This is a genomic window from Microbacterium sp. Marseille-Q6965 (assembly GCF_946151065.1).
GTDB lineage: Bacteria > Actinomycetota > Actinomycetes > Actinomycetales > Microbacteriaceae > Microbacterium.
Genome location: NZ_CAMGZA010000003.1, coordinates 114186 through 169854 on the forward strand (window position 1 = coordinate 114186; position 55669 = coordinate 169854).

Sequence of the window (55669 nt, forward strand, 5' to 3'; positions counted from 1 at the left end):
AGATCATCGCGAACGGGATGATGTACAGCATGATGCGCTGCATCTGGTACGCCTGACCGGTCTTGGCCTCCGGCGACAGGTTCTTCGAGACGATCTGCAGCTGCGTGAAGAACTGCGTGGCGATCATCAGGGCGACGAGCACGACCAGCAGGACGATGGCCGGCACCGACACCGGCGACGCGTTGAAGTGGTCGATCAGCGTCATGTGCAGCGGCGCCACATCGAACAGCGAAGCGTCGTTGAACTCGTGCACCCGCTCCGGCGTGAACAACCACGCGTTCCGACCCGAGCTGTCGTTGGCCGCCCACGTCTTGATGTCGAAGAGCGTCCAGTACAGCGAGAAGAAGATCGGCATCTGGATGAGGATCGGCAGGCAGCCGCCCACCGGGGAGGTGCCGTGCCTCTTGTACAGGTCCATCGTCTCGCGGCTCATCGCCTCGCGAGAGAGCTGGTCCCGCTTGCCGCGGTACTTCTCCTGGATCTTGCGCAACTCCGGCGCGATCTCCATCATCTTCCGCTGGCTCTTGATCTGCCGGATCGTGAGCGGGAAGATGCACAGTCGCACGATGACGACCACTCCGAGGATCGACAGCACCCACGTCAGGCCGCCCGCGGAGTTCATGCCGAGCGTCGTGAACAGCCAGTGCCACCCGACGAGGATCGCCTCGATCACCCAGCGGATGGGGAACAGGAGGGTTCCGAAGAAGTCCACGGATCAGTCCTTTCGGCGCGGCACCACGAAGCCGCGGGGGGTCAGGTCGTAGCGGAAGTTCGAGCGGGGCGGCACGTCATCGACGCCGCCGGCGGCCCAGGGATGGCAGCGAGCGATGCGCGCGAGGGCCATCCCCGATCCTCTCACGAGGCCGTACTGCTGCACGGCGCCGACCGCGTAGGCGGAGCACGAGGGGAAGTACCGGCACACGTCGCCGTAGAGCTTGGAGATCGTGGCCCGGTACGCGATGAGCAGAGCCACACCGGCATTGCGGGGCACGAGCGGAAGGGCGCGCACGGCGTCGCCCGGCGCGAGGCGCGCGGTGCCGAAGGAGCTGGCCGGCAGCACGCTCACCGCGTCGGTCCTTGCCCGGCCGGCATCAGTGCCGCCCGCCGCTCCAGGCAACGCCCCACCTCGGCGCGCAGTTCCGCGAAGGTCGCGTGCGCAGACGAGGGGAGGGCGCGGATGACCACATCCGCGCCCTCCCGCACGTCGGGTAACGCCTCTGCACACGCGGCCTTCAGGCGTCGCCGCACGGTGTTGCGCACAACGGCGCCGCCCACGGCCTTGGTGATGATGAACCCGAAGCGCGCCGGACGCGCCTCTTCCGTCAGCACCACGTGCGTCACGATGTGCGCGCCCGCGCACCGCGCCCCCCGCCGGGAGACCGAGCGATAGTCGATCCCGCGGGTCAGGCGATTGGGCCGCGCGAGCACGTCGGACTGCCGTGACGCCGAGCCGTCGGTCTTACGCCGAGAGCTCGGTGCGGCCCTTGGCGCGGCGGGCGGCGAGGATGGCGCGGCCGGCGCGCGTACGCATGCGGGCGCGGAAACCGTGCTTCTTGGCGCGACGACGGTTGTTGGGCTGGAACGTGCGCTTGCTCATGGAAAATCACTCCGGAGGATGCGTCACCGGATTTCCGGGGACAGTCGGATCAGGGCCCTCGAAAGGGCATAAGTCAACCGACATAGGCTACGCCGCACGCCACGCCCGGCGCAAATGGCCCGGCAACCTGACAGTATCTCCACAGTCGCGGAGTTCCCCGGGCAGGACACGCACGAGGGTTTGCCGACACCCCCTCGTCCTGATTAGCCTGTGGAGAGTTATCCACAGGACGAGGCTACGTCCGGCGCACCCGAAGCGCCCGCGGCAAGATCGTCCTCACGCGAAGATCCACAAGGGGAGACATGTCGACGCAGGAGGTGCCGGACGTTCCGGTGTGGGCCGCCGTGCTGACCCAGCTCGAGACGGACGACCGGATCACCGCGCCGATGTGGGGCTTCCTGCACTTGGCCGTCCCCCAGGGGGTCATGGGCGGCACCGTGTACGTCGAGGTGCCGAACGACCTCACCGCCGCACAGATCAACAAGCGCATGCGCGCACCGATCATGGACGCCCTTGCCGCGGTCGGCGGCGACGTGCACACCTTCCGCGTGGTGGTGAACCCCGATATCGGCGACCAGCCGTATGTGCCCGAGCCGGTTCCCATCGCGGTCGAGGCGGCGCAGCGGCCGATCGCCGAGAATCCCACCGAGAGCAGCGTCGTCTCGAGCGCGGCCCGTGGCGAGACACGCCTGAACCCGCGCTACACCTTCGACAACTTCGTCATCGGCCAGTCCAACCGCTTCGCACATGCCGCCGCCGTCGCCGTGGCCGAGGCGCCGGCGAAGGCGTACAACCCGCTCTTCATCTACGGCGACTCCGGCCTCGGCAAGACGCACCTCCTGCACGCCATCGGCGACTACGCGCTGAACCTCTATAACGGGGTGCGCGTGCGGTACGTCTCGAGCGAGGAGTTCACGAACGACTTCATCAACTCGATCGCCAACAACCGCGGCGCGGCCTTCAATGCGCGCTACCGCGAGGTCGACATCCTGCTCATCGACGACATCCAGTTCCTGCAGGGACGGGCGGAGACGCAGGAGGCGTTCTTCCACACCTTCAACACGCTGCACGACCACGACAAGCAGGTGGTGATCACGAGCGATGTCGCTCCGCGCCTGCTGACCGGGTTTGAGGACCGCATGCGCAGCCGCTTCGAGTGGGGCCTCATCACCGACGTCCAGGCGCCCGACCTTGAGACGCGTATCGCGATCCTCCGCAAGAAGGCACAGTCGGAGCGGCTGCTGATCCCCGACGACGTGGTGGAGTACATCGCCAAGAACGTCTCCACCAACATTCGCGAGCTCGAGGGGGCCCTCATCAGAGTGTCGGCCTTCGCAAGCCTCAACCGCTCCGACGTCGATGTGCCCCTGGCGCAGACCGTGCTGCGCGACATCGTGGATCAGGCCGAGGACAACGTCGTCTCGCCGACCGACATCATCACGATGACCGCGGAGTACTTCAAGCTCTCGGTCGACGACTTGTACGGCTCCAGCCGGTCACAGGCCGTGGCGCAGGCACGCCAGATCGCGATGTACCTGTGCCGCGAGCGCACCAACCTCTCCCTGCCGAAGATCGGGCAGCTGTTCGGCGGCCGCGACCACACCACGGTCATCTACGCCTGCCGCAAGATCGCCGACCTCATGAAGGAGCGCCGCTCCATCTACAACCAGGTCAGCGAGATCACCACGCAGCTCAGCCGCCGCTGATCGCGACGCGCGCAACCTCCCGTTCACCGGGTGCACGTCCCGGAATGCGACGTATTCCTGAACTCGTCCTTGACAGTGCGCGTCGGCGACCCCTATAAATCGCTTTCCCCAGTGTGGACAGCCTGTGGATAACTGTTGAGACACGCCCTGCAGCTTGTGAGCGACACGCGGCGGCCATGTGGATCGGGCTGTGGCCGGAGGCTCGTCGCGATCGGATCCACTCACGTCTCATCCGCAGCCGCTCCACATCTCACAGCGATGTAGTTCCCTACGGCCGACAGGCATCCACAGAGTTATCCACATTATCCACAGCAGTGAATACCAAGAAGAGAAATCTCTTCTCCGTGCGCGATCCGATGACCTTCACGGTGGAGAACCGCGCCACACGGCGCTCCCCGGTGGGCACTAGCATGGGATTCCCCACGGATAGGGACCGTGGCGATACGAGGGGATCCACCTGTGAAGTTCCACGTGAACCGTGATGTCTTCAGCGAGGCTGTGTCGTTCGTCGTCAAGCTCCTGCCTCAGCGGAACCCTCAGCCGATCCTCGCCGGCGTGCTCATCGAGGCATCCGAGGACGGGTCGCTCGCCCTCTCGGCCTTCGACTACGAAGCGTCGGCACGCACGACGATCGAGGCGACGATCGACGAGCCCGGCACGATCCTCGTCCACGGTCGCCTGCTCTCCGACATCGCGAGCCGCCTGCCCAACGCGCCCATCGAGATGGTCACGGAGGACGACGGCAACATCGCCCTCACCTGCGGCTCGGCCCGCTTCGCCCTCGCGGCGATGCCCGTGGAGGAATACCCCGCGATCCCCGAGGTCTCCGGCGAGTCGGGCCTCGTGCGTGCCGAGGACTTCGGCACCGCGATCTCGCAGGTCGCCTTCGCCGCTTCCCGCGACGATGTCACCCCCGTCCTCACCGGTGTGCAGCTCGAGGTGTCGGGCACCCAGCTGAGCCTCGTCGCGACCGACCGGTACCGCGTCGCGCTCAGCGACATCGAATGGGACGGCAGCCAGGACGACGCCCACGCGCTCGTCCCGGCGCGAACCCTGCAGGAGGTCGGCAAGACGTTCTCGCACGGCGGCGAGATCTCGATCGCGTTCAGCGGGTCGGGCGATCGCGAGATCATCGCGTTCACGTCGGGGAACAAGACCGTGACGTCACTGCTCATCAAGGGCAACTTCCCGCCGGTGCGGCGGCTGTTCCCCGAGCAGACCGACCACTACGCCGTGGTGAACACCGCCGAGCTCGCCGAGGCCGTGCGCCGTGTGTCGCTCGTGCTCGATCGCTCGGCGCCGCTGCGGTTCACGTTCACGACATCGGCCGTGACGATGGACGCCTCGGGCGGCGACCAGGCCCGCGCGTCCGAGTCGGTCGATGCGCACCTGCACGGAGAGGACGTGACGCTGGGGCTCAACCCGCAGTACCTCCTCGAGGCGCTCGGCGCGGTGAAGAGCGAATTCGCCCGCATCACGTTCACCTCCAGCGAGAACGCGAACAAGCTCAGCCCCGTGCTCATCACCAGCCAGACCTCGGTGGATCAGGCGGGCAGCGACTCGTTCAAGTATCTGCTGCAGCCCAACCTGCTGCTGCGCTGATGTTCCGCGGGCGCTGATTCGATCGGCGCGGGTGGGGGCCGACCGCAGAGCTCGCCCCCAGAGGAACGGCCGGCTCGATCCGTCTGTCAGCCCCGAAAGCTAGGGTTTCCGAGTGATCGTCGAGCACCTGAGCCTGAAGGACTTCCGCAACTATGCGGAGGCCGAGCTCGAGCTCCAGGCCGGCCCCAATGTGCTCGTCGGACGCAACGGGCAGGGCAAGACGAACCTCGCCGAGGCAGTCGCCTATCTGGCCACGCTCGGATCGCATCGCGTCTCGGCCGATGCCCCGCTGGTGCGGGAGGGCCACGACGCGGCCTTCGTCCGCGCCCGCCTGCGCCATGGCGAGCGGCGCATCGTGCTCGAGCTGCAGATCAACAAGCAGGGATCGAACCGGGCGCGCATCGGCGGCTCTCCCTCCCGCCCGGCGGAGCTGCCGCGGTACGCGCAGGTCGTGCTGTTCGCCCCCGAGGATCTGCAGATCGTGCGGGGGAACCCGGCCGAGCGTCGCCGCTTCGCCGACCAGCTGCTCGTGCAGCGCACCCCTCGCATGGCGGGAGTGCTCGCCGACTACGACCGCACCCTGCGCCAGCGCACCACGCTGCTGAAGTCGGCCCGGGCCCGCGGCATGATGGCATCGCAGTTGACGACGCTCGACGTGTGGGACGACAAGCTCGTCGCGCTCGGATCCGAGATCATCGACGCGCGCATGCGCCTGGCGCAGGACCTTTCCGGTCCCGTCGCGGCGGCGTACGAGGGTGTGGCCGGGGCGGATCATCGGCCGGAGTTGTCGTGGACGCTCACCATCCATGGGGCGGATCCCGAGGACGGCGACGACGCCGACGGTGGCGGAGAGGGCGAGACCGCCGCCCAGTTCCGCGCAGCGCTGGAGGCGAAGCGCGCCGTGGAGCTGGAACGCGGGCTGACGCTGGTCGGCCCGCACCGCGATGACCTCCTGCTGCGGTTGCGCGGCCTTCCTGTGAAGGGCTACGCCTCGCACGGCGAGAGCTGGTCGGCGGCCCTCGCGCTGCGATTGGCCTCCGCAGAGCTCCTGCGTGCCGAGTCGCCCGGCGGCGACCCGATCCTCATCCTCGACGATGTCTTCGCCGAGCTCGATGCCGACCGTCGTCGGCGACTCGCCGACGTCGTCGCGGGATACGAGCAGGTCATCGTCACGGCCGCGGTGGCCGCCGACGTTCCCGAGCCGCTCAGGGCGAACGCCGTGCGGATCGAACACGGCCGCATCCTCGGCCCGCTCGCGGACCACCCCCTCACCCCCGCGGAGGATCACGATGAGTGAGCCCACGCCGGAGGTTCCCGAGACGCTGGCCACCTACCTGCGCCTGCGCGGACTCGAACCGTCGAAGTACGCACGGCGCCGGCGCCGGCGCCGGCCCGCGGCGGACGACGAGAACCAGCCGTTCACGCCGGGACGAGACCCGAAGCCGATCGGCGACGCGCTCGACCTCCTCTCCAAGCAGCACGGCTGGTCGGGGCAGCTGGCGCGCGAGGACCTCGTGCGGCGGTGGGAGGAGGTGGCCGGCGCCGAGACGGCGCAGCATTCCAGCCCGACGTCGCTCATCGACGGCACCCTGACGATCCAGTGCGATTCCACGGCGTGGGCGAAGAACCTGCAGTTCATGCGCTCGCACATCCTCACCCAGATCGCCACGCGGTTCCCCGACGCCGCCGTCGAGCACGTGCGCTTCGTCGGCCCGGATGCCCCCACGTGGAAGTGGGGCCCGCGCACGGTGCCCGGCCGGGGCCCGCGCGACACATACGGGTGAGGCCCGGGCGACGAGTCGTCAGCGACCTCGCCGTGATCGGCGCGATATGCCCTGAGGCCGCAGGAGCGCGCGTCAGACCCCCGCCCACGATCGGCGCCCTGGTCCCGGTCCCGTTATGCCGTCTGCGGGCCGGTCTGCGGCTTTTGAGGGCCGATCCACGGCTAGGATGGAAGTGCCTACGACCACGGAATGCGGAGCGCGCCCACATATGACGACGGACACCCCTCAGAGCGAGCCCGAGAACAACGCCGCCGCCGGGGGTGACGCGACCCAGGGCAACTACGGCGCCGACAACATCCAGGTGCTCGAGGGGCTCGAGGCCGTCCGCAAGCGCCCCGGCATGTACATCGGCTCGACGGGACCGCGCGGTCTGCACCACCTGGTGTACGAGATCGTGGACAACTCCGTGGATGAGGCCCTCGCCGGCTACTGCGACGCCATCCAGGTGACGATCCTCGAGGACGGCGGCATCCGCGTGGTCGACAACGGCCGCGGCATCCCGGTGGCCGAGCACAAGACGGAGAAGAAGTCGACTCTCGAGGTCGTCCTGACCGTCCTGCACGCGGGCGGCAAGTTCGGCGGTGGCGGTTACGCCGTCTCGGGCGGTCTGCACGGCGTCGGCTCGTCGGTCGTGAACGCGCTGTCGACCCGACTGGACGCGCTCGTCAAGCGCGACGGCTACGAGTGGCGTCAGTCGTTCGCCAACGGCGGCACGCCGCTCGGCCCCGTGGAGCAGGGAGAGCCGACCGACGAGACGGGCACGACGATCACGTTCTGGCCGGACCCGGAGATCTTCACGGAGACGATCGACTTCGACTACGAAACGCTCCGCACGCGGTTCCAGCAGACCGCCTTCCTCAACAAGGGCCTGCGCATCGAGTTCCGCGACGAGCGCGCCGCGGCCGTCGAGGAGGACGAGCTCGAGGACGGCTCGCCCGAGCTCGTGCAGCGACATGACACGTTCTACTACGAGCGCGGCCTCGTGGACTACGTCGAGTACCTCTGCAAGGTGCGCAAGGCCGAGCGCGTGCACGAGGCGATCATCGACTTCGCCAGCGAGACCGCCAACACCGAGCGCAACATCTCCCTCGAGATTGCGATGCAGTGGACGACCTCGTACAGCGAGAACGTGTTCACGTACGCGAACATGATCAACACCCACGAGGGCGGCACGCACGAGGAGGGATTCCGCGCGGCGCTCACCAGCCTCGTGAACCGGTACGCCCGTGCGAACAACCTGCTCAAGGAGAAGGACGACAACCTCACGGGTGAGGATGTGCGCGAGGGCCTCATGGCCGTCATCTCGGTGAAGCTCAGCGAGCCGCAGTTCGAGGGGCAGACGAAGACCAAGCTCGGCAACACCGAGGTGAAGGCGTTCGTGCAGCGCGTGGTGAACGAGGAGCTCGGCGCCTGGTTCGAGCGCAACCCGCAGCAGGCCAAGAACATCATCCGAAAGGCGATCGACGCCGCCACGGCGCGACTGGCCGCACGCAAGGCGCGCGAGACCGCCCGCCGCAAGAGCGTGTTCGAGTCGGCGGCGATGCCCGACAAGCTCAAGGACTGCACGAGCAAGGATCCCTCGATCTCCGAGATCTTCCTCGTCGAGGGCGACTCCGCCGGCGGCTCCGCCGTGGGCGGCCGCGACCCGAAGACGCAGGCGATCCTCGCCCTGAGGGGAAAGATCCTGAACGTCGAGCGCGCTCGCATCGACAAGGCCCTCGGCAACCGCGAGGTCCAGGCGATGATCCAGGCGTTCGGCACGGGCATCGGCCCCGAGTTCGACATCGAGAAGGCGCGCTATCACAAGATCGTGCTGATGACCGATGCCGACGTCGACGGCCAGCACATCACCACGCTGCTGCTGACGCTGCTGTTCCGCTACATGCGCGGCCTCATCGACGCCGGCTACGTGTACCTCGCGATGCCGCCGCTGTACCGCCTGAAGTGGTCGAACGCGCCGCACGAGTACGTGTACTCGGACCGCGAGCGCGATGCGCTGCTGAAGGAGGGGCTCGCCAACGGCAAGCGCCTGCCCAAGGACGCCGGCCTGCAGCGGTACAAGGGTCTCGGAGAGATGAACGACTCGGAGCTGTGGGAGACGACCATGGACCCCGAGACGCGCACGCTGCGCCAGGTCACCATCGACGACGCGGCCGCGGCGGACGAGATCTTCTCCGTGCTGATGGGCGAGGACGTCGAGTCCCGCCGCAGCTTCATCCAGCGCAATGCGAAGGACGTCCGGTTCCTCGACATCTGAGTCGACACGGACAGCGGAACCGGACGTAGAGAAAGACGGATATGGCAGACGAAGAGCGCCCCGACATCAACGCGGATCACAACCACGGCCGCATCGACCAGGTCGACCTGCAGTCGGAGATGCAGCGCAGCTATCTCGACTACGCGATGAGCGTGATCATCGGGCGTGCGCTGCCCGACGTGCGCGACGGTCTGAAGCCGGTGCACCGCCGCGTGATCTACGCGATGTACGACGGCGGCTTCCGGCCCGACAAGTCGTTCTCGAAGTGCACCCGCGTCGTCGGCGAGGTGATGGGTCAGTACCACCCGCACGGCGACAGCGCGATCTACGACACCCTCGTGCGCCTCGTGCAGCCCTGGTCGCTGCGCTACCCGCTCGCGCTGGGTCAGGGCAACTTCGGCTCGCCCGGCAACCAGGGCGCCGCGGCACCGCGATACACCGAGACGAAGATGGCTCCGCTCGCGCTTGAAATGGTGCGCGACATCGAAGAGGAGACCGTCGACTTCGAGGACAACTACGACGGGCAGACGCAGGAGCCGTCGGTACTGCCGGCGAGGTTCCCGAACCTCCTCGTCAACGGCTCGGTCGGCATCGCCGTCGGCATGGCCACGAACATCCCGCCGCACAACCTGCGCGAGGTCGCCGCCGGTGCGCTGTGGGCGCTCGACCACCCCGAGCTGCCGCGCGAGGAGCTGCTCGCCGGGCTCATCCAGCGCATCCCGGGACCGGACTTCCCGACCGGGGCCCAGATTCTCGGGAACAAGGGCATCCACGAGGCGTACCGGACGGGGCGCGGCTCCATCACGATGCGTGCGGTGGTGGAGATCGAGGAGATCCAGGGTCGCACCTGCCTGGTCATCACGGAGCTGCCCTACCAGGTGAACCCCGACAACCTCGCCGTGAAGATCGGCGAGCTCGCGCGCGAGGGGCGCGTCACGGGCATCGCCGACATCCGCGACGAGACGTCGAGCCGCACCGGCCAGCGCCTCGTCGTGGTGCTCAAGCGCGACGCCGTCGCGAAGGTCGTGCTGAACAACCTCTACAAGCACACCGACCTGCAGACGAACTTCGGCGCCAACATGCTGGCGATCGTCGACGGCGTGCCGCGCACGCTGCCGCTGGACGCGTTCATCTCGCTGTGGATCACCCACCAGCTCGACGTCATCGTGCGCCGCACGCACTTCCGCCTGCGCAAGGCCGAGGAGCGGATGCACATCCTGCGCGGCTACCTCAAGGCGCTCGACGCCCTCGACGAGGTCATCGCGCTCATCCGCCGTTCCCCGACGGTCGACGACGCCCGCGAGGGTCTGAAGTCGCTGCTCGACATCGACGACGTGCAGGCCGACGCGATCCTCGCCATGCAGCTGCGCCGCCTGGCGGCCCTCGAGCGGCAGAAGATCGTCGACGAGGCCCAGGAGCTGGAGGCGCAGATCGCCGACTTCAAGGCGATCATCGCCGACGAGCTGCGCCAGCGCGCCATCATCAAGACCGAGCTCACGGCGATCGTCGACAAGTTCGGCGACGAGCGGCGCACGCAGATCCTCCCCGGATTCGACGGCGACGTGTCGATCGAGGACCTCATCGCCGAAGAGGAGATGGTCGTCACGATCACGCGCGAGGGCTACATCAAGCGCACGCGCAGCGACAACTATCGCTCCCAGCGCCGCGGCGGCAAGGGCGTGCGCGGCGCGCAGCTGCGCGCGGACGACGTGGTGGAGCACTTCTTCGTCACGACCACGCACCACTGGCTGCTGTTCTTCACGACCAAGGGACGCGTCTACCGCATCAAGGCGTACGAGGTGCCCGAGGCCGGGCGCGACGCCAAGGGTCTGCACGTGGCGAACCTGCTCGCGCTGCAGCCCGACGAGCAGATCGCTCAGGTCATCGAGCTGCGCGACTACGACGCCGCGGAGTATCTGGTGCTCGCCACCCGCTCGGGACTCGTGAAGAAGTCGCGCCTGGCCGACTACGACTCGAACCGCCAGGGCGGCATCATCGCGATCAACCTGCGCGAGGGCGACGAGCTCGTCTCGGCGATGCTCGTGAACCAGGACGACGACATCCTGCTGCTCAGCCGCAAGGGCATGTCGCTGCGCTTCTCGGCCACGGACGAGGCGCTGCGGCCGATGGGTCGCTCGACGAGCGGCGTGAAGGGCATGTCGTTCCGGGCCGACGACGACCTGCTCACGGCGGCCGTCGCGCGGCCGGGCACGTTCGTGTTCGTCGTCACCGACGGCGGCTACGCCAAGCGCACCTCGATCGACGAGTACCGGGTGCAGGGCCGCGGCGGCCTCGGGATCAAGGCCCTCAAGCTGAACGACGACCGCGGAACCCTTGCGGGCGGCCTGATCGTCGACGCGGAGGACGAGGTGCTCGTGGTTCTCGCCAAGGGCAAGGTGGTACGCTCGGCCGTTGCCGAGGTCCCCGCCAAGGGCCGAGACACCATGGGCGTGCTGTTCGCGCGACCCGACAAGGATGACCGGATCCTGGCCATCGCACGCAACAGCGAGCGCGGACTGGGTGACGACGGCGAGAACGAAGAGCCCGCCGACGCAGAGAGCACCGCTCCCGAGACCCCCGAAGAGAGCACCGACGCATGACGACCGTAGCCGACAAGCTCGCCAAGAAGTCCTCGCGCAAGCCAAAGGCCAAGCAGGTCCGCCTGCGCCTCGTCTACATCGACTTCTGGTCGGCCATCAAGCTGTCGTTCCTGGCGGCCGTCGCCGTCGCGATCGTCACGCTGGTGTCGTTCCTGCTCAGCTACCTCGTGGTCGAGGCGACGGGCCTCATCGCCAAGCTCGACGAGTTCTTCGTCAGCTTCACGGACGGCGACCTTTCGATCTCGTCCATCATCGGCCTGCCGCAGGTGATGGCGTTCGCGGTGGTCATCGCCATCCTGAATCTCATCATCGTCACGGTGATGGGTGCCGTGCTGGCGGGCATCTACAACCTCGCGGTGAAGATCACGGGCGGACTGCTCGTGGGATTCACCTCGAACTGACCGGACCCTCGCGCCGATTCGCGGGATCGCGAGCCATCGAGTAAACTCTTGAAGGTTGGCGGCGCAAGCCGGTCACAACGGGGCTATAGCTCAGGCGGTTAGAGCGCTTCACTGATAATGAAGAGGTCCCAGGTTCAAGTCCTGGTAGCCCCACCACGTACCTCCTCGCGGGGCCTTAGCTCAGTTGGTAGAGCGCCTGCTTTGCAAGCAGGATGTCAGGAGTTCGAATCTCCTAGGCTCCACACCCTTCAAACCCGGTTCTGCACCCCCGTGCGAGCCGGGTTTCCTGTTCGCGGCCGTAGAGGGGTGAGACCCCCCCTTTCAAGTCGACCTGCGACACCGGGATGACGAGGGCCGTCCCCGCCGCCGACGGAACCGCAGCAGGCCGGCCCGTCGCCTCCACAGAAGGCACATAGGCGAGAGAGAGGGCGGCGCAAGGACCGCCTCATAGCGTCGATGTCATGACCAATCAGACGCGCACATCGAGCGCCCCCGCCCTTTCAAGACCAACACGCTTTACGCGGCGCGCTGCCACATGGATCGCCGCCTCGGCGGTCGTGCTGGGGGTCACGTTGACGGGATGCGCGAGCACCGCTTCGACGTCGACGCCCAGCGATTCCGGTGCCTCGACGTCGACCTCCACGATCGAGAGGGACAGTACGGGTTCCACGGATGCGACCACGACGGCCCAAACCGTCAGCGAGACCTCGGCCGCCGCGGAAGCGTTCCTCGAGACCCTCACGGAGGAGCAGCGGGAGGCGGTGCTGTACGCCTACGACGATGAAACGAAGACGACCTCTTGGTCCAACTTCCCGGTGACGTTCGTCGAGCGGGCGGGACTCAATCTCGCCGATTTCACCGAGGAGCAGCGGGCCGCAGCGATGCACGTGCTCGACGCGCTGCTGAGCGACGACGCGTATGAGACCGTGACCGCAATCATGGGCGGCGATCAGTACTTGGCCGACTACAGCAGCAGCAGCGAGGACTCCCTCGGCCAGTACTACATCGCGTTCTTCGGCGATCCGTCCGACACCAGTGCCTGGGAAGTGCAGTTCGGAGGGCACCACCTCGGCATCAACGCGACTCTCGACGGCGGCGCCGACGCCATCACGTTCGCGCCTACACACCTCGGCGTGCAGCCGGCCGTCTATACCGACGAGAACGGCGAGACCGTGCAGCCCTTCGACGGAATCTACGCCGACGCGTTCGCGTTCCTCGACAGCCTCACCGCGGATCAGCAGGCGACACTCACGTCCGGCGACGTCAGCATGTGCGCTCCCGGTGACACCTGCGACTTCGAAACGGGGTCCGGGCTGACCGGCGCCGACCTCACCGACGAGCAGAAGCAGCTCTTGCTCGACCTCATTGCGAACTGGGCCGGCATGGCCGATGAGCAGACCACGGCCGACGCACGTGGCGCGATCGAGGCGACCCTGGACGAGACGGCGATCGCCTGGTCGGGCGAGACGACGTACGACATGAGCACCGGAGACGGCATCAACTTCTCCATCTCGGGGCCGAACGTGTACGTCGCGTTCCAGGCACAGCAGGGATCCGCGGGGGCCGACGTCGAGGGCGTCACCACCTCAGGATGGGGACACGTTCACACCATCTATCGAGACCCCAGCAACGACTACGCCGGCAGCGTCACCCAGGAAACCGCGACCGGCGGGTTGGGCGGGGCGGGTGCGCCAGGAGACGGCGGCGCCCCTCCCACGAACGGATAACGGGGCCCGCGAACTCCTCGCCCGGCTGACACGCATGCGTCATCGCCGGGCGAAGAGTATGCGGGCGCTGCCCCGAGCACGGGCGCGCGGCGCGCCGGTCGGGCAGCGACGACGCACAGGCGGGCGTAGCTCTGCGTCGGATCCCGACGCGGGCGGATCGTGGTGCGCCGGAAGCCAGCTCGGCCATCCGGCATCACCGTGCCGAGCACATCGAGCACGGCGGGCGGTCCGGGCGATGCGAGGCCACGGGTCACACCTCGGCAGCCGAAGGCGGCGCGAACGGGGAGGGGGCCGCGCGGACGTAGGATCGTCTGGTGCCCGATCTGGATCTGCTGACGCTGGTCCTGCTGATCCTCGCCGGGTTCGCGGCCGGGTGGGTCGACGCGGTCGTCGGGGGCGGCGGACTGATCCAGCTGCCGGCCCTCCTGCTCGTGCCGGGCATCTCGCCGTTGCAGGCGCTCGCGACGAACAAGGTCGCGAGCATCATGGGCACCTCGGTGGCCGCCGTCACGTATGCGCGGCGCCTGCGGCCCGACCCGCGCACGGCGGGCCCGCTGGCGATCTCCGCCCTCGCGGGCGCGGTGATCGGGGCGATGCTCGCCACGCTCATCCCCGAGGACGCCTTCACGCCGATCATCCTCATCGTGCTCATCGGTGTCGGTGCGTTCACGATCCTCAAGCCGAAGATGGGCGTGCACACCGTGCAGCGCTGGCACGGATGGCGCCACGTCGTCGCGGCGATGGCGATCGGCCTCGGCATCGGTCTCTACGACGGCGCCCTCGGCCCCGGGACCGGATCGTTCTTCGTGATCCTCCTCGTGAGCGTGCTCGGCTACGCGTTCATGCCCGCCTCGGCACTCGGCAAGATCGCGAACTTCTGCACGAACCTCGGCGCGCTCATCTTCTTCATCCCCGCCGGGCACGTGCTGTGGCCGCTCGGCCTCGCCGTCGGGGCCGCGAACCTCGTGGGCGGGTACGTGGGCGCCCGCATGGCGATGTCGAAGGGGTCGCGGTTCGTGCGCGTCGTCTTCATCGTCGTCGTCGGTGCACTCGTCGTGAAGCTGTCGTGGGAGCTCATCGCAGGGATGGGGTGATCCCGCGGCAGCCGTGGTGATGAGAGGATCGGACCCATGCGCGACGCATGGGTGGACGAGGCGATCCGGCTGCTGGAGGCCGACGCCAATCGCAGCGCCGACACGCATCTGCACGTCTTCCCCCTGCCGCCCGAGTGGGGCATCGACCTCTACCTGAAGGACGAGTCGGTGCACCCCACCGGCTCGCTCAAGCATCGGCTGGCCCGCTCGCTCATCCTCTACGGTCTCGTGAACGGCCGGATCGGGCCGCGCACGACGCTGGTCGAGGCGTCCAGCGGATCCACCGCCGTCTCGGAGGCGTACTTCGCTCGGATGCTCGGGCTCGATTTCGTCGCGGTGATGCCGCGCAGGACGAGCCCCGAGAAGATCGAGCTCATCGAGCACTACGGCGGCCGGTGCCAGTTCGTCGACATCCCCAGCGACATGTACCCCGAGGCCGAGCGGCTCGCCGTGGAATGCGGCGGCCACTACCTCGATCAGTTCACGTACGCCGAGCGCGCCACCGACTGGCGGGGGAACAACAACATCGCCGAGAGCGTGTTCCAGCAGCTCTCCGCCGAGCGCTACCCGGTGCCGACATGGATCGTCGTCGGCGCGGGGACGGGCGGGACGAGCGCGACGTTCGGGCGTTATGTGCGCTACCGGCGTCACGAGACCACGATCGCCGTCGTCGACCCGGAGAACTCCGCCTTCTACGGCGGCTGGCAGACGGGCGCGGCCGACTATGCCACGGGGATGCCGAGCCGCATCGAGGGGATCGGGCGCCCCCGTGTCGAGCCGTCGTTCATCCCGTCGGTGATCGACGAGATGATCCAGGTTCCCGATGCCGCGTCGATCGCGGCGATCCGTCTGCTGCGCGAGCGCACGCGGCGGTGGGCGGGCGGATCGACCGGCACGAACCTCTGGGGCGCGTTCGAGCTCATCGACCGGATGCGCCGGGCGGGACAGCAGGGGAGCGTCGTCACCCTCATCTGCGACGCCGGCGACCGCTACGCCCACACCTACTACGACGACGCGTGGGTGGCCGCGCAGGGCCTGGATCTCGCGCCGCATCGCGAGCGTATGGAGAGGTTCCTCGCGGGGGGCGACTGGTCCTGAGCGCGCATCGGTAATGTGGGCGGATGGACCTGCGTGTCGCCGCCTATGCCGTTGTCACCGATGACGATGGTCGCGTGCTGCTCTCCCGTTGGATCGAGGGATCCAAGCCCGCCTGGACGCTGCCCGGAGGCGGGATGGAGCCCGGCGAACATCCGGAGGAGACGGTGCGGCGCGAGGTGCGCGAGGAGACCGGGTACGACGTCGAGGTGGGCGAGCTGCTCGGCATCGACTCGCACGTCGTGCCCGCACGACGGCGCATCCACGGCGACGCGCCCCTGCAGGCGCTTCGCATCCTCTATCGCGCACGCATCGTCGGCGGTCACCTCGCGTATGAGATCGACGGTTCCACCGACATGGCGGAGTGGTTCCCGCTGGACGCGGTGCGACGCCTCGAGCGGACCTCGCTCGTCGGCTACGGGCTTCGGACCGCCGGGCTCGGCGCCTGAGCGTCGGCGAAGAGCCGATACGCTGAAGCCGTGAACAGCCGTCTTCTCCTCGTCAACGGCCCCAACCTCAACCTGCTCGGCACGCGCGAGCCGGAGGTGTACGGGTCCGCCACCCTCGACGACGTCGTCGCGCTCGCCACCACCACGGCGGCGGAGCTGGGCTTCGAGGTTCGCGCGGTGCAGAGCAATCACGAGGGTGTGTTGATCGACGCGATCCACGCGGCGCGCACCGATTGCGACGCGGTCGTCATCAACCCGGGCGCCTTCACCCACACGTCGGTCGCGCTGCGCGACGCCCTCACCGGCGTGGCCCTGCCGTTCGCCGAGGTGCACCTCACGAACGTGCACGCGCGCGAGCCGTTCCGCCATCACTCCTACCTGTCGGATGTGGCCTCGTGCGTGATCGTGGGCGCGGGCATCCAGGGCTACGAGTTCGCGATGCGTCGCCTCGCGACGCTGCTGCGCGGCTGACGCGGACGGATCCGCCTCAGCCGCGGATGCCCTCGATCGGGTCGGTGATGTCGGCGACGGTCGCGCCGTACGCCTCGAGGAGGGCGTCCGCATCGACGTACAGGGTCCAGCCGTGGGCTCCCGCCCCCATCGACACGCGCTTGCCGCGCATCCGCTCGTCGGCATAGACGGGCCAGGCCGTCGTGGAGCCGAGCGCGACGATGGTGCCGCGCTCGTAACCGGTCGCCGCCAGGGCGAGCTCCGGTTCGGGCAGCCGCAGCCGGTTCACGCCGAGGAGGGCGCGCAGCTTCGGCCACGAGATCGCCCGATCACCCGGCACGAGCGCGAAGTAGTAGTCGTCGCCCTTGCCCTTGACGACGAGCGTCTTGACGATGTCGGACGGCGTGATGCCGCGCAGAGCGGCCGCCTCTTCGAGCGAAGCGGCGCGCGGGCTCTCGACCACCTCGATCGAAAGCCCGCGCTCCTGCGCCGCGGCGCGCACGCGCGCCGTCGGGTCGCCCTGCGTCACGCGTCGGGGGCGGCCAGCGGGTCGTCCGCGACCCAGAGCTCGTCGTCGGCGCGCAGGGTCTGCCATGCGGCGACGAGGATGCCCACCGCGGCGGCCGCACCCAGCACGAGCGCGACGATGGGGCCGGCGCTCTTCTTCTTCGGCGGCACGACGACCGGCTTGCCGGTCAGCTTGAGGCGCGCCTCGCTCGCGGCATCCCACGCGCCCATCGCCTTGCCGACGACGGTGCCCACGACCGGGACGACCTTCGAGTCGACCACGCGCTTGGTGGTCAGCACGCCCTGCGCGACATACGGACGTGCCTTGTCCACGTACGGGTCGACGACCTCGTGGTACTTCGCCTGTGCAGCGGGCATGACCTTCTGGCGCCCGAACACGCTCGCCTGCCGGCCCGCCTCACGTGCGACGTCGGCGGCACGCTGGGCGAGCACCTGCTGGTCCTGCCACAGCTCGGCGGCCGTCTTCTGGAGCTTGCGGAGCTCCTTCTTCTGCTTCCTGCTCGGGCTCATGCTCACGTTCGCCCTCCATCTGCGTGGCGGTCTGGTGTTTCCCTCATCTTGCCATGCGGGCGGCGCGGCGGCAGAGGCTTCACGGAACTCTGAGAGAATGGCATCATGCCCCAGCACACCGCGGTCGCAACCATCCACACGAACCACGGCGACATCGTCGTCAACCTCTTCGGCGATCACGCGCCCAAGACGGTGCAGAACTTCATCGGCCTGTCCGACGGCTCCGGTGAGTGGACCGACCCGCGCACGGGCGCGAAGGGCGAGGGACCGCTCTACAAGGACGTCATCTTCCACCGCATCATCCCGGGCTTCATGATCCAGGGCGGCGACCCGCTCGGCCAGGGCATCGGCGGGCCCGGTTACACCTTCGACGACGAGATCCACCCGGAGCTGAACTTCAACGAGCCGTACCTGCTCGCCATGGCCAATGCCGGCAAGCGGCCCAACTCGTTCGGCAAGCTCTCGGGCACCAACGGATCGCAGTTCTTCATCACGACCGACCCGACGCCGTGGCTCATGGGTAAGCACACCATCTTCGGCGCGGTGGCGGACGAGGACTCCAAGCGCGTCGTCGACGCCATCGCCGCGGTGCCGACCGGCGCCCAGGACCGGCCCGTCGAGGACGTCGTCATCACCTCGATCGACATCACCGCCGCCTGATACGAGACGGCGGGCGGGGGACCATCGGATGACGACGGCCGACTTCGCGCGCAACCGCGACAATTTCTGCTACCGGCACCCCAGCCGGCAGAGCTTCGTGCTGTGCCAGCGCTGCGCCCGCACGATCTGCGGTGAGTGCCAGACGCCCGCCGCGGTCGGCGTCATCTGCCCCGAGTGCCTTGCGGAGCAGCGGCGTGCCCGCACGCCCGCGCAGAAGCGCGCCCGCCGCCGCTGGGGCAGGGGCGGATCGGTCGTCGCCGCATCGAGCGGCGGAACGCGCGGCATGATGTGGATCTTCATCCTGACCGCCGTGGCGTTCCTCGTGAACTGGGCCGGGACGACCGTGGGGTTCTCGCTCAACGACGCGCTCGCGTTCATCGCGCCCCTGATCTACCCCCAGTCCGGCTACTTCCAGCCGTGGCGCGTCGTCACCGTCGCGCTGACTCACGCCGGCTTCATGCATGTCTTCCTCAACATGCTGTCGTTGTGGATGGTCGGGCGGGCCCTGGAGCCGATGCTCGGGACCGCCCGCTTCGTCACGACCTACCTCCTCTGTGCCGCGGGCGGGTCTGCTGCCGTCGCCCTGCTGTCCTTCGAGACCCCGGTGGTCGGCGCGTCCGGCGCGGTGTTCGGGCTGTTCGGTGCGCTCATCGTCATCGCGCGACACATCGGTGCCGACATGACGGGCATGCTCATCGTGCTCGGCATCAACCTTGTCCTCGGGTTCATCCCGAACGCGGGCATCTCGTGGCAGTCGCACGTGGGGGGCCTGGTCGTCGGGGCGCTCATCGGGCTCGTCTTCACGCGCACGCGTCGATCCGATCAGCAGGTCCGCCAGCGCGTACTCCTCGGCGTCATCGGCGCGGGCATCGTCGGCGCCTTCTTCCTCCCGCCGCTGCTCGGGTTCCCCGTCCTCACCTGATCCCCGCAACTCCCCGGTTATCCACGGGTTGATTGCGACTTTCCACGACTCGCCCGGAGTTCTCCCCGGATTTATCCACAGGTTCTTCCACACTGGGGAGAACCACAGGGGTGTGATTCGCGACGCCGCGCCACCGGGGCCGGGGTTTTCCACAGCTCTGCCCACAGGTGTGGGAAGAACTACACGGGTGTAATTCCGCGCTGCGGTCCCGGGAAACGACGAACCCCGCCACACGGGCGGGGTTCGCGGCCGGCGGGCGTCAGCGCCAGCGAGTGGTCATGAGGAAGCCGATGAAGGCGATGCCGAAGCCGATAAGCAGATTGAGAGCGCCGATTCCCGGAATGGGCCACGCCTGGTTGGAGAGGTAGAACACCAGGATCCACACCAGCCCGATGAGCATGAAGCCGATCATCACCGGCTTGAACCAGACCGGGTTGGGGCCCGGATCGCCGACGGGGCGCTCGGGGGTCTCGTCGTCGCTCTTGCGTGCCATGCGGCAAGTCTACTGGCCGCCGTCGCGGGCGCCGAGCACCGTGCAACGCGTCCCTAGACTTGGGGCGTGAGCACGGTCGCAGAGCCGCTGCGCGCGCGGCGCCCGCCGCGGCGCGCCTCGGTCGCGGGCGTGCTCGGCGAGATCCTCATCACCGCGGGCGTCGTGCTGCTGCTGTACGTCGTGTGGCAGCTGTGGATCGGCGACGTCATCTACGGCGCCGAGCGCAACGCCCAGGGGGCCGAGCTGTCGCAGCAGTGGGAGGCGCGCGCGGACCCGCCACCTCCGCCCGTCGTGGCGGACCCCGAGACGGGCGAGAAGGCGTGGGAGCCGCCGGTCATGCCCGAGCCGGGCGACGGGGAGCGCTTCGGCGTGATGCACGTGCCGAGGTGGGGTGAGGACTACCGCATGCCGGTCGCCGGCGGCGTCACGCGCGCCGGCACGCTCGATCCGATCGGCATCGGGCACTACCCGAACACGGAGATGCCCGGCCAGGTGGGCAACTTCGCGCTGGCCGGGCACCGCACCACCTTCGGCAAGCCGTTCGCCGAGATCGCCTCGCTGCGCGTGGGCGACGCGATCGTCGTGGAGACGGAGGACGGCTGGTTCACGTACCGTTTCCGCACCCTCGAGTACGTGCGTCCGGACGAGGTCGACGTGCTCCTGGACGTGCCGCAGGCGCCCGACGTGCCGGCGGACGAGGCGTACATCACGCTGACCGCGTGCTCGCCGCGCTTCTCGCTGGCGGAGCGGATCATCGCGTACGGGATCTTCGAGTCGTTCCAGCCGCGGGCCGAGGGAGCGCCGGCCTCACTGACCGAGGGGGCCACCTGATGTACGCCGCGCTCTGGCGCGTGCTACCCGGACCCTGGTGGGTGCGGGTGCTGATTCTGCTGGTGCTCGCCACCGCCGCGCTCTACGGCCTGTTCTTCCACGTGTTCCCGTGGGTCGCCGCCACGTTCGTGCCCGACGACGGCGCCATCGACGCCATGGCTCTCGCGCCCTGAGGAGTGGGGGCGCGCTCAGTCGCCCGTGCAGTAGAACAGCTGCACCGCGGAATGGATCTCCACCTCGCCGGGCGCGGGCTGCTGACGGCTGACCTGCGGATCATCGGCGGATCCCGGGCAACCCGGGTCCTCCACCGGCTGCGGCGTGAGCCCCAGGTCCTCGAGCGCGCGACTGGCGGCGTCGAGCGTGAAGCCGCTGTAGTCGACGATCGCCACCCGACCGGTCGCCACCACGAGAGACACACGCGTGCCCACGCCCACCTCGTCGCCCTCGTCGGCATCGGCCTCCAGCACCGTGCCGGCGGCCGCTTCCGGATCGTTCCGCGGCGTGATCGTGCCCACCGACAGACCGGCGTCCTCCAGGGCGGCGCGCGCATCGGTCTCGCTGCTGCCGACGAGGCTCGGCACGACGGCAAGCTCTTCGCCCTCCGAAACGATCACCTCGACCGTCTGCTCCGGTGCCACCGATTCCCCCGGTTCCGGGTCGGTGCGGATGACGATCCCCTCCGGCACGCTGTCGCTCGGCTCCTCGGTACGGATCGGCACGAGCTCGAGCCCCTCGAGTTCCTCGATCGCCCGGTCGGCGGGAAGCCCGGCCACCTCGGGAACGACGCGGGCGCCGGCCGGCATGGTCGGCAGGGGACGGATCGCGAGCACCCAGATGAGCACGGAGATGAGGAGCACCGCCAGCAGAGCGACGCCCGCCCAGATCCACGCCACGGGCGGTCCGGACTGCGTGCGGGTCATGGTGGTGTCGGTGCTCAGCTGGCGCAACGAGCGCGCCGTCTCCTGCGCCTGCCGCGGGTTGGGACCGTACAGGGTGTTGGTGAGCGACGTGATCGCGCGCTTCGACGGCTCCCGTCCGTTGGAGGCCTCCGACAGCGCCGCCCGGAAGCTGGCGGCGTCCGGGTACCGCTGGTACGGGTCCTTCGCCAGGGCGCGCAGCACCACCGCCTCGAGGGCGCGCGGGATGTCGGGGTTGTGCTCGGAGGGCGTCGTCGGGGTCTCGCTGACGTGCTGGTACGCGACGGCCACCGGCGAGTCGCCACGGAACGGTGGGCGCCCCGCCAGCAGCTCGTACAGCACGACGCCCGTGGAGTACAGGTCGGCGCGCGCGTCGACGGGCTCGCCCTTGGCCTGCTCCGGCGAGAAGTATGCCGCGGTGCCGAGGATCTGAGTGGTCTCGGCGACCGTGGAGGAGCTGTCGGACACGGCGCGCGCGATGCCGAAGTCCATCACCTTCACCTGGCCCACGGGCGTCACCATGACGTTCCCGGGCTTGATGTCGCGGTGGATCACGCCGGCGCGGTGCGAGTACTCCAGCGCCTCGAGGATGCCGTCGACATAGCGGACGGCGTCGACGGGAGGAACGGGACCGCGCGCGACGATGTCGCGCAGCAGCGTGCCCTGCACCAGCTCCATGACGATGAACGGCGTGTGATACGTGCGCGAGCCCTCGGTCTCGACCTCTTCGCCCGCGTCGAACACGCGCACGATCGACGGGTGCGCCATGCGCGAGGCGGCCTGGGCCTCGAGGCGGAAGCGGGTGCGGAACGTGCTGTCGGAGGCGAGCTCGCGCTTGAGGATCTTGATCGCGACGGCGCGCTCGAGCGTCTCGTCGTAGCCGCGGTGCACCCGGGCCATCCCGCCCTCGCCGATCAGCTCCTCGACGCGGTAGCGCCCGGCGAGGACGCGGGTCTCAGACGGCACAGATGACTCCCCAAGTCGGTGATCAGATCAGAATATCCGAGGCCGCTCCCACAGAACCGAGAGGCCCGTGGGAGGCGGTGCCCCCAGGGAGATCAGCCCTGGCCGCCGTTGCCTTCGCCTCCGCCCTCGGCGCCGGGGGTCGTGGTCGGCGACGGCCCGGGCGAGGGCTCGGGGTCCTCCGCACCGTTGATCACCTGGCTCGTCGAGCCCGACGCCGCCGATTCGCGATCGCCGCAGATCGCCGCGTAGCTGGCCGAGACGGACGACGCCGCGGGGCCGGTGACATTGATCTGCGCCTGGGTGACGTCCGCGCCGAAGCTGCGGGTGGTCGAGCCGTCGTCGGCGAACGTCGCGCCCTGGTGCAGCGTCACGGTGTAGCCCGTGAGCGATCCGGCGCCGCTCGGGCACTGGTAGTAGTCCCAGTACACCGTGCTCGGCTGGCCCGTGGTGACGACCTCGGGGAAGCGCGGGCCGCTGCCGGGAGCGGGCAGGTCGACCATCTCGCCGTAGACGGTGAGCGTGATGGTGCTGCCCTCCGGCACGACGCCGCGGGGGTCGACGTTGTAGACGAGGCCGACCTGGTCCTGGCTCGACGCGGCGTTGCCGGTGGGGCAGTTGACCTGGAAGGAGCCCTCGGCGGTGAGCAGGGCCGTCGCCTCGTCGCACGTGCGGCCGTTCAGCTGCAGCGCGTCGATGTCGACGCCCGTCGGCGTCGGTGTGGAGGTGGTGCGCGTCGGGGTGGGGCGCGGGGCGCTGCTCGACGTCTCGGGCGCCGGCTCGGGGGCCTCGTCCCGGTTGGCGAACAGCGCGATCACCGTGCCGATGACGGCGATCAGCAGGAGCGCGATGAGGGCGATGAGCGGCCACGTCCAGGGGCTGCGCTTCTTCTTCTGCTTCGGCTCCTCCTCCACGACCTCCTCGTCGGTTGCGACGGGGAGGGGGGAGGTGGCGGGGATCAGCTGCGTGGTGCCGTCTCCGGCGGTGCCCAGCAGCTGGGTGAAGCCCTCGTCGGCCAGAGCTCCGGCGGCGGCGATGGCCGGCACCGCGGCGGCGGCGGCCGCGACGTCACCGCGACGCAGGGCGGCACAGGCGCGCGAGACCGCGGCGGCGGAGGCCGGGCGGTCCTCCGGCTTCTTCGCGATCATCGCCATCACGAGGTTCTGCACCGGCTGCGGGATGTCCGCCGGCAGCGGCGGGGGCGCGTCGTTGATCTGCGCCATCGCGATGGCCACCTGCGACTCGCCAGTGAACGGGCGCTTCCCGGCCAGTGACTCGTACGCGACGATGCCGAGGGAGTAGATGTCGGTCGCCGGGCTGGCCTGGTGGCCCGAGGCCTGCTCGGGCGACAGGTACTGCACGGTTCCCATCACCTGGCCGGTGGCGGTCAGCGGCACCTGGTCGGCGATGCGCGCGATGCCGAAGTCGGTGATCTTCACGCGACCGTCGGGGGTGATCAGCAGGTTGCCCGGCTTGATGTCGCGGTGCACGAGGCCGGCCGCGTGCGCGGCCTGCAGGGCCGCGGCCGTCTGTCCGACGATGTCGAGGGTGCGCTCCGGCGGCAGCGCGGTCTCGCGCTCGAGGATGGTCGACAGCGCCTCGCCCGGCACGAGCTCCATGACGAGGAACGCCGACCCGTTCTCCTCGCCATAGTCGAAGACGCTCGCGATGCCCTCGTGGTTCACGAGCGCGGCGTGGCGGGCCTCGGCGCGGAAGCGCTCGAGGAAGCCCGGGTCGCCCATGTACTCGTCCTTGAGGATCTTGATGGCGACGGTGCGTCCGATGACGTGATCCGTGGCCTCCCAGACCTCACCCATGCCGCCGATCGCGATCCGCGAGCTGAGCTCATAGCGTCCGCCGAACGTCACACCCTGCGTTGGCCTCATCAGTCCAGCACCGCCTCCATGACCTTCTTCGCGATGGGCGCCGCGATCGTGTTACCCATGCCCGACTGACCCTGGCCCCCGCCGTTCTCGACGACGACGGCGACCGCGACCTGCGGATCGTCCGCCGGCGCGAATCCGGTGAACCAGAGGGAGTAGGGGTCGTCTGTGCCGTTCTCGGCCGTACCCGTCTTCCCGGCCACCTCGACGCCGTCTATTCTTGCATTCGACGCGGCCCCGTCCGAGACATTGCGGACCATCATCTCGGTCATCGCCTCGGCGATGTCGGGGTCCATCGCCTCGCCGAACACCGTCGGGTCCCAGCTCTGCTGCACCGAGAGGTCGTCGCCCACGACCTGGTCGACCATCCACGGGTTCATCACCACGCCTCCGTTGGCGACCGCCGCCGACACGAGGGCCATCTGCAGGGGCGTCGCGGTGAGCGGGCCCTGGCCGAAGCCGGTCAGCCCGGTCTGGTCGTCGCTCAGCGCGCTCGTCGGGTAGCTCGACGGCGTCGCCGCCAGCGGCAGCAGGAAGTCGTGATTGAAGCCGAACCGCTCGGCCTGCTGTCGCAGCGCGTCGTCGCCGAGCTCGATGGCGAGCTCCGCCATCGGGATGTTGCAGCTGAGCCGAAGCGCGTCGGCGAGCGTCACCGTCTCGCCCGGGCCGCACGGGCCGCCGCTGGCGTTGCGGATGGATGTGGAGGTGCCGGGCAGCGTGAACGATGCCGGGTTGGGGAACTCCGAGTCGGGGCTGTACTCACCCGACTCGAGCGCCGCAGCCGCGACGACGAGCTTGAACGTCGAGCCCGGGGGGTTCAGGTTGCCGCCGATGGCGCGGTTCTGCAGGGGGTCGCCGGGATCGTCGAGCAGGGCCTGGAAGGTGGCGTTCACCGCCTGGTCGTCGTGTCCGGCCAGCTGATTGGCGTCGTAGCTGGGCGTGCTGACCATCGCCAGCACGCGCCCGGTGTCGGGCTCGATGGCGATGATGGCGCCCTGCAGGTCGCCCAGGGCCTCGAAGGCTGCCCGCTGGACCGCGGGGTCGAGGCTCAGCTCCACGGACGAGCCGCGCGGGTCCTGACCCGACAGGATCTGCTCCAGGCGCGAGAAGAAGGCCGAGTCGGCGGTGCCCGACAGCTCCTGGCTCATGGCGCCCTCGATGCCGGTCGCCGACTGGAGCACGGGGTTGATGTAGCCCGTGACGGGCGCCCACATGGGCGAGTCGACGTACTGCCGCTGCCAGGCGTAGACGTCGCCGCTCGGCACCGACGTGGCGATCCGTTCGCCGCCGGCCACGATCGTGCCGCGCTGCACCTCATAGCTGTCGTACAGCGTGCGCCGGTTGTTCGGGTGGTCGTTCAGCGCGCCGACGTACACGAACTGGACCGCGCTCGTCGAGGCGAACAGGGCGATGAACATGAGGATCACGATGGTCGTGAGCCTGCGCAGCTCCTTGGTCATCGCGCACCTCCCGCTGTCCGGACCGTCATCCGATCACCGCCCTGGGCTGCTGACGCACGGCGTCGCTGATGCGTAGCACGAGCGCCACGATGATCCAGTTGGCCACGAGCGACGATCCTCCGGCGGCGAGGAAGGGCGTGGTCAGTCCCGTCAGCGGCAGCAGGCGCGTGACCCCGCCGACCATGACGAACACCTGCAGGGCAAGGGTGAACGACAGGGCAGTGGCGAGCAGCTTGCCGAAGTCATCCTGCCCCGCGACCCCGATGCGCAGACCACGGCCGACGAAGACCAGGTAGAGCGCGAGAATGGCGAAGATGCCGACGAGCCCGAGCTCCTCGCCCAGCGAGGGCAGGATGTAGTCGCTCTGCGACACCGGGGTGATGTAGGGCCGCCCCTGGCCGAGACCGGTTCCGAACAGGCCGCCGTGGGCGAGGCCGAAGATGCCCTGCACGAGCTGGAAGCTGCCGCCCGGGCGGTCGTAGATCTCCGGATCGAATGCGTTCAGCCAATTGCTGAAGCGCCAGCCGACGTACTCGAGGGTGAACGCCGCCGCGATCGCTCCGCCCAGTGCGAGCAGCACGCCGATGAGCATCCATCCCGTCTTGCCCGTCGCCACGTACAGCGTGGCGACGAACATCCCGAACACGAGCAGGCCGGTGCCGAGGTCGCGCTGGAACACGATGATGGCGAGGGACACCAGCCAGATCACGAGGATCGGACCGAACTCCCGGGCGCGCGGGAACGTGAAGCCGAGGAACTTCTTCCCCGTGGTCGCGAGGCTCTCGCGCGTGCGCACGAGGTAGCCGGCGAAGAAGACCGCGAGGCAGATCTTCGCGATCTCGCCTGGCTGGAAGTTGAAGCCCGCGATGCGGATCCACACCTGGGCGTTCCCGCCGCCGTTGAGGAACGGCACAAAGGGCAGCAGCAGCAGGACGATGCCGGCGAGGCCGAAGAGGTAGGTGTACCGGAACAGCACGCGGTAATTGACGAGCAGCCACACGACGGCGCCCGCCAGGACCATCGACACCGCGGCGTACGCGATCTGGCTGCTGCCGGCCGTGGCGCTCGTGCCCTCGGCGCCGGAGAGGCCGATGCGGTAGATCTCGGCGATGCCCAGACCGGTCAGCAGGAACGCGATCGGCAGCACGAGCGGATCGGCGTCGGGCGCCCGCAGGCGCAGCACGATGTGGAAGGCGAGGGCGAGGGCGCCGAGCAGTCCGGAGAGGACGAGCTCGGTCGTGGACAGCTCGCCGAGGGCGCCGAACTGCACGAGCACCATGGCGCCCGTCGACAGGACGATGGCGAACAGCAGCAGGAGCAGCTCGCGGTTGCGGCGCGGCGCAGGCGTGCGCACGCGGCGCAGGGCCTTCAGGACCGCGGTGTCGGCGGCGACCTGGGTCATCCCTCACCTCCGTCGGGCGTCTGAGTGGGCTCGTCGGTGGGCTCGGGGTTGGGGATCGTCGGCACGGAGGTGCTCGCGGACGGCGACGGTGTGGGCGTCGCCTCCTCGTCCTCGGCCGGCAGATCGGCCTCGAGGCGATCGACGATCTGCTCCGCGTGCTCCAGCGAGCGGGCGGTGATCGTGCGCTCCACCGCGGCGCGGTTGGCATCGGTCAGCTCGTCGAGCCGGATCCCGGTGTCCTCGTGCGGTTGCGCGAGCGAGATCGGCCCGAGATTGGCCTGGATTCCCTGGTAGACGACCACGCTGTCCTCGTCGGCGCCGACGAAGTACCGGGTCTGCGTCCAGCTGTAGAAGGCGGCGAAACCGGCCGCCAGTGCGGCGACGAGCACGACGATCGCCACGATCGCGCCGATGCGCCGCCGTCGTGCGCGTCGGCGATCCTCCGCGATGAGCTCCTCGAGGTAGTCGACGTCGGGCTCGAAATGGCTGGGTTCGTTGGCGGCCTGACTGCGCGGGTGCAGCCAGCCGGTGGGCAGGCCGGTGCGGGTGGCGGCGGGCAGGCTGACGCCCTGCGGGTTGGAGGCGGAGCCGACGACCGACGGCGCCGCGAGGAAGGTCGGGTGCTGACCGCCCACGTCCACGATCACGATCGTCACGTTGTCGGGTGCACCGCCGTCGAGCGTCTGCCGCAGCAGCGCGTCGGCGGTGCGCCCCGGTGCCTCGTCGCGGCGCAGCACCTTGGCGATGTGCTGCTCGTCCACCACGCCCGACAGACCGTCCGAGCACAGCACCCACCGGTCGCCCGGGCGCGTCTGCATGATGAACGTGTCGATCTCGGGGTTGGCGTCCATGTCGCCGAGCACGCGCATCAGCACGGACCGACGGGGGTGGTAGCGCGCCTCCTCCGGGGTGATGCGGCCCGAGTCGACGAGGCGCTGCACGAACGTGTGGTCGGTGGTGATCTGCGTGAGCTCGCCATCGCGCCAGAGGTAGATGCGCGAGTCGCCGATGTGGGCGATGACGGCCCACTCGTCGACCATCGCGATCGCGCTCACCGTGGTGCCCAGGCCCGCCAGCTCGGGGCGACGGGTGACGAGCTGGATGAGGTCGCCGGCGGTGTCGGCGATCGTGTCGCGCAGCTCGGCCTCGGCCTCCTGAGGACTGTCGAAGGGACGGTCGAGCGCCTGCAGCCGGTTCACCGCCACGCTCGAGGCCACGTCGCCGCCCGCGTGCCCGCCCATGCCGTCGGCGACGACGAACAGGTTGGAGCCGGCATAGCCGGAGTCCTGGTTGTTCGTCCGCACCTTGCCCGTGTGGGAGATGGCGGCGCTGGAGCCCTCGAAGACCATGCGTTCGGGTTACTTCCGCAGCTCGAACGTCGTGGCGCCGACCTTGATGGGGGCGCCTGCCTGCACGGGGACGGGGGACGACGGCTGCACGCGCTCCCCGTCGTGCAGGGTGCCGTTGGTGGAGTCGAGATCCTGGATCATCCACTGATCGCCCCACAGCACGAGGCGGGCGTGATGGCTCGAGGTGTAATCGTCGCGGATGACGAGGCCGGCCTCCGAGGAGCGTCCGATCGTGAGGGGCTCGGTGCCGAGCGGGAGCTCGAGGCCCGCCTTGGGACCGGAGGTGATGACGATCCGGCTCACCGTCGACGTGGTCGCCGGACCGTGCGATCCCACGCTGGGGCTGGGTGTGGGGGGAGTGGCGGGAGCCTTCGCCGCCGCCGGCCGGGGCGCGCTCGCCGCGGCCGACTCGGGCAGGCGCCGCACGCGGCCGCCGAACAGGTCGGCCCGCAGTGCGAAGACCACCGACAGCACGAACAGCCACATCAGCAGCAGGAAGCCGCCGCGCAGGATCAGCAGGGTCAGGTCGGTCACGTCTTCAGCTCTCCCGGGCGTCGAACAGGCGCGTGGCGCTCGTGCCGGGCGCTCGGCGCGGCGCCGACTGCGGCACGACCCGGAACACGATATCGGTGCGTCCGATCCGCACGACGGATCCGGAGTGAAGCGGGGCTTGCTTGGCGGGACGGCCGTCGACCTTCGATCCGTTCGTCGAGCCCAGATCGCGCATCATCGCGTTCTCGCCGTCCCACAGGATCTCGACGTGCTTGCGGCTCGTGCCGGTGTCGGCCACGGTGATGTCGGCGTCGCTGCCGCGACCGATCACCGTGCGCGAGCCGCGCAGCTGGTGCGTGCGTCCGGCGATCTCGACGACCGGCTGCCACGTCACGTCGCCCTCGGCCGATCGGGAGTCGAGCGCGATCGTGCCCGTGGCGACCTGCTCGTCGGCGCGGATCGAGATGCGCACGGCGCCGGCGAAGCTGTAGCCCTGCGAGGCCGCGTGCTTGCGCACCATCTCGTTGAGCTCGCTGTGCAGCGCCGAGCCGAGGCGCGCCATGCGCTCCTCGTCGGTGGGGTTGAGCCGCACCGTCAGCTCGTTCGGCACGAGAATGCGGTCGCGGCTGACCACCGCGGCCTTCGTGTCGAGCTCCCGCCGCAGCGCGGAGGCGATCTCGACGGGCTGAATGCCGCTGCGGAAGGTCTTGGCGAACGCGCCGTTGACGGCGCGTTCCAGACCTTTCTCGAAGCTGTCCAGCAGTCCCATGTGGCTCCTCCGCGGGGCGTATCGGTTGGGCACATCGTAGCCAGGGCATCTGTGCGGCAGGTGGCGGGCCGCCGCGCGACACGCGCGCGCCGGCGGGCGGGGCGCACTGCCGGGTTCGTGCCGTCCCCGCCCGCCGTGATATCCTCGCTTGGTTGAGTGCGGCGCAAGCCGCCTCGCGCGAGTGGCGGAATAGGTAGACGCGCTGGCTTCAGGTGCCAGTGTCCTTACGGACGTGGGGGTTCAAGTCCCCCCTCGCGCACACAACGAGGAAGGACCCGGCCGAATGGTCGGGTCCTTCCTCATTTGCCGGTGTCTGCAGGAGGGCTTGCGGCCGCCCGCCGGCGTGGGGACTGCCCGGGGAGGGTGGGCACGTGTCCGCCGTTTGGGGGACACGTGCCGTACGATATCGAGGACGTCCTCTCTCGGTCGTCCGGCCCTCACTGTTTCCCCCCAACGGTGAGGGCTGTTTCCTTTCTTTACGCCGTTCCCCTATCGCTCACAGCCGCGACCGGCTAGCGTGGGCCTTGGTCGTCGACAACACTGCGGCGGCCGAATTTCTATAGAACGGCAGTAAATGAGCACGCAGGGCACCGTCAAGTGGTTCAACTCGGAGAAGGGCTTCGGCTTCATTTCTCCTGACGAGGGCGGCTCCGACGTCTTCGCGCACTACACCGCAATCGAGGCCTCGGGCTACCGCTCGCTGGAAGAGAACCAGCGCGTCGAGTTCGAGATCGCTCAGGGCCCCAAGGGTCTTCAGGCGGAGAACATCCGGCCGCTGTAGTCCGGATCAGACACGAAGGGCCCCATCCGTTTCGACGGGTGGGGCCCTTCGCCTTCCTCCGATGGAGGAAATGCGTCAGCGGGACCGCAGCGCCTCGCCCATCGCGGTGATCGCCTGCGTCAGAAGCGGTCGAGGCATGGCGAAGTTGAAGCGCACGGCCGTTTCCGCGCCGTCTCCGCACATCGCCCCGTCGGTCGTGACGACGCCGGCGCGCTCCGCGAAGAACTCGGCGGGCGATCCCTCGATCCCCAGCGCGGCGCACTCCAGCCACGCCAGGTAGGTGCCCTGCGGCGGGGTGTAGACCACGCCGGGAAGGTGCTCGGCCACAAGGTCGGCGAGCAGCCGCCGGTTGCCGTCGAGGTACGACACCACCCCGTCGAGCCACTGAGCGCCCGCCGTGTAGGCGGCGGTGTTGGCGACCACGCCGAGGTTGGCGGCGCCGTGACCGAACGCGCGGCCGTGCTCCTGCCAGTACGCACGGTCGGCGTCGTTGGACAGGATCAGCTGCGCGCACTTGAGGCCGGGCAAATTCCAGGCCTTCGAGGCGGAGGTCGCCGTGATGGTGTGGCCGGCCGTGACCTCGTTGACCGAGGCGTACGGCACGTGGGGCGCGTCGTAGACCAGCGGCGCGTGGATCTCGTCCGAGAACACCCGCGCTCCGTGCCGCGCGACGACCTCGCCGATGGCCGCCATCTCGTCGCGGCGCAGCACGCGCCCGATGGGGTTGTGCGGGTTGCACAGCACGAGGAGCCCGCCGCCGTCCGCGAAGGCGGCGTCGAGCGCGTCGAGGTCGTACTCCCATCCGGTGGCCGTGCGGAGCATGGGCACCTGGATGATCCGCCTCCCGTGCGCGAGCGGCACCGTGAGGAACGGCATGTACGCGGGTGTCGGCAGGACGATCGCCGATCCGGGGGCGCTGAAGTGGTCGATGGCCAGCTCGAGGGCGGCGATGACGTCGGGCATCGGCTTGACATCTGCGGGATCGACGGCCCAGCCATAGCGGGCGGCCGACCACTGCGCGAAGGCCTCGCTCATGGCCCCCGCTATAGCCGGCGGCAGATATCCGAACGCCCCCACGTCGACGGCGGTGTGCAGCGCCTGGGTGATCGCGGGCGCGATTCCGAAGTCCATCTCGGCCACGAAGGCGGGAATCTTGTCGGGGAAATACGTCCACTTCAGGCTGCCTACTGCCCTCAGCTCCTCCGGAGTGATCGCATCGAAGGCCGCCGTGGTGTCGTCTGTCATGGTGATGCTCATCGTGACGCTCGCTTTCGCTTAGGGGAGGAGTCGGTATCGACCGGCGCCTCTTCGTCCTCGAGTTCGTTCAGGTAGTTGTAGATCGTGAAGCGCGTGACGCCGAGTGAGGCGGCGATCATCTCGACAGCGTCGCGAAGCATGAACATGCCGCGCTCCCTCAGCGCTCGCACGACAGCGATCTTGTGCTCCTTGCGCATGAGGTCGACGGGGACGTTCTGCTCCGCGATGGCCTGGTGGATGAGGTGCGACGCCAGCTCGTCCACGTCGCGGGGGAAGACCTCCTCCGGCACCGCCACAGCCGCAGACGGCAGGGCATCCGCAAGCGCCTCCGCCACGCCGTCCGCGACCGCGGCACCCATGTCGGCGGCGATTCTGCCCAGCGACTGCCACACGGAGACATCCGAGTTGAGGCACAGGGCCGCAACCGGCGTGCCGGTGCTGTCACGCAAGATCATCGTGGTCGATCGCAGGCAGCGCCCGTCGGGCAGACGCGTCGAGTAGCCCACCGCGTGCGCGAAGTCGCCCGCGGCGACCTTCTGGAGCAGGAGATCGGTAGCGGGATCGCCGACCCGGCGCCCTGTGACATCACCGTGGACCGCGACGATCGAGTTCGGGAGCCTTGCGAGGTCGTGCAGCACGACCTCGATCGACGATGGCAGGGACTGACCGAGAGGCTGCACGAGATCCGAGAACACGCGGATCAGACGTTCTCGCTCGTCCTGCAGCGACCGGTTCACGTCCGCGCCGGGGCGCGTCGCAGTGTCGGTCATGGGTCCTCCTCCGGTCGGTGAGGCCAGCTTGACGCAGGCCGTGTTTCCGTCGTGTCAACTCAGTGTTGCATCTTTCAACCACGTATTGCAGCGCTCAACGGCGCGTGGCTAGTGTCACCGCCAAGTAGAACGCCCCTGCATGAACTTCTCCATCTCTCGGAGGTCCCCATGGCACCACGTCGTTTCACCGCTCCCGCGCTTGCACTCGCGTCGCTGATCGTCCTGGCGGGTTGCGCCGCCGCGACCGGCGACGAGAACGGAGGGGGCGCGACGTCCGGCGATCAGCCGACGTCCGGCGGAGACGCCGTCTTCGCCGTCGACAGCAACTTCTTCGGATTCGACCCGAACGTGACGCCCGCCGCACAGGATGCGCGCGTGCTGCGGCAGATGTTCGACTCGCTCCTCTATCTCGATGAGTCGGGCCAGCTGCAGCCCTGGCTCGCGACCGAGTGGTCCGTGAGCGAGGACGGCCTGAGCTACGAGTTCACGCTTCGTGACGACGTCACGTTCTGGGACGACACCCCGTGGAACGCCGAGGCGCTGTGCTTCAACCTGGATCGCATCGTCGATCCCGCCGCGGGATCGATCTACGCGATCGGGCTGGTCGGGCCGTACGAGTCGTGCGAGGTCACCGGCGAGTTCTCGGCCACCGTACGGCTCTCCGCACCGTTCACGGCGTTCCTGAACAACCTGACGTCGCCATTCCTCGGGATGAACTCACCGACGGCCGCGGCCGCTGCCGACCCGGCTGACTACCTCATCAACCCGGTCGGCTCGGGCCCCTTCACGTTCGAGTCCTACACGCCCCAGGACCGTGTCGTTCTGACACGGAACGACGACTATGCATGGGCACCCGGCAACGCGGAGCACGACGGACCGGCGTATCTCGACACCCTCACCTTCCAGATCATCGCTGACGCCACCGTCCGCATCGGTTCGGTGCGCTCGGGGCAGGTGCAGGGCATCGGGAACGTGCCGGAGACCGAGGTCGCCGCGATCGAGGGCGACGCGTCGATGCAGTTCATCGCTCAACAGCAGTCCGGCGCCCCCTATCAGCTGCATCTCAACGCGGATCGGGTCTTCGCCGATCCTCTCGTCCGTGAGGCGGCTCGCGCGGCACTCGACATCGACTCCGCGGTGGAGTCGCTCTATCTGGGCACGTACGAGCGTGCGTGGGGCCCGCTCTCGCCGACGACGATCGGCTACGACGACTCGGTCGAGGGGTCCTTCGAGTTCGACCCGGAGCTCGCGGGTGAGCTGCTCGAGGAGGCGGGTTGGGAGCTCGGCCCCGACGGGGTCCGCGCGAAGGACGGTCAGCCGCTCACGCTCGAGTACGTGGAGTACACGCCCAACCGCGAGAAGCGTCAGGATCTCGCGACGCTCTTCGAGGCGAACCTCGAGGCGGTCGGGTTCGACGTGAACGTCGAGTTCCTCGCGACGGCGGAGGGACAGACGGCCGTTCAGTCCGGGGAGTACGACATCGCGGGGCTCTCGCTCGTTGCCGTCGACCCGAACGTGCTCTACCAGATGTACGACCCGCGGTTCATCCCGGTCCCCGGACAGACGGGCTTCAACATGAGTCACACGGATGTTCCCGAGGTCACCGAACTCGCCGCGCGCAGTCAGTCCGCCACCGGCGATGAGCGCATGGGAATCGTCGAGCAGCTGCAGGCGGATGTCGTGGAGAACGCGCGCTCCGTGGCCGTGTATGTCCCCACGTACACGCTGGCGCTGAACGGGCTCGAGGGGTTGCGGTTCGACCCCGAGGGATACCCGATCTTCTTCGACGCCTACCTGGCTCAGTGATCGGAGGCTGCCGTGCCCTCTGTTCTGCTGTCACGGATCGGTGCCGCGATCCCGACGCTGCTCGGCGTCATGGTGATCATCTTCATCACCCTCCGCCTGCTGCCCGGTGACCCGATCGCCGTGATCCTCGGCGGCGCGGACGCGACGCCCGAGACGATCGCGAACCTGCGTCAGCAGTTCGGCCTGGACCGGCCGCTGCTGGAGCAGTTCCTGATGTTCTTCACCGACGCCCTCACGCTCGACTTCGGGACGTCCTACGCCACTCGGCAGCCGGTGTCCGCGACGATCGCGCAGCAGCTTCCTCACACGCTGCAGCTGGCGCTCTCGGCCGCGGCGGTGTCGGCGATCGTCGGGATCCTGCTGGGCGTGCTCGCCGCGATCCGCCGCGGCGGGGCGGCCGACGCGCTGATCCGCGTGCTCAGTCTGATCAACACCTCGATGCCGTCCTTCTGGCTCGGCCTGCTCCTCATCATGGTGTTCGCCTTCGGGCTCGGGTGGTTCCCCGCAACCGGCTCCGGCACGCTCGGGCAGCTCGTGCTGCCCGCGATCACGCTCGGTCTGTCGGCGGCGGGAACCGTCACGCGCGTGGTGCGCAACAGCGTCATCGAGGTGCTCGGCGAGAACTATGTCACCGCGCTCTACGCCAAGGGCCTGCGGCGGCGGGTGGTCGTCGGCACCCACGTGCTGCGCAACGCGGTCATCCCCACGGTGACCGTCGTGGGTCTTCAGCTCGGCGCGCTGCTGGCCGGCGCGGTGATCGTCGAGACGGTCTTCTCCCGCCAGGGGATCGGCCAGAGCCTCGTCCAGGCGATCAATGGCCAGGACTACCCGATGGTGCAGGGGATCGTGCTCGTCATCGCCTGCCTCTACGTGATCATCAACCTCATCGTCGACATCTCGTACGCGTACATCGATCCGCGCGTGCGTGCCGTCGTCGGGAAAGCGTAAGGAGCCCGAATGCGCATCATCACGGCTGCAACGGTCCTCGCCGGGCCGGATCTGGAGACGCTGGAGCGCGGCGCGGTCGTTGTGGACGACGATCGCATCGCCTGGGTCGGGCCGGAGTCGGAGATCCCCCGAGAGTACGACGGCGTTGAGGCGCTCGACCTGGGCGAACTCACGCTGCTGCCCGGTCTCATCGACGCGCACGTGCACCTGGGATTCGACGGCGGGCCGAACCCCGTGGCACGCATGATCTCCGAGAACGACGCCCGGCAGGTGGCCACCATGCTGCGCAGCGCGCGGGAGCTGCTCAGCTGCGGCGTCACGACCGCCCGAGATCTCGGCTCGCGCGACCTGCTGGGCGTCGACGTGCGCGACGCCATCCTGGATGGGACCGCCGAGGGGCCTCGCATGCTCGTCGCGGGCCCGGCCATCACGGTCACCGGCGGACACTGCTGGTTCATGAATGGGGAGGTGGACTCCCCCGATGAGATGCGCCGCATGGTCCGCCGCCTCCATAAGGGCGGTGTCGACTGCTTCAAGGTGATGTCGACGGGCGGCAACATGACGCCCGGTTCGGCGCCGTGGCACGCGCAGTTTCCCGTGGACGAACTGGCCATCGCGGTCGAGGAGGCGCACCGGCTGGGGAAGACCGTCGCGGCTCACGCCCACGGGGTCGAGGGCATCCGCCGCGCGCTCGCCGCCGGAGTCGACACGATCGAACACTGCTCGTTCCAGACGCACGACGGCTCGGACGGCTACGACGAGGCGCTCGGGAACGCGATCGCCGCCTCCCACACCGCCGTCTCACCGACCTGTTCCGCGCGTATGAAGGACGTCATGCGGCTGATGCCGTGGCGCCGGTTCGCCCTCGGCGATCTGTATCGCGCGGGGGCGACGATCATCGCCTCGACGGACTCGGGCATCGACAACAATCCCCACTGGGCGTTCGTGCACGCACTCGAGGCGATGCTCATGGCCGGAATGTCACCGCGCGACGTCCTCCTGTCGGCGACCTCGGTCTCGGCGCGGGTGCTCGGCATCGACCACATCGCCGGCAGCATCGCTCCCGGGTTGTCGGCCGATCTCCTCGCGGTCGCCGGCGATCCGCGCGAGAACATCTCCGTGCTGCACGATCTGCGCCTCATCGTCGCTCGAGGAAGGGACTTCGCGCCCGATCCCGTGCCCGCGTTCGAACCGCTCGACGACGACGCCCTTCCCGAGCTGTTCCGGCGCATGCTTGAGGCACACGCCGCCGAGCGAGAGCCCGCGGAGGTGGTGTGATGGCGACCGCGACTCTCGCCGATCCGCTCACGCTCCCGGTGACGTCCACCCGCAGGCGGCGCAAGCTCGGGCCGGACCTCGCCGTCCTTTCCGCGGCTCTGCTGTGGCTGGCGGTCGTCCTCGTGGCCGCCGTCGCACCGGCGTTGTTCTCGTCCGGAGACCCGTCCGCTCTCAATCCCGCCATGGCGCTGCGCCCTCCCGGAGCCGACGGCTTTCTGCTCGGCAGCGACCACTACGGTCGCGACATCGTGACGCTGCTCGCGTACGGGGCACGAATGGCCGTTGTCATCGGCCTCAGCGCCACCGCGCTCGGCTTCGCGACCGGAACGCTGCTGGGCCTGATCGCCGGATACGCGGGCGGGTGGGTCGACATGGTGATCGGCCGATTCATCGACATGCTGATGTGCTTCCCCGGTGTGCTGCTCGCGATGATCATCGCCGCGGGCCTCGGTGCCTCGACGACGAACCTCATCATCGCCGTTGGCATCTCGGCCGTGCCGGGGTTCGCCCGCGTGATGCGCGGGCAAGCCATGACGGTGCGCTCTCGCCTGTACATCGAGGCCGCGAACTCCGTGGGGTTCTCTCCCTGGCGGATTCTGTGGCGGCACATGCTGCCCAACGCACTCGCGCCTTCGGTGGTCATGGCGACCGTCACCGTCGGCACATCAATCGTCGCGGCGGCCTCGCTGAGCTTCCTCGGCCTGGGCGTGCGCTCCGAGATCCCCGATTGGGGCCAGCTGCTCGCTCTCGGGCAGCCGTACCTCTCGTCGGCATGGTGGATCACGACATTTCCGGGAATCGTCCTGACGCTGACGGTCATCGCCGTCAGCCTCGCGGGCGACTGGCTGAGGGACAGGTTCGATGTCGAGTGAAGTGTTGTCAATGACCCAGCCGCAGCGCCGCACCGCCAGTGCAGAGCCCTTGCTGCGCATCGAAGACCTGGAGGTGACCGTCCACAAGCAGCACGGATCCGTGTCGCTCGTCCGTGAGACGAGCTTCGAGGTCCGCGAGGGCGAAATCGTCTGTCTCGTGGGCGAATCGGGCTCCGGTAAGTCGGTGACGGCGCGAACGATCATGGGCCTGACCGGTCTCGACCCGAACATGGAGGTGACGGGGCGCATCCTGCTCGGGAACGAAGACCTGGTCGCCTTGGCGCCCGACCGCGTGCGCCGTCTGCGGGGGCGCGACCTCACGATGGTGTTCCAGGAGCCGCTCAGCTCACTCGATCCCGTGTACACCGTGGAGTTCCAGTTGCGCGAGGCTCTGCGGCGTCGCGAGCGGGTGGGGCGCAAGGCCGAGCGCGAGCGCCTGCTCTCAGCGCTGCGCGAGGTCGGTATCCATGACGGGCAACGCGTGCTCCACAGCTACCCGCATCAGCTTTCCGGGGGCATGTGCCAACGGGTGATGATCGCGATGGCCCTGCTGGGCCGACCGCGCTTGCTCATCGCCGACGAGCCGACGACGGCTCTCGACGTCACCGTGCAGGCGCAGATCCTCGACCTCATCGACCGCCTCAGGCGAGAGGAGGGCATGGCGGTGCTGCTCGTCACCCACGACATGGGCGTCGCGGCAGACCTCGCCGACAGGGTCATCGTGATGTACGCGGGCCAGGTCGTCGAGGATGCCGCCCCGCGTGACATCTTCGCGCGCCCGGCTCACCCCTACACCGCGGCCCTGCTCGGCTCCATCCCTCCGATGGCGGGGGAGCGGCCTGCCCGCCTCCCGGCCATCCGTGGCTCTGTGCCGGATCCGTCGGCTCTGCCGACGGGCTGCGCCTTCCACCCCCGCTGCCCCCGCGCCACGGAAACCTGTGTCTCAACGAGGCCGGTGGCCGGAGAGATCGATGGTCGCCGGGCGGCGTGCTGGCATCCGCTCGTCGAGGAAGGAGTCGCGCGATGACCGCCCCGAAGGGACCGATCCTGCGGCTGACCCAGGTCACCAAGGAGTTCAGCGTGCGCAACGGCCGAGGCGCGCTGGCACCGCGGTCAACGCTGCGTGCGGTTGATGGCGCGACGCTTGAGATCGGCTACGGGGAGACCTTCGCCCTCGTCGGTGAATCGGGTTCCGGCAAGTCCACGTTGGGGCGCCTTGCTGTCGGCCTCCTTTCCGTGACGGCCGGAACCGTCGAGTTCGAGGGCGAGGAACTCACGGCCCTGTCGAAGGCGCAGCTGCGTGAACGCCGCCGGAGGATGCAGGTGGTCTTCCAGGACCCTCTCGGCTCACTCAACCCGAGGATGTCGGTCGGCGACATCATCGCGGAGCCGCTCAGGGTGTTCGAGGGGCTTCGCGGCAAGGCGCTCGAGGCACGCGTCACCGAGCTGCTCGAACAGGTGGGCCTCAACCCCTCGCGCCGCACGGCGCGACCGCGCGCCATGTCCGGCGGTCAGCGGCAGCGCGTCGGCATCGCTCGGGCGATCGCGCTCAACCCGTCGCTCATCCTCGCCGATGAGGCGGTTTCGGCGCTCGACGTATCCGTGCAGGCGCAGATCACAAATCTCATGGTCGACCTGCGCGAGCGGCTGGGGCTGTCATACCTCTTCATCGCCCACGGTCTACCGATCGTGCGTCACATCGCGCAGCGTGTCGGCGTGATGTACCTCGGTAGGCTCGTCGAGGTGGGGCCCACCGAGCAGATCTTCGCCGATCCGCAGCATCCGTACACGCGTGCGCTGCTCGCGGCCTCACCGGTGCCCGATCCCTCGGTCACACGTGAACGGATTCTGCTGAAGGGGGAGCCGCCGTCGGCGATGAATCTCCCCTCCGGATGCCGGTTCCGCACCCGCTGCCCGATCGCGCAGGACGTCTGTGCCGAGGTTGCGCCCCCGCGGGTGACGGTGGGCGAAAGCGAGGTCGAATGCCACTTCCCCGGTGCCCCCGTGCCCGAGGCGAAGACGCCGACGCTGACCGGAGCGATCTCATGACGCGTCCCGCTCCCGCGCCGGACGGCTCCGCTCTGCTCGCCGACGCGGCTCCGTCCATGAGCGCGGCGTTCGCGGAGTTCAACGCCGCCGTTTTCCGAGACGGCACCGCGCTCGACCGCAAGACCAAGGAGCTTCTCGCCGTGGCCGTCGCGCTGACCACCCAATGTCAGGGCTGCCTGCGGGCACACACCCGGCAGGCCGTTCGCGCCGGGGCGACACAGGCCGAACTCGCCGAAACCGTTCACGTCGCCGCCGCGTTGCGCGCCGGCGGCGCCATGTTCCACGGAGGTTCCTTCGTGATGCCGCACAGCCACGGTCCGAACGCATGACCGCTACCGGTGCCGCCCCCGCCGGCACGGCCCTGGCCCGCCGTCGCATCGGCGTGCTCATCGCGTCGAACCTGCTCGGCGGCGTGGGCGTCGCGTCGAGCGTCGCCGTCGGCGGCCTGCTGGCCGAGCGGCTGGGTGGCACCGCCTTCGCCGGCTTCGCGCAGGCCACGAGCGTGCTCGGAGCGGCCGTCGCCGCCATCCCGCTGGCCGCGCTCGCGGCGCGAGGCGGGCGCCGATCCGCCCTCACGACCGGCTATGCGATCGCCCTCGTCGGCGGCCTCGTCATCATCGCCGCGACGCTGCTGCAGCAGTTCCTCGTGCTGCTGCTGGGACTGGCGATGTTCGGCGTCGCGCAGGCCGTGAACCTGCAGTCCCGCTATGCCGCGAGCGACAACGCGGATCCCGCCGCCCGCGGGCGTGTGATGTCGCTCGTGATCTGGTCGACGACGGTGGGCTCCGTGCTCGGCCCGAACCTCACCAATGTCGCGAACGAATTCGGGTTCGCGCTCGGGCTGCCGCAGCTGGCCGGGCCGTACACCTTCTCCATCGCGGCGGTCGCCATCGCGGGGCTCATCATCGGGCTGCTGTACGGGGGCGAGCGGGCCGCGCGGCCCGACCAGGGCGATGCGGATGCCGCGCCGCACGTCGGCGCGCTCGCCGCGTTGCGGTGGGCGTTCGGCGACCCCACCGCCCGCATGGCGGTCGTGCTGACCGCGTGCGCCCACGCCGTCATGGTGATGGTCATGGTGATGACACCGGTGCACATGCAGCATCACGGCGACTCGCTCACGGTGGTCGGCATCGTCATCAGCCTGCACGTGCTCGGCATGTACGCGCTGAGCCCCGTGTTCGGGTGGCTCTCCGACCGCTACGGAGCGGTGCGGAGCGCGGCGGGCGGCGTGGCCGTGCTGGCGCTCGCGATCGCCCTGGGGCTCGTCGCTGCGACGGCCGGGGGCGCGTGGACGCCGGTGGCGCTGACGGTGCTCGGCGTGGGCTGGTCGTGGTGCGTGATCTCGGCGTCCACGCTCCTCGCGTCGACGCCGGATCGCCGGGTGCGGGTGCCCCTGCAGGGCGTCACCGACGCGGGAATGAACTACGCCGGCGCCGCCGCCGCGGCCCTCGCGGGACCGATCCTCGCGCTCGGCGGCTTCCACGCCGTGAACGCCGCGGCGCTCGTGCTGCTGGCGCCGGCCGCGGCACTCGTCGTCGCGCGCCTGGTGCGCGGCGGGGCCGCGGTGGCGGGCTGAGGGCTCAGGCCGTCAGCAGCAGCTCGCGCAGCTGCCCGGCATCGTCGACCACGGCGGTCGCGCCGTCCTCCTCGCCCGGGCTGCTGAAGCCCCACAGCGCGAACACGACGGGCACGCCGAGCGCGGCGCCGCCCTCCACGTCGTGGTGGCGGTCGCCGACCAGCACGGGTCGCGAGACGTCCACGCCCGCCTCCGTGAGGCGATCCAGCGCGCGGCGCATCACGTCGGCCTTGGTGTCGAGCACCGTCGCCTCGGAGCGAGCCCCCACGATGGTCGTGAAGCACGAGGTGAGGCCGTAGTGCTCGAGGATCGCCTTCACCTGGTTCTCGGGCTTCGTGCTCGCGGTCGCCTGCGGCACGCCCGCCTCGTGCAGTGCACGGATGAGGTCGGCGACGCCGTCGTACAGGCGCACCGACGCGGCGTAGCCGTCGCGCGCCGCCAGCTCGCGATACATCCGCACCGCCTCGACGGCCTCCTCGGGGGAGAGCAGGCCGCGCACCTCGAACGACTCGAGCATGGGAGGGCCGATCCAATGCCGCAGCTCGTCGGCCGCGGGAGGCGTGCGCCCGAGCTCGGTCAGCACCGTGGTGATGCGGGGCAGGATGCCGGCGGACGCGTCGGCGACGGTGCCGTCGACATCCCAGAGGACGCAGGACCAGGGGGAGGACGACATGTCTCGAGCCTATCCGCCTCCCTTGGCCGACCCGCGCCGGGGCGGGAGGCGGGGCGCGGACGTCAGAACAGTCGGGGCACGCCCGACTCGATGCCCTTCATGTCCTCGTAGTCCAGCACGAGACAGCTGATGCCGCGATCCTCCGCGAGCACGCGCGCCTGCGGCTTGATCTCCTGCGCCGCGAACACGCCGCGGATGCCCGTGAGGAGCGGGTCGCGTCCGAGCAGCTCGAGGTAACGGGTGAGCTGCTCGACGCCGTCGATGTCACCGCGCCGCTTGACCTCGACGGCGATCGGAACGCCCTGCGCGTCGCGCACGAGAAGGTCGACGGGTCCGATGGCCGTGGGGTACTCGCGGCGCACGAGCGTCGCGCCCTCCACGATCCGATCCACCTGCTCGGCCAGCAGCCGCTGCAGATCCGACTCGACGCCGTCCTTGATGAGCCCCGGGTCGACGCCGAGGTCGTGGGTGGAGTCGCTGAGGATCTCGTGGATGCGCACCGTGAGGGCGTCGCCGGTCTTCTGGTGCGTCACCTTCCACACCTCGATGACCCCCGCCTCGGCGAGCTCCTCGTCCGGCGCCAGCACGTCGAGGCGGCACGGCGGGCTCATCCAGTTCAGGGGCTTGTACGAGCCGCCGTCCGAGTGGATGAGCAGACTGCCGTCGCCCTTGTGCATGAGCACGCGCTTCGCCATCGGCAGGTGCGCGTTGAGCCGGCCGGTGTAATCGACGGAGCACTGGGCGATGACGAGACGCACCGGACGAGCCTACCGTCGGCCGGGCCGCGCCGGCCTCCCCGCCGTTAGGTTGAGTGCATGCGCATCGGATACGGGATCACGGGGTCGTTGGGACTGGACGTGGTGCGGGCGATCGCGCCGGAACTCGAGCGGGTCGGCGTGTCGACCCTGTGGGTGAATCAGCCCGGCCGACGCGGCGACGCGCTGGCCGCCATGGCGGCCGCCGCGGCGGAGACGACATCGCTGCGCGTGGCCTCGGGCGTGATCCCTGTGGACCTCTACCCTGCCCGTGAGCTCGCCGCCCGCGTGCGGGAGCTGGGCCTGCCGGGGGACCGGACGACGATCGGGATCGGCGCGAGCGCGAAGCCGAGCCCCCTGACGACGGCGGGGGAGGCGGCGGCGCGGTTGCGGGCCGACCTCGGCATGCCGGTGGTGATCGGCGCGCTCGGCCCGCGCATGCGCCGGCTGGGGGTGACCGAGGCCGACGGCGTGCTGCTGAACTGGCTCACGCCGGACGCGGCCCGCGACGCGCGCGCCGACCGCGACGCCGACGACCCCGACGGTCGAACGCAGCTCGCCCTCTACGTGCGCACCGGCCTGCCGGCGGGACACGCCCGCCTGCGGGAGGAGGCGGAGCGCTACGGAGAGATCCCCACATACGCGGCGAACTTCGCGCGCTACGGCTACGCGCCGGTGGACGCGGCGATCCTCGCCGAGCGGCCGGCGGACATCCCGCCGCGCCTGCGGGCATACGACGGCATCGTGCACGAGGTGGTGGTGCGGGGCATCACGGCGGGCGACGAGCTCGCGGAGCACCTCTCCCTTATTCGTGCACTGGCATGACATTCCAGGGACGGCATGGATCGCGCCACGCCGTCATCCCGGTGCCCGGGTAGGATAGACAAAAGTCACGACGACCCCTGCTCGGCCGAGCGAGAGGAGCCGCCCATGTTCGCTCTGCTGCTCGCGTTCGCGGTGGGATCCGTCCTCACGGCGATGCTCGCCCGCCCGCTCGGTCCGCGGGTCTTCCTCGTGGCCGCCGCCTTCCCCCTGGCGGCCTTCGTGCACACCGCGCTGCAGGTACCGCTCGTTGCCGGCGGCGGGGCGATCGCCGAGTCGTGGGCGTGGATCGAGGCGCTCGACATCCGCCTGTCGATGCGCATGGACGCGCTGGGTGCGCTCATGGCCCTCATCGTCACCGGGGTCGGGGCGCTCGTCATGGTCTACTGCGTCGTCTATTTCCGCGGCGCGGGCGACGGCATCGGCCGCTTCGCGGGCGTGCTGCTCGCCTTCGCGGGCGCGATGTACGGCCTCGTGCTCACCGACGACCTCGTGCTGCTCGTGATGTTCTGGGAGGCCACGAGCGTCCTGTCGTACCTGCTCATCGGGCACAACCATCTGCGTGCCGCCAGCCGCCGCGCCGCCCTGCAGGCGCTGCTCGTCACGACGCTCGGCGGTCTCGTGATGCTCGTGGGCGTCGTGATGCTCGTGGCCGTCAGCGAGACGACGAGCATCTCGGCCCTCCTGGCGGACCCGCCTGCCGGCGGCATGGTGAACGCCGCCCTCGTGCTCGTGCTCGTCGGGGCGCTCAGCAAGTCGGCGATCTTCCCGTTCCACTTCTGGCTGCCGGGAGCGATGGCGGCCCCCACGCCGGTGAGCGCCTACCTGCACGCGGCGGCGATGGTGAAGGCCGGCGTGTATCTGCTGGCCCTGTTCGCCCCGTTCTTCGCCGAGACGGCCCTGTGGCGACCCATCGTCATCTCCCTCGGCCTGTTCACGATGCTGCTCGGCGGCCTCCAGGCCCTGCGCGAGAACGACCTCAAGCGCATCCTCGCGTTCGGAACGGTCAGCCAGCTCGGGTTCATCGCCGTCGTGGTGGGCTTCGGCACGCGCGACACCGCCCTGGCCGGCGCTGCGCTCGTGCTGGCGCACGCGCTGTTCAAGTCGACGCTGTTCCTCGTCGTCGGCGTCATCGATCGGCAGCTGTCCACCCGCGATGTCGGCGAGCTGAGCGGGCTCGCGCGGCAGGCGCCCACGATGGCGGTCGTCTCGCTCGTGGCCGTCGCTTCGATGGCGGGCGTGGCTCCCACCCTGGGATTCGTGGCCAAGGAGGCCGCGCTGGGCGCGCTCATCGACGATGCCCTCGCCGGGGGCGTGTGGGGTTGGGTCGCGTTGATCGGCGTGTCGCTGGGTTCGGTGCTCACCGTCGCCTACGGCATCCGCTTCCTGTGGGGCGCGTTCGGGACGAAGCGTGACCGCGACGGGCGGCCGCACGCGGTCACGGAGTGGCCGGACCCGCCGATCGGCTTCCTCGCCGCCCCCATCACGCTGGCAGCCCTCGCGCTGGTGGGCGGGCTCGTCGGCCCGTGGATCGAGGCGCTGCTTGCGCCCTACGCCGACACCGCACCCGGCGAAGCCCACGGCCACCTCGTGCTGTGGCACGGCCTGCAGCCGGCGCTGTTCGTCTCGGTGGGCACCCTCGTCGTCGGCGCGTTGGCGTTCTGGGCGTCACGTGCGACGGGCTGGGACGCGTCGGGGCGCGTGCTGCCCTTCACCGCGACGGACCTGTACTTCTTCGCCGTGCGCGGCGTGGACCGCCTCTCGGTGGTGGTCACGCGCGTCACGCAGCGGGGCTCGCTCCCGATCTACGTGGGGACGGTCTTCCTCGTGCTCATCGCGGCCGAGGGCACGGTGCTGCTCGCAGGCCGCGAATGGCGCGTGGCGCTCGATGCCTGGCAGCACCCGGTGCAGCTGGCGGCCGCGCCCATCATGATCCTCGCGGGCTTCGTCGCCGTCATGGCCCGCAAGCGCTACACCGGCGTCGTGCTCGTCTCGGTGACCGGCCTCGGGATGGTGGCGCTCTTCGCGAGCATGGGGGCGCCCGACCTCGCGATCACCCAGGTGCTCGTTGAGGCCGTGACGCTCGTGGCCTTCGCGCTCGTGCTGCGGCGGCTGCCCTCCCGGCTGGGCGCCCACAGCGGTAGCTCCATGCCCCTCGTGCGTGCCCTCATCGGCGGCGCCGTCGGCATCACGATGGCGCTGCTCGTCGTCATCGCGACGGGCGCGCGCGTGCATGAGCCCGTGTCGGCGTCGTGGACCGAGATGGCGTACGAGATCGGGCACGGCAAGAACGTGGTCAACGTCGCGCTGGTCGACCTGCGCGGCTGGGACACGATGGGCGAGCTGTCGGTGCTCGTGCTCGCCGCCACCGGCGTCGCCTCGCTCGTGTTCGTCACGCACCGCACCGACAACACCCTCGCGCGGCTGAGCCGGCGGCTGCCGCTGCGCAGCCGGATCGCGGCGAACAAGGCGGCGCGGCGTCCGCTCGTCGAGACGGACGAGGGGCTGCGTCCGCAGACGTCGGAGAACCGCGACAGCCCGCGGGCGTGGCTCGTGGGCGGGCAGAAGCTGCAGGCGGAATCGCGCTCGATCGTCCTCGAGGTCGTCGTCCGCATCCTCTTCCACACGATCATCGTCGTCTCGATCTACCTGCTCTTCGCCGGCCACAACCTGCCGGGCGGCGGCTTCGCGGGCGGTCTCGTCGCGGGGATGGCGCTCGTCATGCGCTACGTGGCGGGAGGTCGCTGGGAGCTGGGCGCGGCCGCACCGGGCGACGCCGGCCAGCTGCTGGGCGTGGGCATGATCCTCGCCGTGGGCACGGCGGTGGCCCCCATGCTGTTCGGGCTCGATCCGCTCACCCGCGCGGTGTGGGAGGCCGACCTGCCCGTCGTGGGCCACATCGAGTTCGTCAGCTCGACGATCTTCGACGTGGGCGTGTACCTCGTGGTGATCGGGCTGGTGCTCGACGTGCTGCGCAGCCTGGGCGCCGAGGTGGACAAGCAGCTCAAGGAGTCGGCCCACGAGCCCACGGGCGGAACGAGGGCCGCCGGATGAACGTCTCGCTCACGCTCGTGCTCGTGATGGCCGTGCTCTATGCGGCCGGGGTGTACGCCATGCTGGAGCGCAGCCTGACGCGGGTGCTCATCGGCTTCCTCCTGCTCGGCAACGCGACGAACCTGCTGCTGCTGATCGTGATGGGCTTCCCCGGGAACGCGCCGTTCTACGGGGGTGACGAACCGCAGAGCGATCCGCTGCCGCAGGCCCTTGCGCTCACCGCGATCGTGATCACCTTCGCGGTGAGCGCGTTCCTGCTCGCCCTCATCTACCGCTCCTGGCAGCTCGGGCAGGCCGACACCGTGGTGGACGACGCAGAGGATCTCGCGTTGCGGGAGGCGGCCACCGGCACGGAGGACGCGATGGAGGACGAAGCCGAGGACGCGGCCACGGAGGACGAGGCGACCACCGAGTTCGTCGATGGCGCGCCGGTGCCGCTACGCGTGCTCCGCTCCGCGGACTTCGCGGCGATCTCCGAGGATGCGCCCGTGGACAGGCCGACACGCGCATATCGCAGGAATGAACGGGACGACGACGGGAAGGGGGAGCGATGAACTGGAGCCTTCTCGTGCCGATGCTCGTGGCGCTGCCCCTGCTCGGCGCCGCGGTCACCCTCGTGCTGGGACACCACCGCCGCTGGCAGGTGGGGGTGTCGATCGCGACCCTGACGCTCACTTTCGTCATCGCCGTCGTGCTGCTGCTGGTCGTCGACGCGGGCAACCCGCTCGCCGTCAGCGTGGCCGGGTGGGATCTGCCGTTCGGCATCGTGCTCTACGTCGATCGCCTGGCCGCCCTGCTCGTGGCCGTGTCGAGCGTCGTGCTGCTCGCCGTGCTCCTGTTCTCGGTCGGCCAGGGCGCCGCCGATGGGGACGAGGAGACGCCGGTGTCGATCTTCCACCCCTCCTACCTCATCCTGGCGGCGGGGATCTTCGACGCCTTCATCGCGGGGGACCTCTTCAACCTCTACGTGGGCTTCGAGATCCTGCTCGTCGCCTCGTACGTGCTCATCACGCTCGGCAGCACCGAGTCGCGCATCCGCACCGGCACGGTCTACATCGTCGTCTCGCTCGTCTCGAGCATCCTGTTCCTCTCCGCGATCGCGATGATCTACGGAGCGCTCGGCACGGTGAACATGGCGCACATTGCCGAGCGGATGACCGACCTGCCCGATGACGTCCAGCTCCTGCTGCACCTGCTCCTCGTGCTCGCGTTCGCGATCAAGGCCGCCGTGTTCCCGCTGTCGTTCTGGCTGCCCGACTCGTACCCCACGGCGCCGGCTCCCGTCACCGCCGTGTTCGCGGGCCTGCTGACGAAGGTCGGCGTGTACGCGCTGATCCGCACCGAGACGCAGCTGTTCAACGACAGCGACATCAACATGCTGCTGCTGATCGTCGCGCTGGCGACGATGATCGTCGGCATCCTCGGCGCGGTCGCGCAAGCGGAGCTGAAGCGCATCCTGTCGTTCACGCTCGTGAGTCACGTGGGTTACATGGTGTTCGGCCTCGCGATCGCCACCGAGGCGGCCGTCGGCGCGACCATTTACTACATGGTCCACCACATCGTGGTGCAGACGACGCTGTTCCTGGCCGTCGGTCTCATCGAGCGGCGCGCCGGATCGACGTCGATCCTCAAGGTGAAGGGCCTCATGGCCGCGGCGCCGCTGATCGCCGTGCTCTATTTCGTGCCCGCGCTGAACCTCGGCGGGCTGCCGCCGTTCTCGGGCTTCCTGGGCAAGTACGCGCTCTTCGACGCGGCCGCCGAGCAGGGCACGCCCCTGATGTACGTGCTGATCGTGGGCGGCATCGTCACGTCGCTGCTCACGCTCTACGCGCTCATGCGGGCGTGGAACCTGTCGTTCTGGCGGGAGCAGGAGGACTCGAGCGAGACCGAGGCCCGTATCGCCTACCTGGGCGGCTCTCCCGAGGCGCAGCAGCAGAGCGAGCGCCGCGTCATCCCGCGCATCATGACGACCGCGACCGCCGGCATGGTCGTGCTCTCCGTCGGCCTGACCGTGTTCGCCGGCCCGCTGTACGCCGTGTGCGACCGGATCGGGCAGTCGCTCCTGCAACCCATCTCGCTCGTGGAGCTCGACGATGCGGAGGCCCAGCCGTGAGGGACTCCCGGTCGCGCCTCAAGCTGTTCTGGCGCCAGCTGCCGTTCTTCCTGTGGCTGGTCGTGCTCTGGATGCTGCTGTGGGGGCAGCTGACCATGCTCGCGCTGGTCACCGGCGTGCTCGTGGCCATCTTCGTCACCACGTGGTTTCGGCTGCCGGCCGCCCAGATGTCGGGTCGCGTCAACCTCTGGTACGGCCTCGTCTTCGGGGTGACGTTCGTCGTCGAGCTCGTGCACGGAGCGCTCAGCGTCTCGTGGGAGGTGCTGCGGCCGGGCCCCACGCGTGCGGCGATCATCCGCGTGCCGCTGCGGGTCGACGACGACCTCATCATGACCCACGTCGCCGTCGCGTCCTCGTTGATCCCCGGTTCCACCGTGATCGAGGCGGACCGTGAGCGGCGGGTGCTCTACCTGCACGCGATCGGGATGAAAGACCTGGCGGCGGTCGACGCGCAGCGCCGGCGCGTGCAGCACTGGGAGGAGCGTGCGGTCGCGGCCGTGGGCACGCGCGCGCAGCTGAGGGCGCTGCGCGAGGGCGCCGGCCCGGTCGCGGATCGGGTGGACGCGGGAGGTGCGGAATGACCGGCGTGCTCGTGGCGGTGATCGCCGCGATCTTCGCGGTGGCGGCGGCGGTGGCGCTCGTGCGGCTCGTGCGGGGTCCCTCCATCCTCGACCGCGCGGTTGCGAGCGACGTGCTGCTCACCGAGGTCATGTGTCTGATCGGCGCCGAGATGGTCATCAACCGGCACGCCGACACCCTGCCGCTGATGCTCATCATCGCCGCGGTGGGCGTCTTCGGCACCGTGGCGGTGGCCCGCTTCGTGGCGAGGAGGGACCAGTGACCCTCGAATCCGTGCTCGACACCGTCGCGCTGCTGCTCGTGCTGGGCGGCGCGCTGCTGTGCCTGATCGCCTCGGTGGGGCTGCTGCGGCTGGGCGACGTGCCCTCGCGCCTCCACGCCGCCACGAAGCCGCAGGTGCTGGGGCTGCTGCTCATCGCCACCGCCATCGCCCTCACGATGCGCTCGTGGCCCGTGCTCGCGATGCTCGTGCCGGTCGTGCTCATCCAGCTGGCCACCGCGCCGCTCTCGGCTCACATGGTGGGGCGCCAGGCATACCGCAACGGCACCTACGACGCCGACGGCCTTCTCGTCGACGAGCTGGCGCAGGAGCGCGACGAGCGGTGACTAGCTCGCGAGGGCGTAGCCGAAGGCGCTGGCGACGCCCGCGTTGGTGACCTGTCCGCGCCGCACGTTCAAGCCCTTCGCCAGCGCGGCGTCCGCCTCCGCGGCCGCGTCCCACCCGCGGTCCGCGATCGCCACGATGTACGGGAGGGTCGCGTTGGTCAGCGCCCGCGTGGACGTCTCCGGGACGGCGCCCGGCATGTTCGCGACGCAGTAGTAGAGGGTGTCGTGCACCGCGAACGTCGGATCGTCGTGGGTCGTCGCGTGTGATCCCTCGAAGCAGCCGCCCTGGTCGATCGCGATGTCGACGAGCACGGCGCCGGCCTTCATGCCCGCGACCATGTCGTCGGTGACGAGCTTGGGGGCGGCCGCCCCGGGGATCAGCACGGAGCCGATGACGAGGTCGGCATCGGCCAGTGCCTCGGCGATCGCGTAGCGGGTGGACGCCGCGGTCTGCAGGCCGTTGCCGTAGCGGTGCTCGAGCTCGCGCAGGCGGGGCAGGTTCACGTCGAGCACCGTCACCTGTGCCCCGAGCCCGAGGGCGTTCGCCGCCGCGTGCTCTCCCGCGACGCCGCCGCCGATGACCACGACCTTGCCGCGCCGGGTGCCCGCGACCCCGCCGAGCAGCGCGCCGCGACCACCGTGTGCGCGCATGAGGTGGTACGAGCCGACGGCGATCGACAAGCGCCCCGCGACCTCGCTCATGGGCGTGAGCAGCGGCAGCGACCGGTCGGACAGCTGCACCGTCTCGTACGCGACGGCGGTGGTTCGGGCGGCGACGAGCGCGTCCGTGAGCGGCCGGTCGGCGGCCAGGTGCAGGTAGGCGAAGAGGGTGAGGTCCTCGCGCAGGTGCGGGTGTTCCTCGGCGATCGGTTCCTTCACCTTCACGAGCAGCTCCGCGTCGCCCCACACGTCGGCCGCTCGGGGCACGATCCTGGCCCCCGCGGCGGCGAAGTCGGCGTCGGCGATGCGCGAGCCCGCGCCCGCTCCCGCCTGCACGAGCACCTCGTGCCCGCGACGCACGAGAGCGTCGACGCCGGCCGGCGTGATCGCGACGCGGTTCTCGTTGTTCTTGATCTCGGTGGGGATGCCGACGCGCATCGGAACTCCTCGTCAGACGGTGTTCGGTTGCGTCGAGGATCGCAGGACGTTCGTTTCCCTCGCGTAACGCCCGAAGATCCTGCGCCCACTGGCCGTGCGGGGCTACGCTCGACCGCATGAGCGACGCGAAGGGGGCAGGAGGACCGAAGAATCTGCGAACGGTCGAACTGGACGAGACCGACCAGCGGATCGTGGAGATTCTGGAGCGGGACGGCCGGATCACCAACGCCGACCTCGCCGCGGCGCTCGACATCGCCCCGTCCACCGCGCACGCGCGCACGCGATCCCTCGTCGAGCGCGGGGTGATCACCGGGTTCCACGCCAGCGTGGACCATCGTCGCCTCGGCCGCGGGCTGCAGGCGATCATCGGGGTCACGCTCCGCGGCGGCACGCGGCATGACAGCATCGTCGCCTTCGCCGACGAGGTGCGGGTGCTGCCGCAGGTCGTGCAGCTGTTCTTCCTGGGCGGCACCGACGACTTCATGGTTCACATCGCCGTGGGCGACTCGAGCGAGGTGCGGCAGTTCGTCGTCGACAACCTCTCCACCCAGCCCTTCGTGGCGGCGACCCGGACGAGCCTGATCTTCGAGTACCACCGCAACGGCGTCGCCTCGAGCTTCGCGTGAGTCGGTTGCGCAGCGAGCGCGGCGGGCTCAGCCGCGATCGCGGTCGAGCCAGCCGCGCAGACGATCCAGCGGCCAGGTGGTGATGATGCGCTCGGCGGGCACACCGGCGCGCTCGGCGCGCTCGGCGCCGTAGTCAAGCAGCGACAGCTGCCCCGGCGCGTGGGCGTCGCTGTCGATGGCGAACAGACAGCCCTTGTCGAGCGCACGCGCGATGAGCTCATCGGGCGGGTCCTGTCGCTCGGGGCGCGAGTTGATCTCGACGGCCACGCCGTGCTCCGCACAGGCCTCGAAGACGGCATCCGCGTCGAACTCCGAGGGCGGCCGTGTGCCGCGGGAGCCCTCGACGAGGCGCCCGGTGCAGTGCCCGAGGACGTCGGTGTGCGGGCTTCGCACGGCGGCCAGCATGCGCCGGGTCATGCTCGCGGCGTCCATCCGGAGCTGGGAGTGCACGCTCGCCACGACGACATCGAGCCGCGCGAGCAGCGTGTCGTCCTGGTCGAGGGCGCCGTCGACCAGGATGTCCACCTCGATACCGCTCAGCAGGGTGAACCCGTCGTCCGAGAGGGTCGCGACGACATCGAGCTGCCGTTCGAGGCGCTCGGCGGAAAGGCCGTTCGCGACGGTCAGGCGCGGCGAGTGGTCGGTGAGCGCGAGATACTCGTGCCCCAGGCGCCGGCCGGCGGTCACCATCGACTCGATCGGCATGAGTCCGTCGGACCAGTCGGAGTGAGAGTGCAGGTCGCCCCGCAGGAGGCCGCGCAGGGCGCTGCGCCCCGCGGCACCGGTGCGGGCCCGAAGCTCGACGAGGTAGGCCGGCACCTCTCCGGCGAGGGCCTCCTGGATGACGCGGAAGGTGCTCTCGCCGATCCCGGTGCGGCGGCGCAACCCGGGTGCGTCGTTGAGCTCATCGGGCGTGAGCCCGGCGATGACATCGGCGGCCGTGCGGAAGGCCTTCGACTTGTAGCGCGACGATCGCTCCCGCTCCAGCAGGTAGGCGATCTCGGTGAGCGCGTCGAGGGGGTCCATGCCTGCCAGTCTGCCGCGGCGACGCCTCCCGCGGGGCGACGCCGCGTCACGCGGCCGCACGCGACCGGGCGCCGCGCGGTCCCCCGCGGCGCGGGGCGAGATCGCGGTTCGACGGGCGGTTCAGAGGCCGCCGGCGACCCGCAGCACGGCGCCGGTGGCGTAGGCGGCGTCGTCGGAGAGGAGCCAGGCGACCGCGCCGGAGATCTCGTCTGGCATGCCCGCTCGCCCGAGAGGAATCGACTCGGCGACCTTCGCGGGGCGCGCGGGGTCGGCGTGGAAGTCGGTCCAGACGGTGCCCGGCTCCACGCAGTTCACGCGGACGGAATCCGGCGCGAGCTCCCTGGCGAGGCCGGTCGTCAGGGTGGCGACGGCGGACTTGGCCGCGGCGTAGTGGACGTAGGTGCCGGGGCTGCCGCTCGTCGTGGCCGCCGACCCGATGAGGACCATGGACCCGCGCGTGGCAGACAGCCGCGGGGCGGCCGCCCGCGCCGTGAGCACGGGACCGAGGACGTTGACCTCGATGTCCCGGCGGATCGCGTCGGGGTCGAGCGTCACCAGCGGACCCACCGCGCTCACCGCTCCCGCGTTGGCCACGACGCCCACGAGCGGACCGAGCCCCTCGGCGCCATCGAGGAACCGCTCAAGGGAGGCGGGATCGGTGATGTCGACCTGGAACGCTCCCGCAACGGCCCCGTGTGCGCGCAGATCGTCGACCAGCGTGGTGGCCGTCTCCGCGTCGGAGCGATACCCGACCGCCACGGCGTATCCGTCGGCGCACAATCGGCGGGCGATGGCCGCACCGATCCCGCGCGAGCCCCCCGTGATCGCCACGACGCGAGGAGCGTCCGTCGGCAGGGGCGAGGGGAGGGGGTGCGCGTGCGTCACGGACGACTCCTTCGGTCGATCGGGGAACGGCTCGGATGCTTCCCCACGTCAATGATGAAGGGAGGCGTCGCTGCCCGCCGAGCCCGGACCGGCCGCGTCACTGCGCCGGTTGCTCGCCGGTGCTGCCGCCCTCGAGCATCCAGCTGATGCCGAACTGGTCGGTGACCTGCCCGAAGTAGCTGCCCCACGGCGCGGGCTCGAACGGCAGCTCCACGCGGCCGCCGTCGCTCAGCGCCTCGAAGCAGCGCTCCAGCTCGGTGGCGTCGTCGCCGTACAGGCAGATCTCCACGTTGCCGCTCTCGCGGGTCTGCGGCCCGTCGGCGGCCATGAGGGTGACGCCGTTGTCCAGCTCGAGCTGGCCGTGCATCACCCAGTCCGGGTTGCCCGGCATGTCCTCCATCGGCATGTCCCGGTAGTGCGTGATGTCGAGCCGGCCGCCGAAGACGCCCTGGTAGTACGCGAGCGCGTCGGCCGCTCGGCCGCTGAAGCCCATGTAGGGCGACACCTTGAACGCCATGATCCGATCCCCTCGTCGTCGAGGCCGGGCCGGATGCCCGGTCACGTGGATCATGGCATCCGCGCCCGACATCCGGAAGGGATGGCGGCGACAGGAGCTCTCAGTCGGTGCCGGAATCGAAGGCGGCGGCCTCGCCGACCTCGTCCATGGCCGACGCCGTCTGCTCGCCCTCGGCGCTCAGCGGCACCGCGGGCTCGACGATCGCACCGGCCTCGCCCCGCTCGAGCTCGCCGATGAGCTCTCCGGTGGCGCCACCGATGATGCCGCGCGCCACGTAGCCCTCGAGGCGGGCGCGCGAGTCGGCGATGTCGAGGTTGCGCATCGTCAGCTGGCCGATCCGGTCGGTGGGGCCGAAGGCGGCATCGCCCACGCGCTCCATCGACAGCTTCTCGCCGGCGTACGACAGGGCCGGGCCGCTCGTGTCGAGGATCGAGTAGTCCTCGCCGCGGCGCAGGCGGATCGCCACCGTGCCGGAGATCGTGGAACCGACCCACTTCTGGATCGACTCCCGCAGCATGAGCGACTGCGGCTCCAGCCAGCGACCCTCGTACATGAGACGGCCGAGGCGGCGCCCCTGCTCGTGATAGGTGGCGAGGGTGTCCTCGTTCAGGATCGCGTTGACGAGGCGCTCGTATGCGATGAACAGCAGCGCCATGCCCGGTGCTTCGTAGATCCCCCGCGACTTGGCCTCGATGATCCGGTTCTCGATCTGGTCGCTCATGCCCAGCCCGTGGCGCCCACCGATCGCGTTGGCCTCCTGAACGAGCGCGACCGCGTCGGCGAACTCACGGCCGTTGATGGCCACGGGGCGCCCCGCGTCGAACGTGACGGTGACGTCCTCGGTCTCGATCTCGACCGACGGATCCCAGAACCGCACCCCCATGATCGGCTCGACGGTCTCGAGCGAGACGTCGAGGTGCTCGAGGGTCTTGGCCTCGTGCGTCGCCCCCCAGATGTTCGCGTCCGTCGAGTACGCCTTCTCCGCCGAGTCGCGGTAGGGGTAGCCATGGGCGACGAGCCATTCGCTCATCTCCTTGCGGCCGCCGAGCTGGGTGACGAACGCGGCGTCGAGCCACGGCTTGTAGATGCTCAGGTGGGGGTTGGCCAGCAGGCCGTAGCGGTAGAAGCGCTCGATGTCGTTGCCCTTGTAGGTCGACCCGTCGCCCCAGATGTCGACCCCGTCCTCCTTCATCGCCCGCACGAGCAGCGTGCCGGTGACGGCGCGGCCGATCGGGGTGGTGTTGAAGTAGGTGCGCCCGGCGGAGCGGATGTGGAACGCGCCGCATGCGAGCGCCGACAGGCCCTCCTCCACGAGGAGCGGCTTGCAGTCGATGAGGCGCGACTTCTCGGCCCCGTACTGCAGGGCGCGCTCGGGGATCGACGCGATGTCGTCCTCGTCGTACTGCCCGAGGTCGCCCGTGTAGGTGTAGGGGATGGCGCCGGCGTCCTTCATCCAGGCGACGGCGCAGGAGGTGTCGAGCCCTCCCGAGAAGGCGATGCCGACGCGCTCGCCGACGGGCAGGGACTGGAGGACGTTCGACATGTCGTCAATCCTATGGCGCGCGCGGCGGTCCCCCTGGCGCGGTGCTTGCGGCCGCCGGGCGACGCCGGGACGCATCAGGACACGGGGCTGTCGG

57 protein-coding genes and 3 tRNA genes (2 of these 60 only partly in view) are annotated in these 55669 nt (G+C 69.7%); 36 read left to right on the forward strand and 24 right to left on the reverse strand.

Annotated elements, in window-relative coordinates; translation table 11 throughout:
- The 4 genes in view from yidC to rpmH are tightly spaced (at most 31 nt apart) and all read right to left on the reverse strand, a layout consistent with a single transcriptional unit that may run on beyond the window.
- Window positions 1–712 carry the 5' portion of a membrane protein insertase YidC gene (yidC, locus tag N8N77_RS09525; RefSeq protein WP_261166535.1) on the reverse strand. The gene continues 371 nt to the left of window position 1, outside the view, so only the first 712 of its 1083 coding nucleotides appear in the window; it begins with the start codon at window positions 710–712; its stop codon lies off the left edge, out of view.
- A gap of 3 nt (window positions 713–715) precedes the next feature.
- Window positions 716–1066: a membrane protein insertion efficiency factor YidD gene (gene yidD / locus N8N77_RS09530; RefSeq protein ID WP_261166537.1), complete on the reverse strand. Its 351-nt coding sequence runs from the start codon at window positions 1064–1066 to the stop codon at window positions 716–718.
- On the reverse strand, window positions 1063–1428 hold the full coding sequence (gene rnpA / locus N8N77_RS09535) for a ribonuclease P protein component (RefSeq protein WP_261166539.1): 366 nt from the start codon (window positions 1426–1428) through the stop codon (window positions 1063–1065). Before rnpA ends, yidD begins: the two co-directional genes overlap by 4 nt.
- Window positions 1429–1459: 31 nt before the next feature.
- On the reverse strand, window positions 1460–1597 hold the full coding sequence (gene rpmH / locus N8N77_RS09540; protein ID WP_058724833.1) for a 50S ribosomal protein L34: 138 nt from the start codon (window positions 1595–1597) through the stop codon (window positions 1460–1462).
- A 302-nt stretch (window positions 1598–1899) separates the two neighbouring features.
- Between rpmH and dnaA the strand changes: the two genes are divergently transcribed.
- From dnaA to aroQ, 14 genes are all read left to right on the forward strand, one after another.
- Window positions 1900–3303, forward strand: a complete 1404-nt coding sequence (gene dnaA / locus N8N77_RS09545; RefSeq protein ID WP_261166541.1) for a chromosomal replication initiator protein DnaA — start codon at window positions 1900–1902, stop codon at window positions 3301–3303.
- Window positions 3304–3762: 459 nt separating this feature from the next.
- Window positions 3763–4905: a DNA polymerase III subunit beta gene (gene dnaN, locus N8N77_RS09550; protein ID WP_261166542.1), complete on the forward strand. Its 1143-nt coding sequence runs from the start codon at window positions 3763–3765 to the stop codon at window positions 4903–4905.
- Window positions 4906–5017: 112 nt separating this feature from the next.
- Window positions 5018–6202: a DNA replication/repair protein RecF gene (gene recF / locus N8N77_RS09555; protein ID WP_261166543.1), complete on the forward strand. Its 1185-nt coding sequence runs from the start codon at window positions 5018–5020 to the stop codon at window positions 6200–6202.
- Window positions 6195–6689 (forward strand): DUF721 domain-containing protein, encoded by a 495-nt coding sequence (locus tag N8N77_RS09560; RefSeq protein ID WP_261166544.1) that lies wholly within the window; start codon window positions 6195–6197, stop codon window positions 6687–6689. Before recF ends, N8N77_RS09560 begins: the two co-directional genes overlap by 8 nt.
- Window positions 6690–6897: 208 nt before the next feature.
- Complete coding sequence (gene gyrB / locus N8N77_RS09565) at window positions 6898–8946, forward strand: DNA topoisomerase (ATP-hydrolyzing) subunit B (RefSeq protein ID WP_261166545.1); 2049 nt, start codon at window positions 6898–6900, stop codon at window positions 8944–8946.
- Between the two features lie 41 nt (window positions 8947–8987).
- The gene (gene gyrA, locus N8N77_RS09570; protein ID WP_261166546.1) at window positions 8988–11546 is read left to right on the forward strand and encodes a DNA gyrase subunit A; all 2559 of its coding nucleotides are present in this window, start codon (window positions 8988–8990) and stop codon (window positions 11544–11546) included.
- Window positions 11543–11947, forward strand: a complete 405-nt coding sequence (locus N8N77_RS09575) for a DUF3566 domain-containing protein (protein ID WP_261166547.1) — start codon at window positions 11543–11545, stop codon at window positions 11945–11947. Before gyrA ends, N8N77_RS09575 begins: the two co-directional genes overlap by 4 nt.
- A 79-nt stretch (window positions 11948–12026) precedes the next feature.
- Window positions 12027–12103, forward strand: a tRNA-Ile gene (locus N8N77_RS09580).
- A gap of 13 nt (window positions 12104–12116) precedes the next feature.
- A tRNA-Ala gene (locus N8N77_RS09585) sits at window positions 12117–12189 on the forward strand.
- 219 nt (window positions 12190–12408) lie between these two features.
- Window positions 12409–13674 carry a DUF3500 domain-containing protein gene (locus tag N8N77_RS09590; RefSeq protein ID WP_261166548.1) on the forward strand — a complete coding sequence of 422 codons (1266 nt, stop codon included), beginning with the start codon at window positions 12409–12411 and terminating at the stop codon, window positions 13672–13674.
- 314 nt (window positions 13675–13988) lie between these two features.
- Complete coding sequence (locus N8N77_RS09595; RefSeq protein WP_261166549.1) at window positions 13989–14768, forward strand: TSUP family transporter; 780 nt, start codon at window positions 13989–13991, stop codon at window positions 14766–14768.
- Window positions 14769–14804: 36 nt separating this feature from the next.
- Window positions 14805–15866 (forward strand): PLP-dependent cysteine synthase family protein, encoded by a 1062-nt coding sequence (locus N8N77_RS09600; protein ID WP_261166550.1) that lies wholly within the window; start codon window positions 14805–14807, stop codon window positions 15864–15866.
- 23 nt (window positions 15867–15889) lie between these two features.
- A complete protein-coding gene (locus N8N77_RS09605; protein ID WP_261166551.1) occupies window positions 15890–16312 on the forward strand; it encodes an NUDIX hydrolase in 423 nt (140 codons plus the stop codon).
- A gap of 30 nt (window positions 16313–16342) precedes the next feature.
- Window positions 16343–16783: a type II 3-dehydroquinate dehydratase gene (gene aroQ / locus N8N77_RS09610; protein ID WP_261166552.1), complete on the forward strand. Its 441-nt coding sequence runs from the start codon at window positions 16343–16345 to the stop codon at window positions 16781–16783.
- Between the two features lie 16 nt (window positions 16784–16799).
- Here the strand turns inward: aroQ and N8N77_RS09615 are convergent, their stop codons facing one another.
- The gene (locus N8N77_RS09615; RefSeq protein ID WP_261166553.1) at window positions 16800–17291 is read right to left on the reverse strand and encodes an aminoacyl-tRNA deacylase; all 492 of its coding nucleotides are present in this window, start codon (window positions 17289–17291) and stop codon (window positions 16800–16802) included.
- The gene (locus N8N77_RS09620; RefSeq protein ID WP_261166554.1) at window positions 17288–17800 is read right to left on the reverse strand and encodes a DNA helicase; all 513 of its coding nucleotides are present in this window, start codon (window positions 17798–17800) and stop codon (window positions 17288–17290) included. The genes N8N77_RS09615 and N8N77_RS09620 overlap by 4 nt, the downstream gene beginning before the upstream one ends.
- Window positions 17801–17905: 105 nt before the next feature.
- On the opposite strand from N8N77_RS09620, the gene N8N77_RS09625 reads away from it, so the two are divergent.
- On the forward strand, window positions 17906–18460 hold the full coding sequence (locus N8N77_RS09625) for a peptidylprolyl isomerase (RefSeq protein ID WP_261166555.1): 555 nt from the start codon (window positions 17906–17908) through the stop codon (window positions 18458–18460).
- 28 nt (window positions 18461–18488) lie between these two features.
- Window positions 18489–19382: a rhomboid family intramembrane serine protease gene (locus N8N77_RS09630; protein WP_261166556.1), complete on the forward strand. Its 894-nt coding sequence runs from the start codon at window positions 18489–18491 to the stop codon at window positions 19380–19382.
- A gap of 259 nt (window positions 19383–19641) precedes the next feature.
- On the opposite strand, the gene N8N77_RS09635 is transcribed toward N8N77_RS09630, so the two are convergent.
- Window positions 19642–19875, reverse strand: a complete 234-nt coding sequence (locus N8N77_RS09635; RefSeq protein WP_261166557.1) for a cell division protein CrgA — start codon at window positions 19873–19875, stop codon at window positions 19642–19644.
- A 66-nt stretch (window positions 19876–19941) separates the two neighbouring features.
- Between N8N77_RS09635 and N8N77_RS09640 the strand changes: the two genes are divergently transcribed.
- Both N8N77_RS09640 and N8N77_RS09645 read left to right on the forward strand, forming a co-directional pair.
- Window positions 19942–20706 carry a class E sortase gene (locus N8N77_RS09640; protein ID WP_261166558.1) on the forward strand — a complete coding sequence of 255 codons (765 nt, stop codon included), beginning with the start codon at window positions 19942–19944 and terminating at the stop codon, window positions 20704–20706.
- Window positions 20706–20879: a hypothetical protein gene (locus N8N77_RS09645; protein WP_261166559.1), complete on the forward strand. Its 174-nt coding sequence runs from the start codon at window positions 20706–20708 to the stop codon at window positions 20877–20879. The genes N8N77_RS09640 and N8N77_RS09645 overlap by 1 nt, the downstream gene beginning before the upstream one ends.
- A gap of 15 nt (window positions 20880–20894) precedes the next feature.
- On the opposite strand, the gene pknB is transcribed toward N8N77_RS09645, so the two are convergent.
- From pknB to N8N77_RS09680, 7 genes are all read right to left on the reverse strand, one after another.
- Window positions 20895–22589 (reverse strand): Stk1 family PASTA domain-containing Ser/Thr kinase, encoded by a 1695-nt coding sequence (gene pknB, locus N8N77_RS09650; RefSeq protein WP_261166560.1) that lies wholly within the window; start codon window positions 22587–22589, stop codon window positions 20895–20897.
- A 92-nt stretch (window positions 22590–22681) separates the two neighbouring features.
- Window positions 22682–24472, reverse strand: coding sequence for a protein kinase domain-containing protein (locus tag N8N77_RS09655; RefSeq protein ID WP_261166561.1), 1791 nt, complete (start codon window positions 24470–24472; stop codon window positions 22682–22684).
- Entirely contained in the window at window positions 24472–25929 is a 1458-nt protein-coding gene (locus N8N77_RS09660; protein WP_261166562.1) for a penicillin-binding protein 2, read from the reverse strand. The genes N8N77_RS09655 and N8N77_RS09660 overlap by 1 nt, the downstream gene beginning before the upstream one ends.
- Window positions 25930–25954: 25 nt before the next feature.
- Complete coding sequence (locus tag N8N77_RS09665; protein ID WP_261166563.1) at window positions 25955–27331, reverse strand: FtsW/RodA/SpoVE family cell cycle protein; 1377 nt, start codon at window positions 27329–27331, stop codon at window positions 25955–25957.
- Complete coding sequence (locus N8N77_RS09670; protein WP_261166564.1) at window positions 27328–28680, reverse strand: PP2C family serine/threonine-protein phosphatase; 1353 nt, start codon at window positions 28678–28680, stop codon at window positions 27328–27330. The genes N8N77_RS09665 and N8N77_RS09670 overlap by 4 nt, the downstream gene beginning before the upstream one ends.
- A 9-nt stretch (window positions 28681–28689) precedes the next feature.
- Window positions 28690–29214, reverse strand: a complete 525-nt coding sequence (locus N8N77_RS09675; protein WP_261166565.1) for an FHA domain-containing protein — start codon at window positions 29212–29214, stop codon at window positions 28690–28692.
- Between the two features lie 4 nt (window positions 29215–29218).
- Complete coding sequence (locus N8N77_RS09680) at window positions 29219–29941, reverse strand: DUF3662 and FHA domain-containing protein (protein WP_261166566.1); 723 nt, start codon at window positions 29939–29941, stop codon at window positions 29219–29221.
- 175 nt (window positions 29942–30116) lie between these two features.
- Between N8N77_RS09680 and N8N77_RS09685 the strand changes: the two genes are divergently transcribed.
- Window positions 30117–30200: transfer RNA gene (locus tag N8N77_RS09685), tRNA-Leu, on the forward strand.
- Between the two features lie 315 nt (window positions 30201–30515).
- Window positions 30516–30722, forward strand: a complete 207-nt coding sequence (locus N8N77_RS09690) for a cold-shock protein (protein WP_261166568.1) — start codon at window positions 30516–30518, stop codon at window positions 30720–30722.
- 75 nt (window positions 30723–30797) lie between these two features.
- Here the strand turns inward: N8N77_RS09690 and N8N77_RS09695 are convergent, their stop codons facing one another.
- Both N8N77_RS09695 and N8N77_RS09700 read right to left on the reverse strand, forming a co-directional pair.
- The gene (locus tag N8N77_RS09695; protein ID WP_261166570.1) at window positions 30798–31967 is read right to left on the reverse strand and encodes a MalY/PatB family protein; all 1170 of its coding nucleotides are present in this window, start codon (window positions 31965–31967) and stop codon (window positions 30798–30800) included.
- Window positions 31968–31975: 8 nt separating this feature from the next.
- On the reverse strand, window positions 31976–32749 hold the full coding sequence (locus N8N77_RS09700; RefSeq protein WP_261166572.1) for a transcriptional regulator: 774 nt from the start codon (window positions 32747–32749) through the stop codon (window positions 31976–31978).
- 168 nt (window positions 32750–32917) lie between these two features.
- Between N8N77_RS09700 and N8N77_RS09705 the strand changes: the two genes are divergently transcribed.
- The 8 genes from N8N77_RS09705 to N8N77_RS09740 are packed head-to-tail and all read left to right on the forward strand — an operon-like array spanning window position 32918 to window position 41278.
- Window positions 32918–34555 (forward strand): ABC transporter substrate-binding protein, encoded by a 1638-nt coding sequence (locus N8N77_RS09705; protein ID WP_261166574.1) that lies wholly within the window; start codon window positions 32918–32920, stop codon window positions 34553–34555.
- A gap of 12 nt (window positions 34556–34567) precedes the next feature.
- Window positions 34568–35503 carry an ABC transporter permease gene (locus N8N77_RS09710; protein ID WP_261166575.1) on the forward strand — a complete coding sequence of 312 codons (936 nt, stop codon included), beginning with the start codon at window positions 34568–34570 and terminating at the stop codon, window positions 35501–35503.
- 9 nt (window positions 35504–35512) lie between these two features.
- Window positions 35513–36781: an amidohydrolase family protein gene (locus N8N77_RS09715; RefSeq protein WP_261166577.1), complete on the forward strand. Its 1269-nt coding sequence runs from the start codon at window positions 35513–35515 to the stop codon at window positions 36779–36781.
- A complete protein-coding gene (locus tag N8N77_RS09720) occupies window positions 36781–37653 on the forward strand; it encodes an ABC transporter permease (protein ID WP_261166578.1) in 873 nt (290 codons plus the stop codon). Before N8N77_RS09715 ends, N8N77_RS09720 begins: the two co-directional genes overlap by 1 nt.
- Window positions 37654–37663: 10 nt before the next feature.
- Window positions 37664–38680, forward strand: a complete 1017-nt coding sequence (locus N8N77_RS09725) for an ABC transporter ATP-binding protein (protein ID WP_261166579.1) — start codon at window positions 37664–37666, stop codon at window positions 38678–38680.
- Entirely contained in the window at window positions 38677–39702 is a 1026-nt protein-coding gene (locus N8N77_RS09730) for an ABC transporter ATP-binding protein (protein WP_261166581.1), read from the forward strand. The genes N8N77_RS09725 and N8N77_RS09730 overlap by 4 nt, the downstream gene beginning before the upstream one ends.
- A gap of 56 nt (window positions 39703–39758) precedes the next feature.
- A complete protein-coding gene (locus N8N77_RS09735) occupies window positions 39759–40031 on the forward strand; it encodes a carboxymuconolactone decarboxylase family protein (protein WP_261166583.1) in 273 nt (90 codons plus the stop codon).
- A complete protein-coding gene (locus tag N8N77_RS09740) occupies window positions 40028–41278 on the forward strand; it encodes an MFS transporter (protein ID WP_261166584.1) in 1251 nt (416 codons plus the stop codon). Before N8N77_RS09735 ends, N8N77_RS09740 begins: the two co-directional genes overlap by 4 nt.
- A gap of 4 nt (window positions 41279–41282) precedes the next feature.
- Here the strand turns inward: N8N77_RS09740 and N8N77_RS09745 are convergent, their stop codons facing one another.
- Together N8N77_RS09745 and nucS are read right to left on the reverse strand one after the other, a co-directional pair.
- Entirely contained in the window at window positions 41283–41951 is a 669-nt protein-coding gene (locus N8N77_RS09745) for an HAD hydrolase-like protein (protein WP_261166586.1), read from the reverse strand.
- A gap of 62 nt (window positions 41952–42013) precedes the next feature.
- Entirely contained in the window at window positions 42014–42709 is a 696-nt protein-coding gene (gene nucS / locus N8N77_RS09750; protein WP_261166588.1) for an endonuclease NucS, read from the reverse strand.
- Window positions 42710–42766: 57 nt separating this feature from the next.
- On the opposite strand from nucS, the gene N8N77_RS09755 reads away from it, so the two are divergent.
- The 7 genes from N8N77_RS09755 (at window position 42767) to mnhG (ending at window position 49880) form a co-directional block, all read left to right on the forward strand.
- Window positions 42767–43531 carry an LLM class flavin-dependent oxidoreductase gene (locus N8N77_RS09755; RefSeq protein WP_261166590.1) on the forward strand — a complete coding sequence of 255 codons (765 nt, stop codon included), beginning with the start codon at window positions 42767–42769 and terminating at the stop codon, window positions 43529–43531.
- A gap of 105 nt (window positions 43532–43636) precedes the next feature.
- Window positions 43637–46582 (forward strand): Na+/H+ antiporter subunit A, encoded by a 2946-nt coding sequence (locus N8N77_RS09760; RefSeq protein ID WP_261166592.1) that lies wholly within the window; start codon window positions 43637–43639, stop codon window positions 46580–46582.
- Complete coding sequence (locus tag N8N77_RS09765) at window positions 46579–47136, forward strand: Na(+)/H(+) antiporter subunit C (protein ID WP_261166594.1); 558 nt, start codon at window positions 46579–46581, stop codon at window positions 47134–47136. Before N8N77_RS09760 ends, N8N77_RS09765 begins: the two co-directional genes overlap by 4 nt.
- A complete protein-coding gene (locus N8N77_RS09770) occupies window positions 47133–48695 on the forward strand; it encodes a Na+/H+ antiporter subunit D (RefSeq protein ID WP_261166595.1) in 1563 nt (520 codons plus the stop codon). Before N8N77_RS09765 ends, N8N77_RS09770 begins: the two co-directional genes overlap by 4 nt.
- Window positions 48692–49276, forward strand: coding sequence for a Na+/H+ antiporter subunit E (locus N8N77_RS09775; protein ID WP_261166596.1), 585 nt, complete (start codon window positions 48692–48694; stop codon window positions 49274–49276). Before N8N77_RS09770 ends, N8N77_RS09775 begins: the two co-directional genes overlap by 4 nt.
- Window positions 49273–49536 (forward strand): MrpF/PhaF family protein, encoded by a 264-nt coding sequence (locus N8N77_RS09780; protein ID WP_261166598.1) that lies wholly within the window; start codon window positions 49273–49275, stop codon window positions 49534–49536. The genes N8N77_RS09775 and N8N77_RS09780 overlap by 4 nt, the downstream gene beginning before the upstream one ends.
- Window positions 49533–49880: a monovalent cation/H(+) antiporter subunit G gene (mnhG, locus tag N8N77_RS09785; protein ID WP_261166600.1), complete on the forward strand. Its 348-nt coding sequence runs from the start codon at window positions 49533–49535 to the stop codon at window positions 49878–49880. Before N8N77_RS09780 ends, mnhG begins: the two co-directional genes overlap by 4 nt.
- Here mnhG and ald read toward each other — a convergent pair whose 3' ends face one another.
- Window positions 49881–50978: an alanine dehydrogenase gene (gene ald, locus N8N77_RS09790; RefSeq protein ID WP_261166602.1), complete on the reverse strand. Its 1098-nt coding sequence runs from the start codon at window positions 50976–50978 to the stop codon at window positions 49881–49883. It abuts the gene before it with no gap.
- A gap of 116 nt (window positions 50979–51094) precedes the next feature.
- Between ald and N8N77_RS09795 the strand changes: the two genes are divergently transcribed.
- Window positions 51095–51604 carry an Lrp/AsnC family transcriptional regulator gene (locus N8N77_RS09795; RefSeq protein ID WP_261166603.1) on the forward strand — a complete coding sequence of 170 codons (510 nt, stop codon included), beginning with the start codon at window positions 51095–51097 and terminating at the stop codon, window positions 51602–51604.
- 27 nt (window positions 51605–51631) lie between these two features.
- Here N8N77_RS09795 and N8N77_RS09800 read toward each other — a convergent pair whose 3' ends face one another.
- The 5 genes from N8N77_RS09800 to N8N77_RS09820 form a co-directional block, all read right to left on the reverse strand.
- Window positions 51632–52630 (reverse strand): PHP domain-containing protein, encoded by a 999-nt coding sequence (locus N8N77_RS09800; RefSeq protein ID WP_261166604.1) that lies wholly within the window; start codon window positions 52628–52630, stop codon window positions 51632–51634.
- Window positions 52631–52750: 120 nt separating this feature from the next.
- Complete coding sequence (locus tag N8N77_RS09805) at window positions 52751–53515, reverse strand: SDR family NAD(P)-dependent oxidoreductase (protein WP_261166605.1); 765 nt, start codon at window positions 53513–53515, stop codon at window positions 52751–52753.
- Between the two features lie 97 nt (window positions 53516–53612).
- Window positions 53613–54032 carry a VOC family protein gene (locus tag N8N77_RS09810; RefSeq protein ID WP_261166607.1) on the reverse strand — a complete coding sequence of 140 codons (420 nt, stop codon included), beginning with the start codon at window positions 54030–54032 and terminating at the stop codon, window positions 53613–53615.
- A 100-nt stretch (window positions 54033–54132) separates the two neighbouring features.
- Window positions 54133–55575, reverse strand: a complete 1443-nt coding sequence (argG, locus tag N8N77_RS09815) for an argininosuccinate synthase (RefSeq protein WP_261166608.1) — start codon at window positions 55573–55575, stop codon at window positions 54133–54135.
- Window positions 55576–55649: 74 nt separating this feature from the next.
- On the reverse strand, window positions 55650–55669 hold the 3' end of the coding sequence (locus N8N77_RS09820; protein ID WP_261166609.1) for a hypothetical protein. Its footprint extends 1108 nt past the window's final position; 20 of the gene's 1128 nt are visible here — the last part of the coding sequence; its start codon lies off the right edge, out of view; its stop codon occupies window positions 55650–55652.

Excerpts from the sequence above, each read along its gene's own strand:
- N8N77_RS09810 (WP_261166607.1), bottom strand. The coding sequence starts at position 54,032 with ATGGCGTTCAAGGTGTCGCCCTACATGGGCTTCAGCGGCCGAGCGGCC.
- dnaA (WP_261166541.1), top strand. The coding sequence starts at position 1,900 with ATGTCGACGCAGGAGGTGCCGGACGTTCCGGTGTGGGCCGCCGTGCTG.
- argG (WP_261166608.1), bottom strand. The coding sequence starts at position 55,575 with ATGTCGAACGTCCTCCAGTCCCTGCCCGTCGGCGAGCGCGTCGGCATC.
- N8N77_RS09655 (WP_261166561.1), bottom strand. The coding sequence starts at position 24,472 with ATGAGGCCAACGCAGGGTGTGACGTTCGGCGGACGCTATGAGCTCAGC.
- N8N77_RS09730 (WP_261166581.1), top strand. The coding sequence starts at position 38,677 with ATGACCGCCCCGAAGGGACCGATCCTGCGGCTGACCCAGGTCACCAAG.
- N8N77_RS09620 (WP_261166554.1), bottom strand. The coding sequence starts at position 17,800 with ATGAGCCCGAGCAGGAAGCAGAAGAAGGAGCTCCGCAAGCTCCAGAAG.
- N8N77_RS09590 (WP_261166548.1), top strand. The coding sequence starts at position 12,409 with ATGACCAATCAGACGCGCACATCGAGCGCCCCCGCCCTTTCAAGACCA.
- N8N77_RS09760 (WP_261166592.1), top strand. The coding sequence starts at position 43,637 with ATGTTCGCTCTGCTGCTCGCGTTCGCGGTGGGATCCGTCCTCACGGCG.
- N8N77_RS09755 (WP_261166590.1), top strand. The coding sequence starts at position 42,767 with ATGCGCATCGGATACGGGATCACGGGGTCGTTGGGACTGGACGTGGTG.
- N8N77_RS09765 (WP_261166594.1), top strand. The coding sequence starts at position 46,579 with ATGAACGTCTCGCTCACGCTCGTGCTCGTGATGGCCGTGCTCTATGCG.
- N8N77_RS09605 (WP_261166551.1), top strand. The coding sequence starts at position 15,890 with ATGGACCTGCGTGTCGCCGCCTATGCCGTTGTCACCGATGACGATGGT.
- N8N77_RS09780 (WP_261166598.1), top strand. The coding sequence starts at position 49,273 with ATGACCGGCGTGCTCGTGGCGGTGATCGCCGCGATCTTCGCGGTGGCG.
- rpmH (WP_058724833.1), bottom strand. The coding sequence starts at position 1,597 with ATGAGCAAGCGCACGTTCCAGCCCAACAACCGTCGTCGCGCCAAGAAG.
- N8N77_RS09795 (WP_261166603.1), top strand. The coding sequence starts at position 51,095 with ATGAGCGACGCGAAGGGGGCAGGAGGACCGAAGAATCTGCGAACGGTC.
- N8N77_RS09700 (WP_261166572.1), bottom strand. The coding sequence starts at position 32,749 with ATGACCGACACTGCGACGCGCCCCGGCGCGGACGTGAACCGGTCGCTG.
- N8N77_RS09705 (WP_261166574.1), top strand. The coding sequence starts at position 32,918 with ATGGCACCACGTCGTTTCACCGCTCCCGCGCTTGCACTCGCGTCGCTG.
- N8N77_RS09630 (WP_261166556.1), top strand. The coding sequence starts at position 18,489 with ATGACGACGGCCGACTTCGCGCGCAACCGCGACAATTTCTGCTACCGG.
- N8N77_RS09635 (WP_261166557.1), bottom strand. The coding sequence starts at position 19,875 with ATGGCACGCAAGAGCGACGACGAGACCCCCGAGCGCCCCGTCGGCGAT.
- N8N77_RS09690 (WP_261166568.1), top strand. The coding sequence starts at position 30,516 with ATGAGCACGCAGGGCACCGTCAAGTGGTTCAACTCGGAGAAGGGCTTC.
- N8N77_RS09740 (WP_261166584.1), top strand. The coding sequence starts at position 40,028 with ATGACCGCTACCGGTGCCGCCCCCGCCGGCACGGCCCTGGCCCGCCGT.
- N8N77_RS09800 (WP_261166604.1), bottom strand. The coding sequence starts at position 52,630 with ATGGACCCCCTCGACGCGCTCACCGAGATCGCCTACCTGCTGGAGCGG.
- N8N77_RS09695 (WP_261166570.1), bottom strand. The coding sequence starts at position 31,967 with ATGACAGACGACACCACGGCGGCCTTCGATGCGATCACTCCGGAGGAG.
- N8N77_RS09725 (WP_261166579.1), top strand. The coding sequence starts at position 37,664 with ATGACCCAGCCGCAGCGCCGCACCGCCAGTGCAGAGCCCTTGCTGCGC.
- N8N77_RS09575 (WP_261166547.1), top strand. The coding sequence starts at position 11,543 with ATGACGACCGTAGCCGACAAGCTCGCCAAGAAGTCCTCGCGCAAGCCA.
- N8N77_RS09660 (WP_261166562.1), bottom strand. The coding sequence starts at position 25,929 with ATGACCAAGGAGCTGCGCAGGCTCACGACCATCGTGATCCTCATGTTC.
- N8N77_RS09745 (WP_261166586.1), bottom strand. The coding sequence starts at position 41,951 with ATGTCGTCCTCCCCCTGGTCCTGCGTCCTCTGGGATGTCGACGGCACC.
- N8N77_RS09680 (WP_261166566.1), bottom strand. The coding sequence starts at position 29,941 with ATGGGACTGCTGGACAGCTTCGAGAAAGGTCTGGAACGCGCCGTCAAC.
- N8N77_RS09600 (WP_261166550.1), top strand. The coding sequence starts at position 14,805 with ATGCGCGACGCATGGGTGGACGAGGCGATCCGGCTGCTGGAGGCCGAC.
- N8N77_RS09715 (WP_261166577.1), top strand. The coding sequence starts at position 35,513 with ATGCGCATCATCACGGCTGCAACGGTCCTCGCCGGGCCGGATCTGGAG.
- N8N77_RS09670 (WP_261166564.1), bottom strand. The coding sequence starts at position 28,680 with ATGGTCTTCGAGGGCTCCAGCGCCGCCATCTCCCACACGGGCAAGGTG.
- N8N77_RS09625 (WP_261166555.1), top strand. The coding sequence starts at position 17,906 with ATGCCCCAGCACACCGCGGTCGCAACCATCCACACGAACCACGGCGAC.
- N8N77_RS09645 (WP_261166559.1), top strand. The coding sequence starts at position 20,706 with ATGTACGCCGCGCTCTGGCGCGTGCTACCCGGACCCTGGTGGGTGCGG.
- N8N77_RS09560 (WP_261166544.1), top strand. The coding sequence starts at position 6,195 with ATGAGTGAGCCCACGCCGGAGGTTCCCGAGACGCTGGCCACCTACCTG.
- gyrA (WP_261166546.1), top strand. The coding sequence starts at position 8,988 with ATGGCAGACGAAGAGCGCCCCGACATCAACGCGGATCACAACCACGGC.
- ald (WP_261166602.1), bottom strand. The coding sequence starts at position 50,978 with ATGCGCGTCGGCATCCCCACCGAGATCAAGAACAACGAGAACCGCGTC.
- N8N77_RS09770 (WP_261166595.1), top strand. The coding sequence starts at position 47,133 with ATGAACTGGAGCCTTCTCGTGCCGATGCTCGTGGCGCTGCCCCTGCTC.
- N8N77_RS09735 (WP_261166583.1), top strand. The coding sequence starts at position 39,759 with ATGAGCGCGGCGTTCGCGGAGTTCAACGCCGCCGTTTTCCGAGACGGC.
- gyrB (WP_261166545.1), top strand. The coding sequence starts at position 6,898 with ATGACGACGGACACCCCTCAGAGCGAGCCCGAGAACAACGCCGCCGCC.
- N8N77_RS09665 (WP_261166563.1), bottom strand. The coding sequence starts at position 27,331 with ATGACCCAGGTCGCCGCCGACACCGCGGTCCTGAAGGCCCTGCGCCGC.
- N8N77_RS09720 (WP_261166578.1), top strand. The coding sequence starts at position 36,781 with ATGGCGACCGCGACTCTCGCCGATCCGCTCACGCTCCCGGTGACGTCC.